Origin of the sequence: Halogranum rubrum (genome assembly GCF_900114455.1) — an archaeon.
Taxonomy (GTDB): domain Archaea; phylum Halobacteriota; class Halobacteria; order Halobacteriales; family Haloferacaceae; genus Halogranum; species Halogranum rubrum.
This window is the reverse complement of record NZ_FOTC01000012.1, coordinates 1-49,149: the sequence shown is the minus strand read 5'-3', so window position 1 is coordinate 49,149 and position 49,149 is coordinate 1. Positions and strand designations below refer to the sequence as shown.

General features: G+C 55.1%; 45 protein-coding genes and 1 pseudogene. 24 read left to right on the top strand and 22 right to left on the bottom strand.

Annotation, left to right across the window (positions count from 1 at the left end):
- A partial coding sequence (locus BM083_RS22320; RefSeq protein ID WP_218149012.1) for a tyrosine-type recombinase/integrase occupies window positions 1-1,173 on the bottom strand: 1,173 nt, incomplete at its 3' end.
- Window positions 1,174-1,633: 460 nt separating this feature from the next.
- On the opposite strand from BM083_RS22320, the gene BM083_RS22315 reads away from it, so the two are divergent.
- On the top strand, window positions 1,634-2,014 hold the full coding sequence (locus tag BM083_RS22315) for a MarR family transcriptional regulator (RefSeq protein WP_089872794.1): 381 nt from the start codon (window positions 1,634-1,636) through the stop codon (window positions 2,012-2,014).
- 161 nt (window positions 2,015-2,175) lie between these two features.
- Here BM083_RS22315 and BM083_RS22310 read toward each other — a convergent pair whose 3' ends face one another.
- Window positions 2,176-2,724 (bottom strand): DUF8170 family protein, encoded by a 549-nt coding sequence (locus BM083_RS22310; RefSeq protein ID WP_009367758.1) that lies wholly within the window; start codon window positions 2,722-2,724, stop codon window positions 2,176-2,178.
- A gap of 128 nt (window positions 2,725-2,852) precedes the next feature.
- Between BM083_RS22310 and BM083_RS22305 the strand changes: the two genes are divergently transcribed.
- Window positions 2,853-3,266: a MarR family transcriptional regulator gene (locus BM083_RS22305; protein WP_089872793.1), complete on the top strand. Its 414-nt coding sequence runs from the start codon at window positions 2,853-2,855 to the stop codon at window positions 3,264-3,266.
- A 120-nt stretch (window positions 3,267-3,386) separates the two neighbouring features.
- Here BM083_RS22305 and BM083_RS22300 read toward each other — a convergent pair whose 3' ends face one another.
- Both BM083_RS22300 and BM083_RS22295 read right to left on the bottom strand, forming a co-directional pair.
- Window positions 3,387-4,214: an IS5 family transposase gene (locus BM083_RS22300; protein ID WP_089872791.1), complete on the bottom strand. Its 828-nt coding sequence runs from the start codon at window positions 4,212-4,214 to the stop codon at window positions 3,387-3,389.
- A gap of 89 nt (window positions 4,215-4,303) precedes the next feature.
- On the bottom strand, window positions 4,304-5,569 hold the full coding sequence (locus tag BM083_RS22295; RefSeq protein ID WP_089872789.1) for an orc1/cdc6 family replication initiation protein: 1,266 nt from the start codon (window positions 5,567-5,569) through the stop codon (window positions 4,304-4,306).
- Window positions 5,570-6,324: 755 nt separating this feature from the next.
- On the opposite strand from BM083_RS22295, the gene BM083_RS22290 reads away from it, so the two are divergent.
- Window positions 6,325-6,738 carry a TRAM domain-containing protein gene (locus BM083_RS22290; protein WP_089872787.1) on the top strand — a complete coding sequence of 138 codons (414 nt, stop codon included), beginning with the start codon at window positions 6,325-6,327 and terminating at the stop codon, window positions 6,736-6,738.
- A gap of 50 nt (window positions 6,739-6,788) precedes the next feature.
- Here BM083_RS22290 and BM083_RS22285 read toward each other — a convergent pair whose 3' ends face one another.
- On the bottom strand, window positions 6,789-7,370 hold the full coding sequence (locus BM083_RS22285) for a DUF7344 domain-containing protein (RefSeq protein ID WP_089872785.1): 582 nt from the start codon (window positions 7,368-7,370) through the stop codon (window positions 6,789-6,791).
- Between the two features lie 279 nt (window positions 7,371-7,649).
- Window positions 7,650-7,850 (bottom strand): DUF7835 family putative zinc beta-ribbon protein, encoded by a 201-nt coding sequence (locus BM083_RS24255; RefSeq protein ID WP_089872784.1) that lies wholly within the window; start codon window positions 7,848-7,850, stop codon window positions 7,650-7,652.
- Between the two features lie 1,067 nt (window positions 7,851-8,917).
- Here BM083_RS24255 and BM083_RS22275 point away from each other — a divergent pair.
- Window positions 8,918-9,472 carry a DUF7344 domain-containing protein gene (locus BM083_RS22275; RefSeq protein ID WP_089872782.1) on the top strand — a complete coding sequence of 185 codons (555 nt, stop codon included), beginning with the start codon at window positions 8,918-8,920 and terminating at the stop codon, window positions 9,470-9,472.
- Window positions 9,473-10,064: 592 nt separating this feature from the next.
- Here BM083_RS22275 and BM083_RS22270 read toward each other — a convergent pair.
- Window positions 10,065-10,547, bottom strand: coding sequence for a toxin-antitoxin system TumE family protein (locus BM083_RS22270; protein WP_089872780.1), 483 nt, complete (start codon window positions 10,545-10,547; stop codon window positions 10,065-10,067).
- Window positions 10,548-10,550: 3 nt separating this feature from the next.
- Window positions 10,551-11,141: a DUF7342 family protein gene (locus BM083_RS22265; RefSeq protein WP_089872778.1), complete on the bottom strand. Its 591-nt coding sequence runs from the start codon at window positions 11,139-11,141 to the stop codon at window positions 10,551-10,553.
- A 214-nt stretch (window positions 11,142-11,355) separates the two neighbouring features.
- On the opposite strand from BM083_RS22265, the pseudogene BM083_RS23890 reads away from it, so the two are divergent.
- Window positions 11,356-11,643, top strand: a pseudogene (locus BM083_RS23890) (hypothetical protein); the annotation flags it as partial.
- A 218-nt stretch (window positions 11,644-11,861) separates the two neighbouring features.
- Here BM083_RS23890 and BM083_RS22255 read toward each other — a convergent pair.
- On the bottom strand, window positions 11,862-14,486 hold the full coding sequence (locus BM083_RS22255) for a glycoside hydrolase family 31 protein (protein WP_089872776.1): 2,625 nt from the start codon (window positions 14,484-14,486) through the stop codon (window positions 11,862-11,864).
- Between the two features lie 523 nt (window positions 14,487-15,009).
- On the opposite strand from BM083_RS22255, the gene BM083_RS22250 reads away from it, so the two are divergent.
- Window positions 15,010-16,128 (top strand): PAS domain-containing sensor histidine kinase, encoded by a 1,119-nt coding sequence (locus BM083_RS22250; protein ID WP_089872775.1) that lies wholly within the window; start codon window positions 15,010-15,012, stop codon window positions 16,126-16,128.
- Between the two features lie 263 nt (window positions 16,129-16,391).
- On the opposite strand, the gene BM083_RS22245 is transcribed toward BM083_RS22250, so the two are convergent.
- On the bottom strand, window positions 16,392-16,610 hold the full coding sequence (locus BM083_RS22245) for a hypothetical protein (protein WP_089872773.1): 219 nt from the start codon (window positions 16,608-16,610) through the stop codon (window positions 16,392-16,394).
- A 422-nt stretch (window positions 16,611-17,032) separates the two neighbouring features.
- On the opposite strand from BM083_RS22245, the gene BM083_RS22240 reads away from it, so the two are divergent.
- On the top strand, window positions 17,033-18,607 hold the full coding sequence (locus BM083_RS22240; protein WP_089872771.1) for a DUF7282 domain-containing protein: 1,575 nt from the start codon (window positions 17,033-17,035) through the stop codon (window positions 18,605-18,607).
- Between the two features lie 320 nt (window positions 18,608-18,927).
- On the opposite strand, the gene BM083_RS22235 is transcribed toward BM083_RS22240, so the two are convergent.
- Window positions 18,928-19,659: a hypothetical protein gene (locus BM083_RS22235; RefSeq protein WP_089872769.1), complete on the bottom strand. Its 732-nt coding sequence runs from the start codon at window positions 19,657-19,659 to the stop codon at window positions 18,928-18,930.
- Between the two features lie 296 nt (window positions 19,660-19,955).
- On the opposite strand from BM083_RS22235, the gene BM083_RS23885 reads away from it, so the two are divergent.
- Window positions 19,956-20,183, top strand: coding sequence for an IclR family transcriptional regulator (locus BM083_RS23885; protein WP_089872807.1), 228 nt, complete (start codon window positions 19,956-19,958; stop codon window positions 20,181-20,183).
- 20 nt (window positions 20,184-20,203) lie between these two features.
- Here BM083_RS23885 and BM083_RS22225 read toward each other — a convergent pair whose 3' ends face one another.
- Window positions 20,204-20,440: a MarR family transcriptional regulator gene (locus tag BM083_RS22225; protein WP_089872767.1), complete on the bottom strand. Its 237-nt coding sequence runs from the start codon at window positions 20,438-20,440 to the stop codon at window positions 20,204-20,206.
- Window positions 20,441-20,629: 189 nt separating this feature from the next.
- On the opposite strand from BM083_RS22225, the gene BM083_RS22220 reads away from it, so the two are divergent.
- Window positions 20,630-20,935 (top strand): hypothetical protein, encoded by a 306-nt coding sequence (locus tag BM083_RS22220; RefSeq protein ID WP_089872765.1) that lies wholly within the window; start codon window positions 20,630-20,632, stop codon window positions 20,933-20,935.
- Window positions 20,932-21,120, top strand: coding sequence for a hypothetical protein (locus BM083_RS22215; RefSeq protein WP_089872763.1), 189 nt, complete (start codon window positions 20,932-20,934; stop codon window positions 21,118-21,120). Before BM083_RS22220 ends, BM083_RS22215 begins: the two co-directional genes overlap by 4 nt.
- Window positions 21,121-21,167: 47 nt before the next feature.
- Here the strand turns inward: BM083_RS22215 and BM083_RS24195 are convergent, their stop codons facing one another.
- Window positions 21,168-21,308 carry a hypothetical protein gene (locus BM083_RS24195; RefSeq protein ID WP_394327639.1) on the bottom strand — a complete coding sequence of 47 codons (141 nt, stop codon included), beginning with the start codon at window positions 21,306-21,308 and terminating at the stop codon, window positions 21,168-21,170.
- Between the two features lie 303 nt (window positions 21,309-21,611).
- On the opposite strand from BM083_RS24195, the gene BM083_RS24190 reads away from it, so the two are divergent.
- The gene (locus BM083_RS24190) at window positions 21,612-21,923 is read left to right on the top strand and encodes a GIY-YIG nuclease family protein (protein ID WP_089872761.1); all 312 of its coding nucleotides are present in this window, start codon (window positions 21,612-21,614) and stop codon (window positions 21,921-21,923) included.
- A 27-nt stretch (window positions 21,924-21,950) separates the two neighbouring features.
- Here BM083_RS24190 and BM083_RS23005 read toward each other — a convergent pair whose 3' ends face one another.
- The 6 genes from BM083_RS23005 to BM083_RS22180 form a co-directional block, all read right to left on the bottom strand.
- A complete protein-coding gene (locus tag BM083_RS23005) occupies window positions 21,951-22,433 on the bottom strand; it encodes a hypothetical protein (protein ID WP_143085801.1) in 483 nt (160 codons plus the stop codon).
- On the bottom strand, window positions 22,426-23,028 hold the full coding sequence (locus BM083_RS22205; protein ID WP_089872759.1) for a hypothetical protein: 603 nt from the start codon (window positions 23,026-23,028) through the stop codon (window positions 22,426-22,428). The genes BM083_RS23005 and BM083_RS22205 overlap by 8 nt, the downstream gene beginning before the upstream one ends.
- A complete protein-coding gene (locus tag BM083_RS22200) occupies window positions 23,028-24,395 on the bottom strand; it encodes a DNA-methyltransferase (protein ID WP_089872805.1) in 1,368 nt (455 codons plus the stop codon). The genes BM083_RS22205 and BM083_RS22200 overlap by 1 nt, the downstream gene beginning before the upstream one ends.
- Window positions 24,396-24,512: 117 nt before the next feature.
- Window positions 24,513-24,953, bottom strand: a complete 441-nt coding sequence (locus tag BM083_RS22195) for a hypothetical protein (protein WP_089872757.1) — start codon at window positions 24,951-24,953, stop codon at window positions 24,513-24,515.
- Window positions 24,950-26,923, bottom strand: a complete 1,974-nt coding sequence (locus BM083_RS22190) for an AAA family ATPase (protein WP_089872755.1) — start codon at window positions 26,921-26,923, stop codon at window positions 24,950-24,952. The genes BM083_RS22195 and BM083_RS22190 overlap by 4 nt, the downstream gene beginning before the upstream one ends.
- A gap of 268 nt (window positions 26,924-27,191) precedes the next feature.
- The gene (locus tag BM083_RS22180) at window positions 27,192-29,240 is read right to left on the bottom strand and encodes a DEAD/DEAH box helicase family protein (RefSeq protein ID WP_089872751.1); all 2,049 of its coding nucleotides are present in this window, start codon (window positions 29,238-29,240) and stop codon (window positions 27,192-27,194) included.
- A 102-nt stretch (window positions 29,241-29,342) separates the two neighbouring features.
- Here BM083_RS22180 and BM083_RS22175 point away from each other — a divergent pair, with 102 nt between their 5' ends.
- From BM083_RS22175 to BM083_RS22160, 3 genes are all read left to right on the top strand, one after another.
- The gene (locus tag BM083_RS22175; RefSeq protein WP_089872749.1) at window positions 29,343-31,817 is read left to right on the top strand and encodes an ATP-binding protein; all 2,475 of its coding nucleotides are present in this window, start codon (window positions 29,343-29,345) and stop codon (window positions 31,815-31,817) included.
- Between the two features lie 798 nt (window positions 31,818-32,615).
- Entirely contained in the window at window positions 32,616-33,020 is a 405-nt protein-coding gene (locus BM083_RS22165; RefSeq protein WP_089872747.1) for a hypothetical protein, read from the top strand.
- A gap of 62 nt (window positions 33,021-33,082) precedes the next feature.
- Window positions 33,083-33,748 (top strand): hypothetical protein, encoded by a 666-nt coding sequence (locus BM083_RS22160; protein ID WP_089872745.1) that lies wholly within the window; start codon window positions 33,083-33,085, stop codon window positions 33,746-33,748.
- Window positions 33,749-34,102: 354 nt separating this feature from the next.
- Here the strand turns inward: BM083_RS22160 and BM083_RS22155 are convergent, their stop codons facing one another.
- Entirely contained in the window at window positions 34,103-34,324 is a 222-nt protein-coding gene (locus BM083_RS22155; protein WP_089872743.1) for a hypothetical protein, read from the bottom strand.
- A 713-nt stretch (window positions 34,325-35,037) separates the two neighbouring features.
- Here BM083_RS22155 and BM083_RS22150 point away from each other — a divergent pair.
- The gene (locus BM083_RS22150) at window positions 35,038-35,322 is read left to right on the top strand and encodes a PadR family transcriptional regulator (RefSeq protein ID WP_089872803.1); all 285 of its coding nucleotides are present in this window, start codon (window positions 35,038-35,040) and stop codon (window positions 35,320-35,322) included.
- Between the two features lie 164 nt (window positions 35,323-35,486).
- Window positions 35,487-35,975, top strand: a complete 489-nt coding sequence (locus BM083_RS22145; RefSeq protein WP_177197746.1) for a DUF5518 domain-containing protein — start codon at window positions 35,487-35,489, stop codon at window positions 35,973-35,975.
- 167 nt (window positions 35,976-36,142) lie between these two features.
- Here the strand turns inward: BM083_RS22145 and BM083_RS22140 are convergent, their stop codons facing one another.
- Both BM083_RS22140 and BM083_RS22135 read right to left on the bottom strand, forming a co-directional pair.
- A complete protein-coding gene (locus BM083_RS22140; protein ID WP_245756984.1) occupies window positions 36,143-36,517 on the bottom strand; it encodes a helix-turn-helix transcriptional regulator in 375 nt (124 codons plus the stop codon).
- A gap of 124 nt (window positions 36,518-36,641) precedes the next feature.
- Window positions 36,642-36,836 carry a hypothetical protein gene (locus tag BM083_RS22135; protein WP_089872741.1) on the bottom strand — a complete coding sequence of 65 codons (195 nt, stop codon included), beginning with the start codon at window positions 36,834-36,836 and terminating at the stop codon, window positions 36,642-36,644.
- Between the two features lie 244 nt (window positions 36,837-37,080).
- On the opposite strand from BM083_RS22135, the gene BM083_RS23880 reads away from it, so the two are divergent.
- From BM083_RS23880 to BM083_RS22095, 8 genes are all read left to right on the top strand, one after another.
- Window positions 37,081-37,422, top strand: a complete 342-nt coding sequence (locus tag BM083_RS23880) for a hypothetical protein (RefSeq protein WP_245756983.1) — start codon at window positions 37,081-37,083, stop codon at window positions 37,420-37,422.
- A 28-nt stretch (window positions 37,423-37,450) separates the two neighbouring features.
- The gene (locus tag BM083_RS22125) at window positions 37,451-39,187 is read left to right on the top strand and encodes a TrbL/VirB6 family protein (protein WP_089872739.1); all 1,737 of its coding nucleotides are present in this window, start codon (window positions 37,451-37,453) and stop codon (window positions 39,185-39,187) included.
- Window positions 39,184-40,233: a TraC-like domain-containing protein gene (locus BM083_RS22120; RefSeq protein WP_089872736.1), complete on the top strand. Its 1,050-nt coding sequence runs from the start codon at window positions 39,184-39,186 to the stop codon at window positions 40,231-40,233. Before BM083_RS22125 ends, BM083_RS22120 begins: the two co-directional genes overlap by 4 nt.
- A 2-nt stretch (window positions 40,234-40,235) precedes the next feature.
- Entirely contained in the window at window positions 40,236-42,146 is a 1,911-nt protein-coding gene (locus BM083_RS22115; RefSeq protein WP_089872734.1) for a VirB4 family type IV secretion system protein, read from the top strand.
- A gap of 176 nt (window positions 42,147-42,322) precedes the next feature.
- On the top strand, window positions 42,323-43,201 hold the full coding sequence (locus BM083_RS22110) for a hypothetical protein (protein ID WP_245756982.1): 879 nt from the start codon (window positions 42,323-42,325) through the stop codon (window positions 43,199-43,201).
- A 57-nt stretch (window positions 43,202-43,258) separates the two neighbouring features.
- Window positions 43,259-47,218 carry an ATP-binding protein gene (locus tag BM083_RS22105; RefSeq protein WP_089872732.1) on the top strand — a complete coding sequence of 1,320 codons (3,960 nt, stop codon included), beginning with the start codon at window positions 43,259-43,261 and terminating at the stop codon, window positions 47,216-47,218.
- 333 nt (window positions 47,219-47,551) lie between these two features.
- Entirely contained in the window at window positions 47,552-48,784 is a 1,233-nt protein-coding gene (locus BM083_RS22100) for a phage NrS-1 polymerase family protein (RefSeq protein ID WP_089872731.1), read from the top strand.
- Window positions 48,785-48,860: 76 nt separating this feature from the next.
- Window positions 48,861-49,149: DUF7342 family protein (locus tag BM083_RS22095; protein WP_281244262.1), on the top strand; the 289-nt coding region annotated here is incomplete at its 3' end.

Genomic DNA, 49,149 nt, shown 5'->3' with positions numbered 1-49,149 from the left:
TTGCTCTGCGGCGATCTCTTCGACGCCTTCGAGCACGCCTTCGAGGACTGCCGTGTACGTGTCGTACCAGAAGCGACGACACAGCTGTGGACTCGGACGCTCGCCGTCGATGTGCTCGGGGAGGTCGGCTTCAGCGGCGAGCGTTTGGAACCAGTTCCGAATCGTGTCTCGCGTCACGTGCGGTGTTTCGCCTTGTGGCGACGGGAAGACGTACCCTGTCCACGTTTCGTCGCTTGCTAACTCGTCGATTCGTGCGTCGAGGATGTCTAGGCCGAACAGCACCGACACCTCTCCGGGACCGTTCTTTCGGTTCTCGAAGGCGATGTAGGGGACGTCGCCGTCGGCAACGTCGCGATTGAACTGCGAGACGTGGAGTGCTGCGACTTCGCTTGCGCGGAGTCCCCAGCCCGCGAGTGCAACCATCAACAGCTGTTCTCGCGGCGTCGTCGTCATCTGCATCAACTTCCGAATGTGGGCTGCGGAGAGTGCTGGCGTCGACGACTCTTCGAGTTCCCATTTGAACTCGTCGTAGAGACCGCTCGCCGGATTCATCGCAGCGACACGCCGTCCGACCAGATGTTGATACCAGGCGTCGACGATGCGCCGGACACGCTGGAGGGTCTGGGCGCTGTACTCGCGTTCGGCTTCCTCATTCAACCAGTCGAACGCTGCATAGCACGCGTCGACGGCTTCGTAGGCCGGAGCATCTCCGTCGCGTTGAATCGGTGTGAGGAGGTCGTCTGTACTGTTCGCTTCTCGGTAGGCACGGACGTACAGGTTCAGCCGTGTTCGCAGTGTCTCCACAGACGACGTCGCGAGGCTGTACCGCGATTGCCGGCGGTCGAGAAACCGTTCGAGGGCGTCGATCGTTCGTTCGTCTGTGGTGGCCCACGTGTAGCCCTCGTCACCGTCGCCGAGCCCGAGGTCTTCGGTCCAGAACTCGCCAAAGGATCGGTCGTGCTGGCGTCGTAGTGCAGCAAGGAACGGGCGAGCATCGTGGTCTCGAAACCACTGATGGGTCGGCTTTTCGCTCGTCGAATCGATGCCTGCTGCTTCGAGACAGGGCGCGATTTCGTCCCAGTACAGTTCGCTGAAGTCCTCGAGTGAGCAGGTTGTCCAGCGGACGTCGTCGAACGAGGGCGTGAGCTTCGGTTCCTCTTCTGACTCACTCATCGCGATATCTCCTTTCAGAGCGAAGATTCCGAGGTAGTAGCCCACTCGCTGTGTTTGGGGGTGTTTCTGAGTGTGGCATGTTCTGGGTGTTCAGCGTTTCAATTGGTTTTCTTATAATTTTGTGGGTTGGCCAGACCTCTGCAGTCTGCTGAACCCACGGCTGATTGGGTGAGAATATGCTTACAGAGAATAAACTGTATATCGCTACATAGAGTCTGCGGCGATTTTGTGCTTTTTGAAGCAACGAAATTGGTCTCGCATCCTTCGAATCAAGTTGAAGAAACCATGAAGTCCACTGGACCGAGAGGCTGTAGCAGCGATGCCGACGTTGAGATCTACGACTGTGGAGTGGTGTACACAACGCTAGTAGCGAAGTTTGTGAACGACTACGGGGCGCTCAGAGGGTACTCGGGAAGACTACTCCACCAAGTCTATTACACTCTGTTACATAGTGTTACATATGCCCGTCGACTTCGAAAACTACCAGCCATCAGATCTTCCGGGTGCGAACACGAATGGACGGAAGATTCTTCGATTCCTCGCAGCGACTCCAGAGACTGGGTATCGAGCAGGAGAGATCGCCGAAGCACTCGAACTCCCAAGAGGAAGCGTTGGCACGACGCTAGGTCGACTCCACGACCAGGGGTTTGTGCGTCATAAGGGCCAGTATTGGGCGATCAACCCTGATGCGTACGATGCACACACGGCGAGTTTGATTGGCCTCGCGGCCGTGAGCGAGCAGTTCGAGGGCGACTACTACGACGAGAATCCAGATTGGGACGCCAATCTTCCAGACCTCGACGAGTACGAGGATACAGACGCTGATTCGGAGCAGGCCTGATGTATGAGCGTGGGGTCATCGTCGTCGCAGCGGATCCATTCGGACATACACCTCAAGTGCATGTTGGAGTCGATTCAGTGTCGTATTAACCAACACAAGGCGACAAACACAGATTTTGTTGGTTAATCCAATTCGGTTTTCTCAGAGTTCATAGTGACTATTTACGGCAGTTTTTCAGCGACGTCGACAAGGTCGTCTTCGGTTTGCCACTGATAGAGTCGACCCTCCTGAGCGAATAGGTCGAACACGCCATCTTGCATCCACCCAAAGGGATGAGCTTCATCCTCGTACTCTCGTTTGAGCACGTAGCTCTTCGCGAAATATTCGACAGTGCCAACGAGCAACCCTTGTTCAACGAGGAAGTCACTCGGGTCCTTTTCAGCGACACCGACGAGGTATGTCACGAGGTCAGCGATGAGACAGAATTTCTGAATGCTGTTGTCCCACTCACCACGAATGTCGACCATACGGAACGCGTAGCCATCGGGACGGCGGTTGAGCCGGTCAACCACGAGATTCAGCCGACGAATCGGTTCTCGGTCGTAGTTTCCGAGCACGAAATACGAGCGCTCGTTCTCGTAGACTGGCGTGAGCTCACTGAGTGCGTGGAGAATCTCCTCGTTATCCGCGAGCGAGATCTCCTCTTGGTCGAGTTGTGTCTTCGCACTCGTGAGGATATCATCGGGGACCGATGCTTCTTCGTCGCTCATATTGTCACCATTTCACCGGTGTGAGATATGGTTTACTGAGTAATTCACCGAGTCAATAGTGTCTGATATACTCTGGGGTAATTTACCCAAGAGTAAACTACTTTGCAGAGCATCGCGTAGGAGAGCACATGAGCACCGACTTGGGAACCTCGACGGAGGCAAATAATCGCGAGCTGATCCATTTCGTGACCCAACAGACACGATTCGCGCTCGTCAACAACATCCTCCAGCATCCCAAGCAACTCCCGTCGATGTACGAACTCGAGGAGCTCAACCCGAGTGTCAGCGATGCCACTGTCTACAAGCATATCCAGAAGCTGATCGACGCTGGCATCGTCAAAGAGGTTGCACTCTCGGACGGTGAACGTCGTCAGGGCTACCCATGGAAGTTCTACGGACTCACCGACGATGGCCGTGCGTTTCTCGAGAAACACAACCTCCTCGCCGCAGAAGAGACGCTTCAGCGCATCTATGAGACGATCTCGGATAAGTCTGAGAAGATGGTCAAATACGAAAACGCTCTTCGACCAGCCGTTGAGTGAGCGGTTGTGCATTCTACCCTCGAATGATGCTCCTGTAGTACCTTTTTGAAGCCGATTCCTCTCGCTCTCACCGATGTCCAGAACGGATGGCTCTGGTGAATCGCCATACAGCGGTTGATTTCACGGTGTCACGGCACGCTTGATGTTGTGAACAACACATTTCACAACGAGTTCACGAAATTCTCGGTACCACGTTCGCGCTCGCACGGCGTCGCCGTGCGTGCGCTTGACCGACGAGAAGACGGTCTCACACATCGATCGTTGGCGGTAACGAGGCCCATCGACCCGCGCGTTATGCGCGTGGTCGATGGGCCGGAAGATGCGATGTTTAATTAGAGGTCTCACGTCCTCTTCCCGCAATTTCTCGCGTAAATCCATCCAGTCGTAGCCTTTGTCAGCGGCAAGGCTGTGCAGGTCGCCTGCGTTGCGGCAGGCGACCTGCCAGCCGAGCTGTGTGTCGTGCGTTTTCTCGGTCGTACAGTGAACGTCGAGAATCGCTTGAGTGTCTGTGTCGACGAGAGCGGTCGCTTTCAGTGTTTGAACGCGATAATTCGTCCGGCGGCAGTAGTGCTTGCTGGCGTTCTCACGGTCGAAAAACGTGGCGTCGATGGCGGCGTGACCCGAGAGGTCGTGCAGCTCCGACGAGAGTCGGAGCAGCACTCGCCAGACCTTCATCTCGAATCTATCAAACGCCTTTACTAATGTCGAGTGGTCAGGGAGATCGCCCTCTTCGAGGCCGATCTCCCCACAAATATGCGGCATCTCGCTCAGCAAATCGAGTGCGTTGCGGTACGATTCATCGAGGTAAACCCGCAGACAGTGCAGCGACACGAGGGCGTAGTCGGCGAAGCCGCCACCCCCTTCGGGGGCGGCGACTTCGCCTCGATCACCAACAACATTTTTAGCTAACGTGACCGCTTTGCTCGTGAAGCGGGAGATTTTCGACATGGATCATCGGCAATCTTCCGCTTCAACTCCTTTGAGCTAACGGACGAATCCGACGCCGTCTAGTGATTCACCAGAGCCGAACGGATTCCCTATTCTGACGACGATTCAAGGTTCGTCGACAGCATCACCACGTCGGATTCAGCGACGACGTCGTGAATACTGTGGTGAATCCCAATACGTTCGAGCAGATCACTCATCGCACTCAACACGGTTTCGAGATCGTGCTTGAGTTTGTGGTCACGATACTGCCCACCCGCAAGCCCATCGTTGCGTTGTGAGGAGACGATGATGCTCAGCATCGCCAGATCAGCGAGGAAGTCACGGACGCGACGACTTGTTCGACTATCAAGTGCTGCGAGCTTACAGAGTTCTTCATACCGTTGGTAGACTACTTGCGAGCGAGCTGGGGTTTCACTTTCCGCTTGCAGCGTGGCAAGTGCGTACAGAACGAGCTGTTGATGATCGGCGAGGTCTGCAATCCCGTCCATCAACTCTTCGCGCTCAAGCTCAGCACGGGCGCGTTTGACGTGATCGGCAGTGACCTCTGCAGCGTTCTCTGCACGCGCGATATCGCCAGCACCGCGGAGTAGGTCGAGCGCTTTGCGTGCGTCGCCGGCATCCTGTGCCCCGTACGCTGCACACAGCTCAAGCACGCCGTTATCGAGTGCTCCCTCGTGGAATGCAACAGCGGCACGTTGGCTGAGGACTGCCTGCAGTTCGTCTGCATCATACGGCGGGAAGGAAATCGATTTCTCACACAGTGAGGAGCGGACTTTCGGCGAGAGATTTTCGCGGAAGGCGAGGTCGTTCGAGATACCGATGATGCCGACGCGAGCGTTCTCGATATTCCCGTTACTCCGCGCACGCGGAATCTGGTACAAGATTGAGTCGTCGTCACCGATGTTGTCCACTTCGTCGAGGACGATGAGCACCGTACCGCCAATCTCATCGAGGTTGTTCCAGAGGAACTCGTAGATTTCGTACTGTGGATGGCCTGTTTTGCTTATCTGTGCCTCTGGTGGCCGTAATCGGTTGACGAGATTAATCGCAATTTGATAGCTGCTATTCAGTCCTTCACAGTTTAGAGAGACGACCGACAGATCGACGTCGAACTGGGATGCGTCCTGACGCAGTTGATTGAGCAGATAGTTCGTGACTGCGGTTTTCCCGACGCCAGTCTTGCCATACAGGAAGATGTTGTTCGGCTGTTCGCCATTGATGACGGGTTGGAGTGCTGTGTGGTACTGCTGGATTTCGCTGTCGCGACCAACAATCGAGTCAGGTGTGTAATCCTCTGAGAGGCTATCGCGGTCTTGGTAGAGGCTGTCGTCTGGTGTGAAACTGATTTCGTTCATAGAGCGCAGACCACTGTTTCCAGTGCTTATCTGGGACTGATGTTTCCAGTGCTTCCTCGTAGAGCACTGTTTCCAGTGCTTCCGCTTAATTGTTCGGACGGTCAGAGTGTCGTTTCCAGTGTATTGTCAGACACCACTGTTTCCAGTGCTATCGCTAAAACAAGGATTCGAGTAGCAGAACCAGACGGTAACAGCCGTGAGAAGGCAGGGATCACTCATTTTAGTGGGCTTCCAACACAGAGAGAGTGTCGTTTCCAGTGCTTTTTCACCCAAGGTGTGGTCTCGTTGCAAATACAATACTAAATTCGTGGAAAGTTTAATAACACACGCGGATGAGCTAGTCCGTAGTGGCGTCACTGCAATCGTTGAGTGAGCGGTTCACTCAGCGATTCCCGTGTGTGTTGAGCAAAGCACTGGAAACACCACTCTCTCTGTCGGTCGAACTCGTCGACGAACTTCTGACCGCCACTCGGTGGGAGCCTCTGGAGTCGGCTCTGTGCGGCCCGGCGTTGCGGGTCAGGGGACAATCCCCTGCGTTCCGCCCGCTCCGTGCAGACTGGAACCTGCACTTCGCTGTTCCGAGCCTTGCGGTGGATGGGTGGGCTTCGATATGCAGTGGGAGACTCGGGTAAGGAATCGCTTCACTTGTGACGGCTTGGCCAGAGCACTGGAAGTGGTGGTGTGTGCAGGGGTCAATGAGGTGCGCGGCCCTCACCTCTATAGACGGTTCCCCCAAATGAGCGACCACTACACCGATGGTCGAGATTCCTGACTCACTGCAATGTCTGTGTACTGCGTCTGTGACCGAACAAGCGGGGTCGTACCGCATCGAGATTCCACGTGAGGAGGTTGAAGAAGGTGAGCTCGACGTCGGCGAGTTCTATCGTGTTGGCGTACTCACGCACACCACCGCATCGTCGCCGAGTGAGTCGCTGGACGCCGCCCCGAATACGTCGCCGGATGCTCAGCAGAGGCCGCCCGTTGAGGAGGGAGACGTCCGTGAGGTCACGATTGAGACGCTCGGTGAGCAAGGCGACGGCATCGCGAAGGTTGAACGCGGATACGTCATCATCGTCGACGGCGGTCAGCCTGGCGAGACTGTTGTAGTGGACATTCAGACGGTCCGCGAGAACGTCGCCTTCGCTGAAATCGCCACAGACGACTCGTAGCGTTCTATCGACGGGAGTCGGTTTGTCTACTCACTACCGGAAGACGCCGCTTACCGGAGTGTTCGTGAGGTAACGCCGAGGGTTGTCACACCGAACAGGCCCGTGATGATCGTGGCGAGCGACCCAGCGATAACAGCGGGCGCGAGTCCCAGCGTAGTTGCGACGAAGAGTGCGACACTCACGGCTGTTGCGCCACTATAGTACTTCAGTGACGTCGAGTCCTCAGTAGTCGCCGGCTCGGAGTCGGCCTGTTGCTCGTCAGTATCGGTCGTGACGTAGGCTTCGAGTTGTTCGAGTCGCGGTGTGGATTCGACCCGCCCACGACTCTGGTTGTACTCGATGAGCCCCTTCTCGGCGAGCTTCGGCAGGTGTCCCTGATAGAGAGAGATGTAGACACGCTGGCGCTCGTCTGAGTTCAGCTGCGCGATGGGTTTGTTGTTCTCCCAGGCGGCAACTTGCGTTGCAATGTCGCGCATCTCGTACACCGCGTCATCGTCGCGCTCGCTCAAATACCGCACCACACCACGCCGACGCGCGTTCTGGAGGAGATGAAACACGTCATCTCGGCTCAGTGGCTGTTCGGTCGCTGCCTGTGCGGACGATTCAGTTGCCGAGGTGGATTGGGTACTCATTGGCCTATCCGGAGTCACTCACCAGCTATTCATAAACTTCCCCGACCGTTAGTGGTGATTCAATTCTGTTCAATACCGTTCACGTCTGGTGGTTTTCTTAGAGAAGTCACTCTCATTCGACATTTCTACCCAGTGTCGGGTGAATTTCGTATTGAGTTTGGGTCTTGTTTTTCGTGCACTTACTCGCTGGTCCGATTCCAGCTTTTCACCGGGCTGTGGACGCTGTCTCTGTGGTAAGCGGCCATCGCGAAAAAAGTAGTCTGGGCAGCGACGGCTGTCTCAAGCGTTGTTCATCCGCAGCGTCGTCTCGGTTTGACATTCCATGCAGGTCGCCACGCGATACGGCTCGCGGGAGTACTCTGCGTTCTTCGGCTTTGAGCTCTCTTTGCGGAGCTCCACCCGGACCTTGTGGAGCGTCTCACGTGCGCATTCCGAGCATGCTTCTGTGACTCCGTCAAGGGCGGATGGTTTGGTTGCCATAGCATTCTGTGGAACTTGCGGCGACCGAATAAAGAGAGAGCTTCGTCTCGAATTGTTTTACTCTGTTCTGGATGTTTTTCGACTCTTAATCGCAGCACTGCGTTGGCTTCTAATCTGGAACGCGTCGAACATCGATAAAAGGGTTCACTCGTCTCTAAGCTAGTTTGAGGGGTGAATACACGCTGAGAAGGCGCATGGTCGGTATAACTAGTAGCGGGCACCTTGGAAACGCCTGCTCGGAGAGACATTCCTTTGGCCCAGCTATTCGCTCTGGGGTATTCAATGAGACAAATATGGGAGCGACGATGAACCCATCGACGGCTGGCAATTTTGTATCCTTCCAGTGAGACGACCACGAATCATGCATCGTCGCTCGGAGTGTACACAGCTTCGTATTAGTGACGAGACACTCGCGCTGCTGTGGACGATGGGGAGTATTCTTCGGTGGATGCTTGACGATCTTCCGTTGCCGGGCGAGACAATCGACCCCAAATGGCTGCGCCAGCGGTTGGAACTCTGGTTGCTGTCAGCATCCGATGCGTCTCTGCGACCACTTCGGCGTGGGAACCGATTGTGACAGCTACCGAGACGTGAGTCCGAATACGATGAGTTGGGGGATTGAGATGGAAAACTGGGAAGGGAAGGGATGGATGGGGCAAGTGCCTCTGACAGCCCGGTTTGACCCCGAATAGACACAGTTCCTCCTCGAATATCATATTACTGCATAATTACTATTGGGTATTATACGAGATGAATAATGACTCACATCTTCACAGGTCTGCCGGTGTTCAATCTAAGAGATAAGCAGATGGTATCCTCATATAGACTTTCTTTTCACTGTCAAATTCTGCATATTCTTCCTGAGATTTTCACCAACTGTGCCTGTCAGTCATGTATTTAAGACTGTGCGACTATCAGATAGATAGCCGTCGAGGAAGCCACCGGAGTCGACAAGACCCGACACTCGTTCGAAGTGTGATGAAAACTACACTCTGGCTCTCTTCGACAGACAGGCAATGGCACTCCGTCTGTGATAGCCCCCACGGCTACTGGCAAAAGAACGGGAAATGGAACTCACTACAATACAAGGAGAAGTTGGTCGCAACAGCCCTGACGAACAATCAGGCGCTATAACACTCTCGACAGACAACCTCTTCGAGATTCTAAAAAACGAACGTCGTCGGGAGGTACTGGACTTCCTCAATACGAACGGTGGCAGTGCAACGCTCAGCGACGTCGCTGAACACATTGCAGCGATAGAAAACGGTATCGACCTCCACGCAATTTCCTCACAGCAGCGTAAACGCGTCTATATTGGGTTGTATCAAGTACACCTGCCAAAGATGGCGAGTTACGGGATCATCGACTTTGAGAAGAATCGCGGAACAATTGAGCTTCGCCCCGCTGCAGCACCCCTGCTCCCATACCTCTATGCAGATCCAGTGGTTCCGGAATCGAATTTGATTACGCTTCGGCTCAGCGCGGTGGTCGTTTATGTCCTTCTCGTTGCCGCCGGCCTTCTCGGAGTTCCTGTTCTCTCGGGACTCCCAGCTGCAGGCTGGGCAATCGCAAGTACGGTGGCTCTCCTCGCGTTTGTGGTCAGCGAAGCTCTTACTGACTAACGATTCGACTCAACTACTTGGAACAAGAGACGGCCGTTACGCATCCGGTCCGATCACTGGCATATCGATGCAGATGAAGAGGTAATAGCCGCCATCAAGATACCCCATAACCACGGGATAGTTAGTCGTAGCATAGGTCGTCCCCTGCGAGCGTCCTGACCGGAATTGATGAGTAATCCACGCTGATTGCTAGAAGAGTCGCTGCGTGGGGTCGAGACGAGGGGGCCGGCCGTCAGGTGGCGGATGACGGCTGGCGGTGGTGCAGCGTTCACGACCGACGAGAAAAGCGTCGGTTGTGATGCTGTGGCCGGGGATATCTGGCGTGCGTCAATGGACGCACAGATGGGTATGATAGCGTCTTTCTTATCAACCTGTCCGTTGGAACTCGTCGATGGGGGCTACTCTGTCAAGCGTGTCTGTCGCTGTTGCAGACAGTGGTGACGGCTTGAGGAACTCGTGATGGTCGTCACAGACTTGGTCAGCCCAATCGTCTCGAACCAGCATCTAATCACACCCGTTGTGATAAGCCATACACGCCACACCACCGCAAATGCGTGTAAATCACGTCTACTACTCCTATTCACGAAGATTGCTACGGTGGATTACTCGCAGCATTCAGAGGCTCGTAGGACTCAGCGTGATACGCGACGCGCCACAGTTTGAGCACAGCGCGTGTGACGAGCACTTCGACGGACTGTTTGATACAGGAGTCTTCGACGTCGTTGGGATCTGAGGTCGCATCTGGTGGCGGGTGATAATGCTCGAGTCCCGGGACGTGGATATAGTCACCATTGTGGGGATGCTTGCCCCAGCGCACGTTCACTCCCTCGGAATCTGTATAGTGAAATTTGTAGTCACCATGGGTCGTCCATTGGACGTCGAGGCGAGCGGCGTCGGCACTACAGAGGCCATCATCGAGTGTGACGGTGAGCACAGATGGATTGAGATAGTCGTCTAGCGTCGGGGTTGCAAGCGGCTCGGTCTGCTCGATAACGTCACGAATCGTGAGCAGCGCTGCTCGGTCGATTGCTCCGCGTAGTGAATGGAGTTCGTCTGTTTTATCAGGTCCTCCCATCAGTTAGGCGGAGGCACTCTCGTCTGTTGGTCGTAGGCTGTCGTCGACGAAGCGCTCGGCGTTCGCAATCGACAGTGCGGCGTTCGCAAACGCGAGGTTCCGCCGCGTCGTCTGCCACTCGCGGAGTGTTTCAGCATCGATGTCTGGCTGTGTAGACTCAGACTCCGAGAGCGTCTGGTTCGTCTGCTCGACGGTCACCTCTTCGGGTGATTCGACGCCGTATTTCGTCTGGTACTCTTTGAGTTGCTCACGCATCTCTGCAATTCGTGTGACAAGCTCGTCTGTCGAGACGTGCTCGAGGATGTCCGCGGCCTGCTCAACGACAAGCGACTCCGGCGACCGCCGATAAGCTGTCCCACCGTGGGACCCCGTTGTAGTAGTGACGAAGCCTTCGGAAGCGAGTGCGTTGAGGTGCTTGCGTGCTGTCTTCGGCGATGTCCTGGCGTCTGTGGCGACGGTGTCTGCCGAGACAGGCGCGTACGTATGGGCGATGACGTGGCGCACTCGCTCGTAGGGCGTTGTCTCAGCTTCCCATTCCTCGCCGACATCGTCGTTGATGTCGGTGAAGTCGTCAGGTGGCGTTCGATTGCTCATAGCTCTGGTGACGGGGTACAGGAGTATAGTACTTTGGTAGGGTCCTATACTACTGCATTCTGTGTCTGCGGGTTAATCAACAACATGGGGCGCACTTGCCTATGAGACGGGAACGTCCTGTGTGTCGGTTTTTCCTCAATAGGACGGTTATAGGGATCGAGTGTTCGAGAGACAGCACAACAGTTCTCTTGAGAAGAGTGTTCCTACCGATTGTATGTATTGCTACCGCCCTGACGAAATCGACCGCGAACGTGCCCACCATCAAGCGCTCAAACAGGTCACCGAGACGAACCAAAGAGACATTGGGGTCAAACGCATCGGCAATCTCGGCGAACTCGCCTTCGAATCGTTCTGCCGTGAATATCTCCCCGTCGAGATGTGGCACTGGGAGAACGACGACGCCATGCGTCTGTGTAACCCTGAGAGCTATTCAGGGCATGATTTCGAGATTTTCGGCTACACAGTCGACGTGAAGACGTCGCTGCGATGCTCTCGTTTTCGACTCCACAGGTCGCGATGGTCTGCATCAGAGGAAGAGACGCTGCAGAGGCACTGTCTAGATAAGGAACGAGCAGGTCGAAGCGCTAGTGTTCACTACTACTCAGAGACCTGCTCAGAGAGAATGCAGATACTGCGACGCTTGAATGTTGGCAGCGGGAGCGGACGGCGATGTTAACGAGACGCTTTACGTCTCGTTCGCATACCATAACCCGGAGCCTACTAGTGGCCGCGACCCTTGCCCTGACCCTGAGGGCCTCGCCCTTGCCCATTGAAGAACAGCCGAACTGCATTATCTTCATCGGCCGGGATGTGTACTAGCACAGCGTTCTGTTCCTCGCTGTGGGTGTATGTCTCAGACGTCTCCGTGACGGTCTCGGCGTCGTCGACTGCGGTGTACTTGGCCGCCGCAGCCTGAACCTTCTGCGGTGCTTCCGACCGGTTGAGTTTCAGGAGATACGACGACAGCTCCGAGTCGTCGTAGTTCTGTTCCTCGTGTTCGCGCTCGAAGGTGACGACACCACCGGGATTCGTCGAGACGGTGAACTCTGTCACGTTGTACGCGCCGTTTTCGTGTGCTCGGGTCTCGCCGTCGTCCTCGTAGAACGAGTACGACACTTCCTCGTCGAGATACGTGTCGAGAGTGAGCATCGTCAACGGCTTCTCACCGGTGTACTGCTGGATCTCGCGCATCGGGATAATGGAGTCCATCTTCACGAAGAGTGGGACACGGTCGAGCGGAGCGTCGACGGTAATGGTCTGACCACCCTCGTGGACAGCGTCCGTCCAGAAGTCGGCCCACTGCTCGTCTTCGGGGAGATAGACCTCGCGTGTGGTTGCCCCTTTCTCCAGCACCGGCGCAACGAGCATGTCGTCACCGAACATGAACTGGTCATCGATGTCGACGGTCTGTTCGTCGTCCTGGAATTGGAACATCAACGGCTGTTGGACAGGCTTGCCGGTCTCCGAGGCCGTCTTGAATGCGTTGTAGAGATACGGCAGGAGTCGGTACCGCAGCTCGATGTACTGCTTGCTGATCGCTTCAACCTCCTCACCGAACGTCCACGGATGCTGGTTCCGCGGGCCGTTCAGCTCGTCCTTCCGGTGTGAGTCGGTGTGGTTCCGACAGTAGGGGTTGAACGCACCGGCCTGCATCCAGCGGGCGAATAGTTCGGGCGACGGCCGGTTGACGAACCCACCGATGTCGCAGCCGACGAACGGCATCCCCGAAACGCTTAGGTTGAGCATCATCGGAATCGATAGTCTGAGGTGTTCCCACGAACTCACATTGTCGCCGGTCCAAATAGCCGCGTATCGCTGACCGCCGGCGAACAGGTTTCGATTCAGGAGGAATGGTCGCTTTTCAGGCTTGTACTGCTCGAAGGCTTCGTAAGCAGCACGGGCGTAGTCTAACCCGTACAGGTTGTGGTACGCCTCGTGGCGTATCGTATCTTCGCCGACACCGTGGATGTTGTCGTGCGGCATCGTCCAGTCGTACTTCTCGTTCTTCTGGAACACCGCCGGTTCGCCCATGTCGTTTTTCACACCGTCGATACCGGCGTCGAACAGCGCGTCGTGCTGGCTAGCGTACCAGCTGCGGACTTCCTCACGAGAGAAGTCGGGCCACACAGCCTCTGGTGGCCAGACCTCGGCTGTGAACGTGTCGCCGTCGGCGTCTTTGACCCAATAATCATTCTCTGTTCCTTCAAGATACGTCTCGTACGGCTCGCCGTTGACTTCGGTGGTTTTGCCAACGCCAGGGTCGTTGACCGCAACTGAGTGGAGTTCCGGAAGATCGGCGTTGAGCGTCTGTAGAGCGTCGTAGTAGTCGGGGTCCCAGGTGAAGGCGTTGTACTCCCCACCCATGTAGTCGATGTCGAAGTGCATCGCGTCGAGGGGGATTTCCTTCTCACGGTAGGTCTCAGCGGTGTCGACAATTTCCTGTGCTGTGTACTCCCACTTGCTCTGGTGGAGACCGATTCCCCACTTCGGGGGAAGATCGATTTTCCCCGTCAGGTCCGTGTATCGGTCGAGGACGGTGCTCACTTCGGGTCCATAAGCGAAGTAGTAGGTCAGTTGTCCGCCGTCAGCGAGGAAGTAGTAGTAGTCGTCCGACTCGTCAGCCATGTGGAACACCGAGTGATACGGATCGTCGAAGAAGATACCGTACGCACCAGTGTCTTTCAAGCCAACAAAGAACGGCACTGACGAGTAGACGTAGTCGCTGTCTGGACCGTACCCGTATTGGTCGGTGTTCCAGTTTTCGAGCTTCTCGCCGCGTTGGTTGAACCCCATGTCAGGCTGCTCGCCGAACCCGTAGAAGGCCTCGTTTTCGTCGGTCTTCTTGTAGACGTAAGGTTTGTCACCCTCGTATCCAGACGTTCCTTTGTCGAGATAGTCCTCATTAACGACGTTCCCATCCGCGTCGAGGAACTTGACGCCGAAGGGATCTTTGCTGATGTCGACAGTGATACTCTCGGTCTCGAGGACGATGCGCTCGGAGGTGCTCTCAGCGCCGAACGTCGGGGCGTCCCACTCGTCGAGTCCGTTCGCGACGCCGGGTGACTCGTACTCGGCCTGGCCAGGCTCGGTCACGGAAACGCGAGCAAAGTCGTCGGCGAATAGTCGAACGTATCCGTCGTGGTCACCGAAGTCCAATTTCACACCGTCTCCGAGAATTTTGTGTGACTGGACAGACAATTGAGCGAGGTTCTCGTTGTCGAGTTGTGGTTCGTAATGAATCTTCGAATCGTAGTGGTCCGCTCGTGCCGGTCTCGAAGCCGATGCGAGCACACCTCCGACGCCAAAGAGAGCAGCAGTTGATTTAAGAAGTGTACGGCGACCCATGCGGGTGAGTTTATTTCTTGTCACGCATCTCGGGATAGCCACCCCCGTGTCATAAACATGGTTGAAAGTTGGAAGTAATATTTCAGACAACATAATGTGCAATGCAGATATATGGGGAATTTTAATGTAGCACTGGTTGTGAATACTACCAACCGCGGCGTACGCGGCGGACGTCGCGACTGGCCTCTCCGGTGCACGGGACTGAGACGATGCGCTCTCTGTTCAGCACAGTCACAGAAACCTCACCAAAAGCTGTCAGAAATTGCGTGCAAGACTTAGAGGGTGTAGTCCGCAAGCCACTGGTGTCGTTTCACAGAATTAATGGTAAAACAGGCAGCGACTAGGTCAGTGCGTCGCACTCTGTGTGAACGCATGGATTCTCAAGCGAAGTGGACACCAGGACGACAGCTTGGCACATGTCCCGGTGAAAAATGGCCAGGTGGGGAGAAGCATCACTCCCGTAGGACGCAGAGATCGGCGGAGTAACCACTATACGCACGGGTACTGTACCAGCCGACATATCGTGACTGAGCGAACAGAGTTTGACGATACCGACGATGGTCTGGATGATACGGAGCAGTACGTAGTAGAACTGGAACAGTATCGACGACGACTGGACGGTGCGATGTTCGCAGGCGATCTTGCGTGGTGGGAGATGGATGTCGAGAGTGGAGCGGTCACGTTCCACGAGAACAAGGTCGACATGCTCGGGTTCTCACCGGCCGAATTCGACCACTACGAGGATTTCACGGCTCTCGTTCACCCCGAGGACCATGAACGCGCGATGGAGGCGATGCGACGTCATCTCCAAGGTGACGCCGAGAAGTACGACGTGGAGTATCGGATTCGCGACGCCGATGGGGACTATCGGTGGTTCCACGACGTCGGAGGCGTCACCAAACGCAACGCCGATGGAGGTCCCCTGAAAGTGACGGGCGTGGTCATCGATATCACTCGACGTAAACAGGTCGAGGAGGATCTTCGGCGCAAAAACGAGCAGTTCAGCCTACTCAACAGAATCGTCCGGCACGACATCCGTAACGATATGGCCGTCATCACCGGATGGGCCGAATTGCTTCGAGACGAACTCCCGGCGGAGTCCGCGGACAAACTGGACCGGATTTACCGTGCCAGTCAGCACACGACCGAACTCACAGAAGAGGTGCGAGACGTCATGGAGCTCCTCGAAGGTGACGACGACTTCGACCTCCACCCTGTCTCGTTGAAACACGTGCTCACCGATGAGATCGAGCGAGTCCGGACGTCGTTCGACCGGGTCGAAGTTCGTGTAGAGGAGATTCCGGACGTTCAGGTACAGGCCAACGCGATGCTGTCGTCGGTGTTCGGGAACATCCTGAACAATGCCGTTCAGCACAACGATGCAGAGATGGTTCGGATTTCCATCGAGACCGAGCACACGGAGGGGACGATCCGTGTCCGAATCGCCGACAACGGTCCCGGCATTCCGGAACAACAGCGGGTCGAGATCTTTGAGAAGGACACGAAGGGTCTGGAAAGCGGGGGGACGGGACTGGGTCTGTATCTGGTGGAGACCCTCGTCACGGCGTACGGGGGCGATGTTTGGATAACAGATAACGAACCGAAGGGAGCTGTGTTCACCGTCGAGCTCAAGCGAGCGTGACCGAACCGTTACAATCTCTCTTCGTGGCTGGTGGGATGCTATCCAACCGAGGACGTGTCCCTCGTGGACGATCGTATCTGTGATTGTGGGTTGCTCGTCTACGCAGAGCGAGCTTTGTGTCGCCTGTGCTGAGAGATTCTCCCGACGGCATGTCAGGCTAACTTGACCGACTCGCGCTGTGAGTTCAGCACGACCAGAGAAACCTACTCAGATCTTGTCAGAAAAAGCGTGCAACAGACAGAGTGTAGAATACGTCGCAGCTATCACTTCGTAATCCGCAGACCCGTGTCGGTCTCGTAGAGATAGCCTTTCAACAGCAGCTGTTCAAGGAGCGCTTCGGCTTCGGAGTGCTCGACGTCGCCGGCACTGATCCCGTCGATCGCTGTGTCGTGTGTGAATGGCTCGTCTGTTGTAACTGCGTGTTCGATTTGCTCGAAGGCTGTCTGTTGTGTTGGGGTCAACTGGGTCGACGAATGCCGCATTAAGAGTACAGTGCGTCGCTGCTGCCGTGATTGTTGGGGTTGAGTGTAGCGCGGGGTATCTCGTATCGCACTCACACGGTCTGATTATTTGTTCTTCGTACGTGTGCAAAAGGCGCTCATAGTTGTTGAGGTGCTGGTTGTCGAAGGGACAACACATCCGGTCGATTCCCCGATTGTCCCGCCGTGTTGAACAACGTGCACTAGGTCGACGTAAAGCCACGGTGATTCTGAAACCCCCACCGTCAGCAGTTGAGACACTAAATCAAATTGCGACCTTCTATGAGGACACCGCTATCCAACAGAGTACAATCATCTCAAAGACAGTCCTGTAGTACTCACAGTCTTCTTTTCTCTACATATACTCCTACAGCAACAGAATTCATATTTCGAGGTCGGATGGTCTACTACCGGGTCATGTTCACATGAGACGACGAAGTGTCATCGGAGGTTTATTCGGACTCGGAACTGGCGCGGCCAAGTGGTTCGACACGCCTCTCAACTGGGGGGAAGTGTCGGCTCACGTGCCGGAGGATGCGGAACCCGTGTCCAGAGGGACGACGGTCGAACGAACCCTGACCGACGGTGAGGAAGACTGGTTCACGATCGACCTCCAGGCCGAAGAGACAGTGTGTTTCGCCCTTCTCGGGTTTGACTACTGGTTCAAACGAGGAGTCGAAATTATCCTATACACGCCAGACGGTACTGTTCTGGATTCGACGAAGGTGACACAGACAGAATTGCCTCGAGTCGCCATTGGCACCACCGTACCTGAGACAGGTACGTACGCTGTGCGAATCGCGTCTCTAGGGGGTCAGATACCCTACTCGCTCCTGTTTGATGTCGCTGACAAAGACCCAGACCCTAACGAGATAAACGATGATCGCGAAAGCGCTACTGAAATTGGTATCGACGACCCTGTCGATGGCGTCATCATCGACAACGAAGAGGATTGGTTCCGCTTCGAAGTCAACGCTGGAGAGGGGATTGAATTTGAGTTGACCGCTGAGAATTTGGCCATCAACCGTGATCTCGAGATCTCGTTGTTCGATCCGAGCGGTGATGAGATTGGTGAGGTGCCGCGTGATCGCCCCTTTAGCGCATATAAGACCGTGTCCAACTTCAACTTTAGTTCTCTCAATACGGCATTCGGCGCAGACGTTGCCGAGGAAGACGGATCGTACTTCATTCAGGTCCAGGGGCTGGACGGTGCGGTTGATGGCTTTACCACGTACAAACTCGTCGTCAAGACTGTCGATCTCGGCCAAGACGAGCCGAACGAGAGCAGGGAGACCGCAACCCCGATTACACCCGGCGAGCCAGTCGAAGCGACGCTGGCTGGATACGACCGTGACTGGTACCAATTCACTGCCGAAGCAGGCGACGAGATCGTAATCGACTACGAGGTCATACAGTTCGTCGATCTCTTCGATAGAGAGGTAACACTGTACGACCCTCTGGGTAACGTTCTCAGCACGTCCACACGGGTACTGGACGAACCAGTGACAGCAGAGACGGCTGGCACGCATTCGATTCGCATCGCACAAGGTGACGATAATGGAGTGAAACCCTTCTTGGAGAAAGAAGGTTACAGACTCACAGTGCTGCGAAACCAAAACATGTCCTCCAAGCCCGAACAGGTGACGTTTTCCGACCAAGACTCCGATGGGATGGAAATCGTCGTCGACGAAGTAAGTCTTCCAGAGAGCGGGTTTGTGGTACTCCACGACGAGCGACTGTTCACGGACGACGATGGCGTGTTCCCGAGTATCCGTGGCGTCTCGTCATTCCTCACTGCTGGTAGCCATGAACTGGTTCACATCACTCTGGACGAGCCACTCACGGATTCTCAGCGCCTGTGGGCAGTTGCATATCGCGATACAAATCAAAACGGTGAGTTTGACTACGTCGCCACAAATGCTCGAGAGGATACTCCCCGATACACAGGCAGTACGCTAGTGATGGACGACGCCTGTATTACGAAGAGACGGGTTTGTTGACACCTCCTCTCTATTCAGCGCGCAGCTCTTGTCAGCATTCTCGGCTGACGTCATTGTTGGGGACCGACGTCAATGTCGTGCGGTACCGTTCCAGTGCTTAGCTCTCCCCGTGTTCCGAGCGACTCATGACGGTCGTCTCATCACACCCGTTGTGATAGGCTCCGACCGACCGAACGGCTCAAACTCGTTTTATCCACCACTACTACTCCTACACCAACCGAGGGTTTCCCGAGTGCTGCGGCTAGTAGTACCGTGTGTCCCCGCGGTTTGTGTTAGGTGCCTATCGTATAGTGAGTGTTGAATCGGCGTCTATCACGCCCTCACTGTCGCCACCACATCACAACGTCTGTGATACTGCGCGACTCCTCACTCGTCGCTGACTCGAGATCCGCGACCGCTTGCTCGGTGAAGACGACGCGTTTCGTGCCGCGGCGTTTGACGATCTTCGTCTCGTCTTTCCCGAAGCGATTGAGGAACTCCATCACTCGCGAGACGGTCTCTGTGTGGGGGCTCTCGCCGTCCTTCGAGCGGAGGACGGTGCTGATGGTACTCGAATCAATCGTGTACCCTGCCGGGACTTTCTTCGCATAGTCGCTGATGCCTTTGGCGACGTAGCGAGCGCGTTGCTCGTTCGGCGTGAGTTTCTGGACGGCGTCTTTCGAGAAGGCGACGACCTGCTGGAGTGGGGAGAGTGACGTCACATCGTCCGTCGTGGCGACGTCGTCCGTAGTTAGTTCGTGGAACTGCTGTTGGAGTCGCTTGCGGTGCTCTCTGGCTGATTCGGTCGTGGCTTCGACTTTGCGCACGCGGGCTTTGTACTCGGCGAGCTCAGCGTGCTGGGACTCGATCGTCTCGGCCTGGTCGTCGACGCGGTCTTTGAGTTGGTCGGTTTCGGCTTCGAGGGTGTCAACGCGATTTGTGAGTTCGGTGTTCTCGGTTTCGAGCTCGTCGACGCGGGCTTCGAGTTGGTCGTTTCGTGTTTCGAGAGCGTCGAGGCGGTCTTTGAGCGTCTCGAGTTCGTCGGCGAGGGCCGGACTCGCGGGTGCGCTCATTTGTGGCCCTCCGTGCTGCAGATCAGTTGTGCGACGAGACCTTTTTGAGTAGGGGGCGTATTCGAAGTCATGCGGTTGGGTAGTTCGACCGCACCGGATCCGTGCTCTTACACGGGTCCTTTCTGTCAGGACCAAGTGACCCGGTGAGTCGTTACGTTATCCCACTCATTCAACTCACTTTAATCTGAGCACTATCTGGTGCTCATTAGGTTTAGGATCGGACTCACTATCTCACACATCGGTTTGATTAACACTCACCTTGGACTTGCTTCTGTATGCGCAAACGGGGGGAGTGGATGAAACCGACCGATGATCAGATTCTCGAGATACTCGGCGATTCGGGTCTCGTACTAACACCTACTGTAGTCGCGTTCAATGCTGGTTTCGGTAGGTCTCACGTGAATCGGCGATTATCGGAATTCGTTGAGAAGGGCCTCGTAAGGCGTATCGAGCGCGGAAAGTACGAAATCACTGACGATGGACTCGGCTATCTCTCTGGAGACGTCGACGCGTCTGAGCTATAACCACGAGAACTCGCTTCTTCCTACTTGTCGCGTGGGTCGCTCACGAACTCGAAGAGCCGCGTGGATTCGTGGATGAGTTTCACATGACCACGGGCTTCGAGTACCTCGAGACGATTGTACACGCTGTTGCGTGAGTACCCTGTTTCATCGACGAGATATCCTTTCGTTGCGATACCCCACGGCCCATCCGATTCTCGACCGCGTTTGAGCACGTCAAGAATAGCTTCGTCAGTTCCGGTGAGATTAGGAGTGCTCATAGCTGCTCTTTGCTGTGACTATGCTATAAAACATGGCTTACTAAATGTGCAGAACAACTGTGCTGAATGCACATTATTAAGTAGATGCAGACCATAGCTATCAGTGAGAAGTCCTGGTTTCGCCGTTCGCAGAAAGGCCACGTGCGCCAACACGTGACCGGTGGCTTCTCGATTGAGGCAAGAAAGCCAATGTCAACTACGCACACCGCGCCACAAGAGCGTACCGCATCGCTAGCCAGCCACCTCACCGACGCCCTCGCGCGCTCGTTCACCCTCGGTGTCGACGCTACGGGGTCGACGCATCACTATTACCGTCCCGCCGACGCCGTCGTCGTCTTCGACGGACGCACGTTAGATCACTACCAGCCACTCGATGGCCGTCCGCTCGCAGAGTGGCAGGCGTTCGTCGCCGACGAGCGTGGGTGGGCTTCGACCGGCCAGTTCGCGCAGCTCGGCCTGCAGCACGATTTGGAGCGCAAGGAGGCCCACGCATGAGCGCCCGCGAGGAGTTACAGATGCACCTCTCGCAGGCGTTGTCGCGGACTGAGGATGCCGAGGTGCAAGCGCATCTGCACGCGGCCTTGGAGTCTACCGAGGCGTTGCCGCCGACGCCGCTCGTCGAGTGTCCGGTGTGTGGGACAGTAGGGTTGCCGGAGCGGATCGAGATGCACAACTGCTAGGTCATATAAACTGATATAGCTAATACTCCTCTCAAAATTTCACTCGCTTATTGAGTACCTGGACAGTCCGAGCTGGGCACTCGGGTACTGGCGGGACGAACGAAACCCGGTACCAACTGAAAATGCTTCGAGGTACCGATTGTATGAATACAACAATGTCTAGCCAGACTCCGGCGTCTGAAAGTCATCAAGGCGCTCACTGATTAATCCTACTTCCGCGATTTAGTAGAGCGGCGTTTCGAGCTCGTTTTCGCGTGTTACCGAGGAAGTCTCTTCGCAGCGTCTGTGCCGTTTCAGCGGCTGTGAGTTCTCACGTTGGCTCACGGAGAAGCGTGTTCAAATCGGTGACGTCTTCCCGATTCGTCCATAAAAAACCGAGAGACTGCACTGCCTTGCAGGAAACCCGTGCTACACGTTCAGATTAAACTGCGGAAGTAGGATTAACCAACCGCCAGCAAAACACAAATCAACAACCACAGAGAAGGGACGATATGCGCTGGGATGCAATCGAACCTGGAAATATGCAAGGCGTATATGCAATTTTCGTCAAAGGGACCGAAAACTGCCTATACGTAGGTCAATCCAGCAACCTCAGAAGCCGAATCAACGGCCACTACAACAACAGCAAATCATCTGATTTACGCAGTCACGTACAACGAGATAACGACTCTCCCGTTGAAGCCAGAGAGCTACAGTTCCTCACAGAGGTGCGAATCATGCAAATGCCCGGGAGCGAAAAGTCGCATCGAATAACCATCGAAAAGAAACTCACCAACAAACTCGAACCCATATACCCGAGATAGTCACGCGAAAACGCAGTCTAGCGCGAATTACTTCCTCCAAAGTGCAGGGTACAATTCGTCGAAATCGAATCTCTCCACACAATCCTCAGCATCCACAATCTGCACTGTAACGTCATCGTCTCGACTATCTGCTATCGCCTGAAGACACCGGCCACACAACCCCGATTCTCCATCTTCAGAAAACACAGCAACCTCAGAAACCGAACCTGTACCCTCAGACACAGCCTTCGAGACTGCTAGCTCAATCGCGTGCACTCCCCACCCCTTTCCTTCGACTGGACAACCTGTATAGACATCACCATCAGCAGTTACAACAGCAGCACCAATACCCGCTGACGCCGCTTCAACCGCTGACTCTCGCAACTCACCAGCTCGCTCTGAATCGGTTAATTGCTCGGTGGGGTCCTCGGGAGAAGCCACCTCAAGATCCTCGGGCGATAATCGTCGAACTCTCCCCCGCGAGAGAATCGAATTCTCGTTACCAAGCCGCATCTGGGTTTGCTCACTCATATTCTTCGAAGCTCTCCGCAGTAATATTCGAGTCGCCCGTTTCGTACAGATGCGCGAATGCTGACCCACCAAGATCGTACCCAAACTCCTCAGTATACGCAGATACGACCGTATACGCTGACGGGTCATCGGTCTGAAACGCGAAGTCTCGGAACAAGTACGCCGCGACGGACTCTACAGGGATTTGCTCGCCGTCACATATGTGATGGCGCGCAAGTTTCCAGTGCTCATCACCTAATCCCCACTTCGAGTTGTGACCGCCCTCTTCAAGGGTCGCTACTTGCATCAGCGGTGATTTCGCTCTGAGTGACGATGGTGCATACGTCCCAGCTACGTTCGCGTTGAACCACAGTGTAGCGTCTGCTGGATTCTCTGCCTGTGTAAAGGGAACTAGGTACGGTTTGTCACCGTCGAGAACCCGAAAGTACGTGTCGAAGAAATCGTTGTATGGGAACGACAGACCCATCGTTCTCCCGTCGAGATTGGACTGCTGCTGAAGACACAGATACCCGGGGAAGAGCCTGTGTATAGACGACTCAACGAGCCGCCAAAAGCAATCTTTGACTACTTCGGGTTTCAGGACGTACTGAGTCATTATTGATACTGTGACAGTGACTGATTCTTGTCGAAGTTGGAGGTATCGAGGTCTGTTCCCCACGCATGGAGCCCCAGTTCGTTAGCGACCTTGATGGTGGTTCCGGAGCCGCTGAACGGGTCGAACACCATTCCAGGCCCATACTCCGGTTCCTCGCAGTCGCACTCAGTCCATCCCTCAGTAATCCACTGAGGGAACGTAAACTCTCTAAAGTAACCGCCTAGCACCTCTTTCGCTTCCTTCGCTAGCTCTTGGACGTCTTTGGCGTTCTCACCCGCACCATCCTGGAATTCCTTCGCCTTGCCAGCGTCAGAAATCCCAACCGCCTGAACCGCCTTGATATGTCGCTCTTCGAGATCGGACTGATTATACAGCTCAAGGGCTCGCTCAGCCTGTGGCCGACTCGTGTCCAACTCGGTCGTCCCTCTCACCCGATTGCGCTCACGCGCCACACCACACTTCGTACACACTGAGTGCGGACAAGCGAGCGTGATCGCTCTCCGAACCAGTTCCTCCGGGTATGGTGCGAGGTGTCCACCGGTGTTGCGGTCATGGTTCATTCGCCAGACGTCTCCCGGATTCGAGCCGTTCCCGAAGACCTCGGCGTATCCGTGGAGGTCGTAGTAGTAGTCGTCAGCATCCCACACGAGATGGATGATATGCTCATGGCGTGGAACCAGTCGGTCCTTTGCCGGGGACGGCATGCCATTGTCTTTTGCCCAGATGATGTCGTTACGAATCGTCCAACCAGCTTCCTGCGCAGCACGGACGAACCGGCCAGGAATTCCAACACGACTCTTGTTGTTGTAGCTGTCGCCGATATTGAGGAATATCGACCCGTGTGGGCGCAGGAACGCGCGCCAGTGCTCGAGCGCCTTGACGAGGTTCTCAATGTACTGGTCTGGATCCGACTCCTGACCGAGCTGGTCGTCGACGCCGTAGTTGCGCTTCCGCCAGTAAGGCGGCGACGTTATTATAAGATCGACTGATTCAGATTCGATTTCCAGTCGTTTGGAGTTCTCAGTGTCGGCGTCTTTGTCAGCGTCAGACGGGATGACGTAGCGAGCATTCGCGTGCTCAACCTTCGCCTTCAGTTCGTCAACATCGGGACGCTCATCGTGTTGTGCCCGAATGTCCTCAGCGGTAACACTCCCATGGTGCTCTAACTCGTCTTTGATTGCACCGTGGAGTTTCTTGGCGACATCCGGATTTGAAGAGAGAAAGTTGTAGACGTCCGGCGTGCTCGGTTCCTTCGGCTGGTGGGTTCCGTCCAGGAACTCGTCGAGGCTGGAGACGTTGTCGACGTCGTCAATATGCTCGCTAATGATAGAGATAAGCTTTCGGACTCCAGGGTCGAGCCGCTCCATAGTCAACGGCTCCTCTTGGTTTTCGAATTCATTTTGGCTCATTGCTTGAACAAGATTTTTCTAGCCATTTGAGTACTTCGTAACTCTCGCAATGTCTGCTGCGAAACCGATAGATGGTTATCCTTCATACTCTCCAACGACTTCTATCGTTAGTTCACTCAGTGCATCATCTTCGGGCCCGAATACCCGTCCATGCAATTTGTCAATTCCGCCATTCGCGTATTCCTCAGCGATAGTGTAGACGAGGCGCTTATCCTGCAAAACATCGAGAGTACGCTCTTCTCGCACCGCAACTGCCTCGATGATACCCTCTTGCTCTTCACGGAGTGCAGAGGACCGACCGAACAGCGCATGCTCCTTCCCCTCAAGCTCGACTCGTCCGGCCTTCTTACGACCGTAACTTACGGCGAACAAGAACAGATCGTGCAGCTCGACGTCGTAGAACGGCGAGGTCTCTTTGGTTCGTAGGTCCTCGTACAGACTGCGCTTCGATTTCTCAATGTGAACGTCACGCCGCGGCTCGGACTCCTCATACTTGTGGGATTTTTGCTCGCTCATTCTGTCGTCACCTTCGTTACCTCATCAGTGTACTCCAGATGGTATTCGTGGGCGACATCATTCTGTAGGAAGGCTTTGACCTCGCTTGTGTATTCTTCGTCGGTCATTAGGAACGTCACCTGGCTATTTTCCAGATAGTTCGGGACGTTCTGTGCGATTCTTCGTTTCGGTTTACTCGAAATCCGCCCCAGTGGAGTGTCGATAACAACTGGTGCAGAGAACCCGCTAATCTTCGAAAGCCCCGACATGAACGACAGCGCGAGCACTTGCCGCTCACCTGCCGACAACGACCCGAGCTTTTTCTCTCCAGACGGGCCGTAAACGCGCACTTCGTAGTCCTCAGTGAGCTCGATGTCGTAGTGCTCGTCCTTCCAGATGAGGTCGTTGAAGTACTGTTCAAGTGAGGTCTCTGTCTCGTCGCGGACCTGCTCAAGAATCTTGGTCTCGATACTCTCTACCTTGCCCCGGGCGTTCTCAACGAAACGAATCTTCCGAAGAAGCTGATCGTGTTTCTTCTCCTTTTCCACTTCTCGTTTCCACTTATTCCTGCGCTCTTCGACTTCCTCGCTTTGTTGCTCGATTTTCCCGCGAAGTTGCCCGAGCTCCTCGCGCATGTCCTTAATGCGAGCGTCGATTCGCTTGCGCTGTTTCTCGAGGTCGGCCACATCGACGTCGTCCGGGATGTTCTTACTTTCCAACTCAGCAGAGATTTCGCGCAGTTCTTCATTGATTTCGTCGATGTCGTCTCGGATGTCCTCAACGCGTCCCTTCCGTTCTTTCGCTACATCGACCATGTCATCTGCACGCTCAAGCGCGCGCTCTACCTTCCGCTTCCCGTTGGCACTCTGCGTCGCTGTCTCAGCAACGGTTTGTTTGAATTCTTCGAGATGCCGACGTTTCTCTTGCTCAGTTTCGATGTCGGTCCCACAGATACATCTGCCCTTCTCGAGCAGCTGTTCGAGCCACCACTCGGGGATATCTGGTGGTTCTTGACCGCTGGTCTCCCATTCGCGGAACCGATCAAGCGTGAACTCCAAGGCATCTTTGTTGTATGCAACTGGCCCCGCGCGAGCGAGTGCCACAGCGGCGTCTTCACGAGCGTTCTGGAGCTCCTCCTTCCGGTCCTCGAGGCGCTCGTTCAAGTAGCGTCGACGCTGCTGCTTCTCACGAACATCTGGGTTGGTACTGTCAGATAGCTCCTCGTCGATACCCTCTATCTCCTCGTTCGCATCGCTGATGTTCCCCTCGAGTATCTTCTCTTCTTCCTCAAGCTCCTCAAGCGTTTCTTGGGCTTCCTCGTACTCATCGTGCAAGTCTTGAGGCGTCCCCTCGACATCCGAGGCTTCCTTCTCGAGGTCTTTCTGAACCGACTTGAGATGGTCTACTGCTCGTTCCAGCAGTTGAATATGAGAGACGTCGAGAACGGCGTCTTGCACACGCTCAGTGTACCCTTCTTCGAAGAACTGGTCGAGCTGCTCGCCGTCGAATAGGAAGTATTGGTGGACGTGTGTCGGTAGGATTTCTCGGAGCCGGATGTTGGGGTTGTCGACGTTTTGCCAATCCGGACCGAATCGTTGTCGGAGCTGGAGGTCGTCAGTGACGCTGCTGTACTCGTCCTCATCGACTTTCGCGGTTCGGAATTTTCGGGTAAATACGTACTGGGGTTCCTGCTTCCCGAGAGTAATCTCGATATACCCACGTACGGCCTCGCCCACATCGATTTGTCTTAGTTCCTTGAGATTGACTAAGGGATCGGCACCTAACCCCTGGTTGTCTTGGTTGTCGATATGAGGTTCTTTGTCGTAGAAACAAAGCGTAATTGCATTCAGCAGGTTAGATTTCCCCGACCCGTTCTGCCCCTCGATGACATTGATGTGTTTGTCCGGAGTTGTTGCGAGGTCAATCTCCTCGATACCTCGGTATTGACGGTAGTTTTTGAGCTCTATGTCGAAGATCTGAATGTTATTCATTCGTCAGCGTAGTCACCAAGACTTTCGTTAGTAGCATACGAATCGATTAGCGATCGGTACTTTTCCGCATACTTCGGACGATCCTGGTCTAGTTTCGTCCGCTCGTGCTTCAGAATCTCCCGAATAAAAGAGCGATAGTCGTCTTCCTCGATCTCATCCGTTTGGTCGAGGATGAGCGAGTGTACCTCCGAGTCCTTCATGTCCTAACTCGTGATACCCACGTATCATAATACATTCGTTCGCAGACGTTCTTCGTCTCACGAATCCCCTATATCCGGTATTTTACTCGGATGCTGTCGATGACGTTTAAGGCGGTGTGACGGTTCTTTGCGTTCTCAGCGAACTCCGAAAATCGATCCAGTTCTTTTTTGAGCAGGTTCTGCTCCGACGTCCCGATCTCCTCGGGCGGGTGTAACCACGGCACCACGACCATGTCGTAAATCGTCGCCTTGTCTTTCCCCTCAGATTGCCGAAGAACACGTCCACGTCGCTGGATGAACTGCATCGGGTTTCCACTGTTGCTCATCAGGATTGCTTGCCTAGTCGCCGGGACGTCGACACCCTCGTCCAAACACTTCATCGCCACCAATGCGTCCCACCGGCCCTCATCAAATCCCTCAAGCAGCTCTTTACGCGTCTCTTCGTCCTCCTCGTAGGTGAACTTGTGATGGACGATGCCTTCTTCGTTAAGAATTTGTTGGACAGTGTCAATCTGTTTCGGGTTTGTGTATACCAGGAGATGGTCCGGGTTGTTCATCTTCTGGAGCAGGCGTCTTAGATGCCGATACTTGTTCTCGGCGCCCTTGACAATCGCAGCACGCTTCATTGCAAGCCTCTCCACGATTTCGTCCTCGACATCGTCACTACCAGCAGCAGTTGCTAGCTTTCGAGACTCTTCCCGATACTCCTCTAACTCGTCTTCCGTCATCTCTACAATGATCGGATCATATTCGTAGGGAGTGAGATATTCGGGAATCGCGTCGCTGAGGGTGTACTCGTACACAGTCCCGCCGAAGTAGTCCAAGAGGAACTCTGTGCCTTCTTCGTCGTAGTGACGTTCTGGTGTTGCTGAGAGACCAATGCGAGCAGTGTAGTTCTCGAGGAGCCCCTTTCGTTGCTCCTCCGACCCGAGCCCGTGGACCTCGTCGCCGAGAAGAATGACATCGCCATCTATGCTACTGACCTTCTCGCGGAAGTACTCCTCACTAAGGGTTTTGTGGGTGGTAATGACGATATCGTGGTCCCGAATCCCGAGCTTGATATTCGACACAACCCGAGAGAGATCGCTTTTCCAGTCGCTGTTCGCTGTGCCGAAGAGGAATCGCGGTGATTTGAGGCCGAATATCTCCATTTCTTCGGCCCACTGTGTGGCGAGGTGGGTAACTGGGACAGCGATTACGCAGAGAACGGGTCCGTCGTGTTGGTCGATATATTCGTTGAGAGCCGCGAGAGCGGTGAACGTTTTGCCCGTGCCAGTGGCCATCCGAAAGAGCCCGATGCAGTCGTTCTCGAACCAACTATCCACGGCCTCGCGTTGGTAGTCACGGAGCGTGATTTCTGGACCCGCTTTCTCCCCGTTGGCTGGGTCGTCTAGGTTGTCGAACGGGGTATCGTATGGACGGTTGTCGTAGTCTCGGAGTTCAGCGATATCCTCTGCTACTCCTTCCGGAATAGTGTACGTATTGACGTTTGGGTCCCGTCCATTCCAAAGATCATCGAAGCGCAGTTCATGAGTATCGACGCCTTCTGCGTCTCGTTCACCGAGCCAATCACAATCAACACTGTAAGCCTCGTAGTTCCGTAGAGCCTGCTGGCTATCGTTCTGGGACCCATGGAACGCAACTCGGTTGCCATCTGTGTCGTAGAAGATACCGAACTTGTCGTGGAAGTCGCCACCAGAAAGTGATTCGGTTGGAACGGCTAGCTTGATTTCGAGGAGTCCGTCAGCAATCATCCAAGCGACAGCGTTCCGCGTGTCGTATTCGAGGTCAAAACGTAAGTTGGTGATTGTCTGCTGGAGGGTGTCTCTAAGTACTTCGTCGCTACGCGCCTCCTCGCCTTTCTTAATGGCTTCCCAGTCTTCTTCGGTGAGCTTGGGGCTAGTAATCCACTTGGCAGTTCCGTCGTTGTTTGCCAGCTCTGCAATACCTCTCGCTGCCGATTTTATCCAGTTTGTTGTGAAGAACCCAACACCCCGTTTGTACTCGACAGAACGCGACAAAAGAGGCTGATAGAACTCTTCGACAAAATCAGTGGTCGACGTGTTGAGGACACGAGGGAGATCGAGGGATTCGAATGTAGTACCGTCGGAAGCCATCGCTGTTGGCAGAACTGGTTTCGGAGGCGAGTTAAGCGTGTTGTTGGCTAAATTGGATTACTTCTCACAAATTTAAATAGGCCAGAATTTATTGGTATCAGCATGTCTACTGCCCGTGATTTGGAGGACGATTTTGTATCTAGAGGTAAACAAGAAGATAAGTCGATCGAGGTCGACGTTAGCTACCAAATCATCCGACAAGTCTCATCACAGCTTTACACGAACCCACGGAAAGCTGTGGAAGAACTCGTTTGCAATAGCTACGACGCTGGTGCAAGCGAATGCCACATTAACACTCCTGAGTCGGAGTCTGACTATCTAGCTGTTCTCGACGACGGCTCCTCTATGGATATGGGTGGATTTGAGTGGCTCTGGAGTGTGGCAAAGAGCCCTAAAGCCAATCAGGAAGATGAAGACCGAGTGAAGCATGGCCGCCAGCAAATCGGCAAATTTGGTGTAGGGAAACTCGCTGCATTTGCGTTAGGGCGGAAACTGACACACATCGCAGCAAAGAATGGTACTGTTCGTATTGTGTCTGTTTCAGAAGAAGAAATAAAGGAACGGGATGATGGGAATCCTCCCAGCTTCAATGTTCACAAGATGGGGCTGAATGAGGCTCAAGATGTAGTTGCTGGGTACTTCGAAGAGAAAAACCTTCCCAACCCATGGGAGAAAGACTGGGATTCTTGGACCCTAGCCATCGTCGACGACATCGAAGAACAGTACACTGGGAAGGCGTTGCAACCCCAGTATCTTCACCAGATGATTCGCACCTCAATACCTCTCTCTGCTCAGTTCCAGGTATCCCTGGACAACAGCAAAATCTCGAGAAGGGAACCAGATACTGACGAACGCTTCACTGCTGATCTCTTGGAAGAGGACGTCCGAGGGGAAATCGAGAACCGACTCCAGTCGTTCTGGAAAGAACGAGACGAGCACGACAACATGGACGACGTACCCGAGAGCAAGTATGAGTGCAGTGTCGGGGAAACAAGCCAGTATGATAACGTTAAGGAGGACGTTCGTGCACTCGAAGTCCCCGAATTAGGACCGATCACGGGGAAGGCAACCTACTACGAAGATCTCTTAACGAAGGGGAAACGGAAGAAGAGAGGTCTCAAAGATCACGGGTTCCGCATTACCGTGAAAGGAAAGTTGGTCAATCGTGAAGACCCGCTATTCGGACTTGACAACCCACCTCACGGCGACTTTGGTCGTTTTCTAGCGGAAATTGAGGTACCGGACCTTGACGATGCAATTCTTGTTCAACGTAATCAGGTCTCTGAGGAACACATCGAGACACATCTCGTAAGAGAGGTAATTCAAGCGTTGTTCAATTACTGCCGTCGAAAGGCCAACCGATTAGACCAGCAGAAACTGGAGGAGATTGAGGAAGACGAACAATCGGTGCGTACGTTCGGAACCCGACTTAATACTTTGGCTCCATTCGATGCGACACAAGGACTCAGAGGACTATCCAGCGATGGATTTCCTGAGGGTGGTCTTGGCTCCATCGACGTCAAATTCAGCTCTTATGACGAATCTGATGAGATCACGTACTATTCTTCGGACGATCAAACCATTTTTATCAACGAATCACATCCTCTGTTCAAAGCACTCGAAGAGAGTAACAAGATGTCCAACGAATTCAAACAAGTGTTTGGAGAAGCAGTCGCTGGGAATCTGCTTGCCTCTGGGTATCTGGAGTACCACGGTGTCGAACAAGAACTGTTAGACATCTCCAAAGAGGTTTCCGACGATGCACTGCGTAGTGCTGCTGGTTACATTCGAGATGAGATTGAGTACTACATCAACGAGATTCATGATGCTTCTCTCGAGGGCGGGTCGCGGTATGAAGAGGTGATTGTCGACGTATTCCGGCAAATCAACGTATCTGCTCGACACGAGGGAGCTTCTGATCGACCAGATGGGGTTCTAACGATACCACAAGCAGGTTCCAAGAACCTTCGCTTCTGTATGGAAGCAAAGGGCTCGAAAGGCATCGTGAATCACGAGGATGCGAAAGAGGCGACAGTCACCCGTCATAAAGAAGAAGCAGAGTGTGATCATGCCGTTGTGATTGCACGAGAGTTCCAGTTGGATGGGAAATACGGCAAGGATAGCGCTCTTCTACGGGAAATGGATGGTAGCGCATCTCTACTGACTAACGAAGCCATGGAGAAACTGCTCCGGTTACACAAACGACGTCGGTTTACCCACCAACAAATCGTAGACATACTCACCAATGACCAACACCCTGACGAACTGGTCGATTACGTTGGAGAAATATGGCAGGAAACGCCAGAGCCCGGCTTAATGAGAGAAATCTTGGATATTGGTTGGGACGCCCAGACAAAAAACCCGGTTAACAAGCCTGCTATCGGGATGGTGTTAGGAGATGAGAATATTCTGGAGAGGGGAATCGAGAAACAGAAGGTTGCAAACGTTATCGAAGCGGTAGCTGTCTCTACCGGGATGGTGGATTATGACCGCGGTGAACAGGAATTCGAGCTGTTCCAACACCCAGACGTTATTTTGGAGCAGATGATGAAGGTTCCCGAAGAGGATGCAGAGTAGGAGATACTGTGACATATTGGTGAGGACTCCACTGAACACCAGACATCGAACCCCCTCACCGCACGACTCACTAGCAACCCACTGATGGCGTCGTCGCTCACCACCTGACTCGAGGCGCTTGAAGCCCGCTCCCCACAACACTACAGCACCCTCCAACGGTACCTCCCACTCCTCCAGACAGCACTCGACGACGCCACCCGCCCCTACCCAACGGGCCGGCAACTGTACACCCACCTCGAAGCCCCACCCATCCCGTCACGGACCTTCGGCCGCCTACTCACACTGCTCGTCGATCTCGCAATCATCGACATCTACACAGAGCGCGCCAGCGCAAATCGCTACGACATCCGTGGGTACGACGCCGCAGCGCTCGAAGAACTCAACGCGTTACTCGCGTAAGCAGCCTGTTAAGAGGACACTTGGCAGTCATCTCCCCATCTTGGCGACGTGCAGTCGGGTGTCCATCGCCTCGCTCACGTCGGGTGTCAACGCTGTCGCTACTAGCTGGGTGTCTCCTCACGACGCCAAAACATGTGGGTGTCGACAGCGTTGCTCACGAGTCTGTCACTCGGCGACGGTGCCACACAAAGCCACCCTGGTCGCTGTTAGCAGCTTCGTACTGCAGGACGCGGGGTCTGTCATCACGGACTCGTCGTCACCAGTGATGTGTTCTTCGGTCATCGAACAGACATGCAGTTTCCCTTATACCCTACTGTCAACCACGATTATTATTCACTAATAGATATGTCGGTCTTTGAACCATAGGAATTTATCATTCCGTCACCTAAATTGGATAGTATGAGCAGTGAATCCCTGAGCGAGCTCTACATCCCTGAGATGCCTGTGGATGAAGAGAAGCTAATCGGAGCACTGAAATCGTATTTGAGGATTGTTCCAGAACCAAATCGATTCCGGTTCGAAGAGCCTTATCAGCAACTGAACGAAGAAAATCAAATCCTCACAATCTTGCTAGGTCAATTAGCCTGGCGTGAACTCGTAAACGACTCTAATAGCGCCTCTCTCACGCCGATGGAAGTGAGTAAATACAGTGAGATTGGATTAGGGCGATTGTATCCAAAACTACGAAGACTTGAGCAGGAGGGTATCGTAGAGAACGCTCAAGGACGGTACTATGTGAATACAGATCGCCTCAACGAAGCTATCAAGAGAATTCAAGGAAAGGTTCCTGCGGGTATGGTCTAGCTCGGAAGATTGCCAACTCTCCGAAATAAATAACTGTGGTTGGGCTGTTGTGTTGATATAAAATGGAGGGACAGCAGGGATTTGCGCAGTTCAACTTATATGATATTTTCTCGAGCTTCTTTCCTGGTGCATTATTTTTAATTGGGGTGATGATACCGTACGTTGGCAGCGGCATCGTCACCACCGAACTGAAGATCGGGAACTTGGTCGTTTGGGTAATACTGGCTTTCGCATCAGGACAATTTCTTCAGACGATTGGGGGATACGTAATTAGCGGCAGCGATGCCTTTGAGACTCGGATGCGCCAAATCACGGAAGAGGAAGAGTCAGAGTATGAAACAACTCCGATGGACATCAAGTTTGTTGAAAACGTTCGAGAAGATTTCGAACTTGATGCAAACTATGATGCATGGAAGAGAATATACAAGATGATTCTTGCTCAACTAGAGTCAACTTCGCGAAATCGGACCCTCCGGCTACAAGCACTATATCTCGCGATGAGAGGGACCGGCGTTGCAATGTTCTTGCTGGCATTCCTCTACGTTATCTCAGTCATGCTCAACGATGCAGATATCATCAAACTCTCGGTCCCAGAACTTGCTCTGCTACCGATGATTATAATCACGGTCGGGCTTGGGGGTGCTTCTATAGTGCGGGCAAATGAGTTCAGCGAGGACACCGTCTCGTATATGGTATTTGAGTATCGGTTGGAACGAGACGACGCCTAAACGCCCTTGGCCAGAGGGCGTCGTGAAAACCGGAATGCCATGCGCATTCCACCCTTCCCGGGATTGTGACTGCGCAGCGGGGGAATGCATTCCAAGCTTCGTCCCTCACGCGGTTACGTGTAGTGGCCAGCTGTGACAATTCTTTGCAAGTATATCTACTGTCACGAGCCGCGCTGGTCGTTGCCTCGATGCGGACACTTCAGACTCAATGGCTGAATCACGGATCACCAACAATGACGTCTCTGTACCACCAGTAGCCACGCGGGTTGCCTCAAGGGTGTCCACCTCGGGTGTGGCTGCTTACATAGCGAGACCCTCCGAGGATACCCACTCGAGCCCACAGCGACACCAAGGTCACTTCGTGATTTTGAGGCCGTGTGTTGATTCGTACAGATATCCCTTTAGCAACAGCTGTTCGAGAAGGTCCTGTGCCTCTGGCCGTTCAAACCCGCCGTCAGTAATGTATCCCACTGCTGTCTCGGAACTGATTGGGTCGGTTTCAGCATCGATATGCTGGGTGAGTTGGTCGAAGGCCGTTCGTTGTGACGGTGTGAGTGTGGTGGTTGGATTCCGCATTACTGGTCTTGTAGGCAACTTCGACACGAAATTGTTCGGGTCGTTTTGTCGATTCAGTCGGTGACTGTCAACTACAGCGTTACTCGAGGCGCGCGCTTACGGCCACTCTTTTCGGCGACGTCGTCTCCTTGCCTTCGACGGACACGTGAGATATGCCGCTCTCGCTCAGACAAGCCCGAGCCAGTTTTTCAGCACAGAGCCATGCGACTGCTCGTTGGGTGGCCGCGTTCAGTACGGCCGCCGGTGACGGACATCCAGAGGCATTCCTCAGGGGTATACTGGTAGAATCATCATCCAGTGAGTCGGTAGAGTATCGTCATCCTGCGCTGGGGCGTACTGAATAGCGTGGAAAGGGAGGTGCCTCTGACACACGACTCCATATTTAGTGGATGTCGCAAACAGGAGTTTCAGACACTCAGACAACAAGTTAACGGCCTGTTTGTTAACGAAGTGGTTTGTATTGGATGTGTATTTTTGTGAGTGGTATCAACGCCTGACAGCGGAGGAGGTGGGTCGTCTGTCTCACGGACCCACCCGAGTCGTCGCCAAGACCGGTCGACACGAAATGCCGTTACAAGAGTGAATCTGGATAATTAGTTATTCAGTTCCCCCTTAATTACAAAAATCACCCACAATTCGTTGAGATATGATGTTGATGAATGACTAAGTATTCAGAATGCAATCTATGTAGGGAGGGAATGGGAATGAACGAAATGTTTGGGTTGACGGGGTTCCAGCGAGACCTCCTCGTGATAGCGAGTGGGCTCGAGAAACCATCGGGACAGGACATCAAAGACCACATCGAAGCGGCGATGGGCACATCGGTGAAACACGGGCGGTTGTACCCGAACCTCGACACGCTGGTCGAACATGGGTTACTCGAAAAAGGTCAGCATGACCGCCGCACAAACTACTACCAAATCACCGAAAAGGGGAAACTGACCATTCAAGAGCGACTGGAGTGGATGCGATCGGAATCCAGAGCACTGCCAGCCTGACACTCTTTTAGTCAGCCCTCTGCCCTGAGTCGGACGCTTCAGCGTAACGCTTTGATGGAAAAATATCGAGTCTCTGCCATCTCTAGCCTTGGTCACAGCTGAGACGTTCTCACAAGATGGTACTCATAAGCCCGCTATTTACGCACACAAGCCAATACAGTAGTATGGAAACAGCATCCACCAGAGACGTCGCCTCCCGCGGAGAAAACTTCTACCTCCATGCACTGTTGGGCGCCGTCGTGACCGTCGTTACGTCCTTCATCCCGTTTTCACCACTCATCGGTGGGGCCGTCGCAGGCTACTTGCACAACGAAGGGACGAGCCGTGGCACACGAGTTGGGTTCGTCTCGGGAATCTTCGCGTCGCTCCCGTTGGCAGCGGTGTTCTTTTTCATGTTCACCATCATGTCCTTCGGCTCGCTCACCACTGGCGAGTTCGCCGGTCCAATGTTCGTCATTATCATGATCGGGCTTATGCTCTTGATCGCCGCAGTGTACATCCTCGGCCTCAGTGCAGTAGGCGGGTATCTTGGTGCGATGTACGCCGAATCGCAGGCTCAAGCACGTGCCACAGAAGAATCCCCCGACGCGACGTACGCCTCAGTTCCCGACGACGAGGCTGCCGATACCGTTGATAACCAAACAACGAAGTGAATCACCCACCATCCAGTGGGCTTGGTGACGCTGAACGGAGCGTAGCCGGAGAGTGGCTCTGTCGTCGCTTGAACAGACGAAATGTACTCTCCCTATTGACGACGTCGACAACACACGCAGCAGTGCTCACACAACGATGACCTACCGTCGCAACTCAATCCGCCAACTCAGACACCGACCATCTCTTTGACGAACTGCGCATACTCGTCGACGACCCACTCCCCACGTCCGGTGAGCGTGTACTCTCTGTATCGCTTGTCCGTGTCTTTCGTCTGCTTGCTTACCAATCCCGCATCGACCAACCGATCGAGACTCGGATACAGTCGCCCATGGTTGATTGGTTCGGGATAGAGTGCTTCAAGCGCCGATTGCAAGACCGCTCCATCTGTAACATCGAAGCGATAAATGAGACACAAGAGATACGCTTGAAAGGCCGTCAAGTCGGTTGGAAGATTATACGCCTCAAAGTCTATCTCGTGGTTACTGTCCGCTGCATCGGACGCCGTCTGGTCCTCCGGTGAATCCGAATCCGAATCAGCCATATCTCACTCTTCCAGCGTCGGCGCGTATAGTCACATAGGTTCAGGAGACACTCGTATCGAGTCGACAGACCAGTCAGCGTATCCTGCCAGCTAACGTGTTTCGAACCCGCTGTCCAATCCTCCTCTACCGATTCGCGTGCTTCTCAAGAAACGTCTCCACCAATTCTCCATCGGGGTTGTACTCAATCTCCGATTCAAGGTTCAACAGCACTTTGCACGCGAGAATGTAGGCCTCCTCCGTCGAGATTCCATACATCTTCCCCAGCTCTTTCATACTCCCGTGAACCCCCTCCGGAATATCGGCATTCGGTCGTGTCATTACCGGCCCACACTGGTCAGCACCAGCACAAAAGCATTTGGGACAGTCTTTCAGTCAGATATGTTAAATTTGGCCGATAGTTACTAGTAATACAACCCCAATCTATCAAATAGAATACGACATTATGTCAAAGAAATCAACCTCTGTCTTGCCTGAGACATTCGAATTAGAAGAATCGAACAGCTGTTCATCGAGTGAACAGCACTTCATGTCACAAATTGGTAGAGTCGGCTGCCAGACCGCTGTGACTACCGGAGCTCTTCTCGTCGCGGCGAGCACGACCGTCGCTGCTCAGGAGGGTGTCGGTAGCGGCGTTTGTGGCACTCCGATTGCCGAGACAATCAATCAAGCTGCCCCACTCATTGTTGGGACGCTCATGATTGGGGCGTCGATTCTCGCGTACATCCTCCACACGGCTGCAGCCTTCCCGAAGGACCCTCAATCCGTCCAAACGCTCAAAAATTGGCGGAATCGTGCTGCAACAAGTGCGATCACGACGCCGCTGTTTGCCGTCGTCATCGAGATGTTTATCGGCTTCACGGGAACGTCCATCTCGGACTGTATCAGTCTCGTCCCCTTCTTCTGAGGGCACTCACGCCACGATTCACCCTTCCATGACACGTAACTCACGACTCGCAGTGGTGGTTGCACTGACGCTCGTTGTGAGTGCTGGGGTCGTCCCAGTGCTCGCTGCGGCGGCGACGCCGACAAGCCACGCGCAACTCGGCACGACTCCCGAACAGACACCGACTGGTGAGGAGCAAAGCGGCGACTCGAACGAAGAAGCAGGCTACTGTAGTGGCATCGACCCCGTGAGCGGACAGGTGTGTAACGGCGTCGTCGACGCCGTCCGCGCAATCGCCCAAGGCTTCCTCGAGTTCGCTCGCGACGTCGCCGAGTGGGCCGTCGAGTTCCTTGTCTCTCGGCCCGTCCCCATGGACGACGGCGAGATAGAACTCGTTGAGCGCCCGACGAACGCCCCGATGGGCACCGCCTACGACATGTGGTTCACGAAGGGCTTGCCAATCGGCCTCGCCTTGTGGGGTTTCGGGATGCTTGTCCTTCGACTCACGACGATTCTCCCGGGTGGGTCGGCGGCGGCCCACCGGAGCAAGACCTTGCGTCAAAAAGGGTGGTTCGGGTTGTTTTTCATCCTCGCCTCGTGGATGTGGGCGGCCGTCATCTTACATCTCTCACAGGGGATGATCCTCGCCGTCGCCCCTGATGGCGCTGACCTCGTCGCCGACCTCGGGTCAGTCGGAGGGAATGCTGCAGCGAGCGGCCTTGGAATTATTCTCGTGTGGTTGTCTTCGGGTGTGTTGTTCCTGATGATCGCGCTCGTCTTTGGGCTCTCGTGGGTGTCGGTGTTCATCTTCGCCCCCGCACTCCCGATTTTCATCGCCCTCTCACTGGTCGACTTCGGGCCACTCAGCATCGTCTCCAACGTTGGAAAGATTGGCCGAGACTTGTTCGTCACCGTCTCGTTCTTGCCCTTCCCGACAGCGTTGGTGTTGGGCTTCGGCTATCCCGTCATCAATGCCGCTCGAAGTGCCATGCCTGGCCCGGCGTCGATTGTGCCCGGCCTCGGTGTCTATGCGCTCTTGACGTTGTGTTTGTGGGTCATTGCACTCCTATCGCCGATCATGCTCTTCGTCGGCATGCGCTCGATGCGTCCGTTCTCATCGATGGCCGCTGGTGTGCTCGGTGCCGTGTCGGCGACGAGTCTCGCGAGTGCCTCCAGTAAAGTTGGGAAGGCAAGTAGTGCAGCCACGAGTGCTGCCGGGTCAGCTGCAAGTGGACGTGTCGATCCGATCCAAGGTTCGCCGTTCTCCAGCGATAATACGAGTTCGACTGGCGCTGTTGGCGCGACCGGAACAAGTGCTGCTGGTGCTCTGGGGAGTGCCTCGAGAGGGCTTGCCCGGAGTGGTACCTCGGCGACGACGAGTATGGGTGCTGTGGGCGCTTCGAGTACCTCGAGTTCGTCTGGTACTTCGAGCGAATCCTTCAGCGATACCCGGATTCCCTCTGGTGTTTCCTTGAACGAGGTTGCAGCACGATCAGAGTTGGATAGTGAACAGGACTACCGAACGGGATACTTCCTCTCGAACGGGGATTTCAAAGGGGTTGGTGGGACGAGTTCAAATCGTGACTGGACTCTTGATACGGGATACGAACGGCTCGATAAGATATTCCCAGAGGAAACACTTGTACTCCAAGGTGCCGACGACGAGCAGTTCTACGATGTCCGAGACGTAGTGAGTAGTAATCGGTACGGTGGTCCGTATTCGTACGCCCAACAGAATGCTGAGAGCAGAGAAACAGTGTTCAACACGCGAGGGCAGAACGAATGAGCCATCGCGATCCGTCTCGGCGAATTCTCGATGAGTTCGGAGCGAGTGACGAGATTTTCGGTATCGAAATCGACTACAGTCTCAACGATCTGAAGTTGTTCATCCCTGCTGGGGTTGTTTGTGGGTTCATTCTCCTTGCGACGCCGCAGTGGCTGAACGTCGTCGGTATTCTCCTAGCGGGTGGTATTCTGTTGATGACCGCCGCATTCGTCTTCATCACACCTTCCCACAAATCGCCCCAGCAGTGGCTGGCGGACATGATTATGTTTTCACGAGCAGCACACACTAAAACCGCAGTCGCTGACACACCTGCCAAACAGACTGACTCGCTCACACAGGTTGAGCGCATTCTGCCAGTGTCGAACCTGGTTGAGCGTACTGATGGTGACCTCGTCGCCGCCCTCCGAGTGAGTCCAGCGAACCTCTCGCTCGCGACTGACGAAGAGTGGGAATCGATGGCCAACTCCTTCGGCAGTGTGCTGAACGCACTTGACTTCGACCTACAGATTCATTCGACGGCCCGTCCCGTCGAACCTGAACGAATCACAGCCGGATACGACAAGCGGTTGGATGATCCCGACGTCGTCGAGAACCCAGCGCTCGGCGACATCATTAGCGTCTACCGAGAGAAGTTCCCCACAGAGTTCGAGAGTCGTGGAACGTGTGTTCGCGAGTATCACATTCTCATCCCCGTCAGTATCCGCGAAGTGCAGCTCGCTGATCGCGGTGCACTGGCAAAGCTCTGTGACCTCCCAATGATTGGTGGGTGTATCCGAGTATTGGGAGCTGAAAGCACCAACCTCACTCACGAGGAGATTCGCGAGCGACAGAAAGAGGAACTCGAACGCCGACTCCGGGCAGTCGAGAGCGGGATTCGTGACCTCGAAGGTTGTGACGCAGAGCGTGTCTCAGCCGACGAACTCTCTGCCCTACTGGAGGAGTACTGGAGTGGCGAACGAACACACTACGGGCCGAGTGCCGGACAGCGGAACGAGCGGATTCGTTCGATCCCCGTCGTGATCGGCGACGATTCGGGGAGGTTCTAACAATGCTCAAGACACTCATCGAGCGGTTCACCAGTCTCGAAGCGAACGCCGTCGACGCTGCTGACGATCACAACCGGGTACACGCGCAGAACGTCGCCCCGTCAAGCATCAAACTCGAGTCCGACATCGCGCGGACGGGTGAGCGCTGGGCGAAGACGCTGTTCTTTGCAGATTTCCCGGCAGCAGCGACTCCCGGCTTACTCGATATGCTCACAACGCATCCGAGCGCCGATATCGACATCTCGATTCACGCAAGCCCGCGTGAGTCAGAGCAGGCGATAAAGCAGTTCGAGCGAGCAATTACCGACCTTGATGCAACGAGACGAGAGAAACAACAGCGTGGCGGGGCCTCGCTTGGCGCCACGCAACGCCGATTGCAGGACCACAAAGAAGTTCTTGCCCAACTCACCGATGGTTCCCAGCGTGTCTTCGAGGTCTCCGTCTATCTCACGATTCGCGGCAACACCCGGAAAGAAGTCCAAGAGACGACCAACCGCCTACAATCGGAGCTGATGAAAAAGCGGCTCGTCACGAAGTCTGTCGATTACACGCAAGACGAGGGGCTCGTGAGCAACAGTCCAATTGCGAAAGACACGCTCGGACAGACGACGCCGATGTTGGGGAAAGCCGCTGGCGCACTGTTCCCGTTCTCTGCAAGTACCCTCATCGAAGAAAGCGGCGTACTCGTCGGCTACCATGCGACAACGGACGCCCCAGTCGTCATGGACCGCTTCGACCGCGAGAACGGCTACAACATCCTCACCGCCGCGAAGATTGGCTCGGGAAAATCGTTCGGGACGAAGTTGCTGAATCTGCGGCAACTCGCAAAGGACCCCGACACGATTCTCATCATGATCGACCCACTGGAGGGCTTCCGCAGTCTCTCTGACGCTCTCGATGGCGAGCACATCGTGGTCGGCGGCACCAGAGGATTGAACCCACTCGAAATCAAGCAAACACCAACACACGTGCTGCGAGACGCTCCCGACATCGACCCGTTCAGCCAGCGTTTCAGCAGCGTTATGGGCTTCTTTGATACCTTCTTTGCCCACGTCGGCAACGGCCTCGACAAGAAAGAGCGTGCCGTCCTCGGCACCACTGTTCGAGAGGCCTACCGCCGCAACGGAATCACATCGGACCCCTCCACACACGGCAATGCGAGTCCAACCATCCGTGATGTAATCGGTATCCTCGCCGAGATTGCAGAGGACGCAGCGGTGTTCCTCGATTCAGTTGACACCGAGGCTGCCGACCCAACTGACTTAGAGGTCGAGAAGTGGCAAGAACGTGCCGCCGATCTCCGAATGGCGATGCGTCCGTTCATGGGCAACGGCGAGTTCTCGAACCTCGCAGGTGAAACAGAAGTCAACATCTCCGATGAGAAGGTCGTCTATCTGGACCTCCAGCAAGGCGAGGCCGATCGTGAGATCGCGTTGATGATGCAGCTGCTCTTCGACAGCGTCTACCAGCGAGCCAAAGAGACGGACAAACGCGTCATCCTCGCCGTCGACGAAGCGCATTACCTTATGGAACACGAAGGCAGCCTCCAGTGGCTCGACCGTGCCACACGGCACTCTCGTCACTATGATTTGAGCATTCATCTGGTGACACAGGAACTCAAGGACTTCTTCGTCCACCCACGAGCGGAGACCATCGCGAACAACTGCTCGATGAAGATTCTCTATCGGCTCCCGGGTCTCTCCGAAGAGAACCGGGCGAAGCTTGGACTCACTTCCCGAGAGGCAGAGTTTATTCGGAACGCAAAGCCGGGTGACAGGGACCGTGGATATAGCCATGCACTCGTCTCGGTCGAAGATGAGGGGACGTACCCGGTCAAAGTAACTGCACTCGAGGAAGAAGCACAGCTAATCGAGACGTCTGACGAACCTCCTAACAACACTCACAGGATGTAGCCATGCCGGACGACAACCCCCCACCGGACTACGATATGGCCGGTATGTTCCAGAAAGCCCTGGGAAGAGAAAGCTCTCACTGTGAGGCTTGTGGGAAGGTTGTCGATGGAAAGGACATTAGAGATTTCAACGTCCTCCTTTTGGATGACAACGTCTTCACTGTCGAAAATCACGTTGTGCTTTGTCGTGACTGCGAAGAGCGCGATGATTGGAAGGAAGCCGTTCGAAAGAAGCGTGCAGCAGAGCAACCACAACCACCGACGTCGCTCCGTGGGAAGCTACGGAACTTCCCGGATTCCGTTCGCGACTACGTCACTGACCCGACAGCGCGTTTCCTCTTTGCGCGTCGCCTCGGCGTGCTCACAATCCTCCTCATCGGCGTTCTCCTACTCATCCCGCCGATTGCCGCCGTCGTTGGCGCGTTATTCGTCTCTCCCAACACGGGCATGGAGTGGTTCGACCAAGCAATCACAACCATCACCACCGTAAGCAACACGCCGAGAAACACACTCGCCTGGGCATTCACTGGGCTATTCGGCCTCATCTACTTCGCCCACGTCGCCGAGAGAGAACGCAACGACCCCACAGGCTGGGCTGGTGAGTGGAACCCCCCGAAGTGGTACACCCTCGCCGTCTACTCTGCCATCGGCCTGTACGGGGCGGTCACACTCATCCTCGTCGCCGTCGGGAGCGCTCCGATGGGTCGACAATTCGGCGCTCGAATTTTCTGGTTTATCGGCTCTGTGGGCATCGCCTACCAGATCAAAGACGCACTCCGATTAGACCTCGTTCGGATGGTCTGGAAGCCCCGGCGTGAACTCTGGGAGTTCCCAGCCCGCTATGGGTTCGTCCTCGCACTGACCGCATTTGCCGTCGGTCCCCCCGCCTCGCTTCCGACGTTCACCACGCCGCTCCTCGCAGCCCTCACACCAGCCATTAGTACCGCCTACATCATCGCTCGACTCCCCCACGACCGGGTGTTTCGAGACAAGTGTATCGCCGCACAGGACCGCCTGCTCGAACTCCTTCGCATCCGCGACAATGACGACAACTAATCCACCCCGACAGCCGCACTACCCAGTAACTCACACCCCCCAGCGAGGAACCTTCGAATGACCCGCGAGTACATTCGGGTCACGCCCACGTCGGAGACACTCCCGACCACGCAAATTCCGACCGCACTCGAGAGTCTGCACAAACTCACAGCCGAAGAATCCTCGTTCACGCAACGATTGAACCCGCTGCACTCGACGACGCCACCGACGTTCGAGTTTCTTGTCCTCAGCAAAGGCGTCGACGAACCAGTCGAGTTCTACTACGGCGCCGACAGGCATCTCGACACGCTCGAAGAACGCCTCACGCGAATCTATCCGTCGTCGTTTGACCTCTCGCGAGAATCCTTCGACGTCGAATCGAAACTCGTCGCCGAGGACATCACCCGTGAGGATCTCTCACCACGCGGCGTGCGATGGCAAGGGTCGAGCATGCGGAAAGACGACTGGATGATGCTGCTCACGCGGAACGACGCCGAACCGTTCGCAGACGACGACCTGTCACTCCCACTCGTTTCACTCGTTGACGAACTCGCTGACGTCGAGGCACCCACCGTCTTCCAAGTGTTGTTCCAGCGCAAACCCGACTGGTCACCGACGGCCGAGGGTCGCAAGCTCGACCTTCGGAATCAGACGGACACGCTGATGGACAAAGCCGTCGACGCTGTGTTCACAGACACACGGACGCTGGCCGAGAAAGAACAGCATCTGAGCGACGGGGCCACTCAACGACTTGAGGAACTCAGTGCCAAGAACCCCCGTCGAACCTTCACTGTCAATCTTCGTGCCGTTTCCGTTCCCACAGTCGATGTCGACGAGCAACCAGTCGACGCCCAACTCGACGACCTCATGACGGTCTTCGATTCGATTGGTGGGGAGTTCTACGAAGTCGAACGTGAACGCTTGCGAGCGAATCGACATCGTGCGTCGTCGAAACGGAAACACGCCCTCGCTGTGTTCGACCAACTGCTGGACCGAGAACTCGTGACTGGCCGGGGCCGAACGACACCGGATTTCGTTTGTAATTCCCGCGAACTCGCGCCGTTCATTACCATTCCGTCGGGAAGCGAGTTGAGCGTTGAGGGGTCGCGACGAACGCGCTCCGAACAGGAGAGTCGGAGTTCACTGCCCTTGCCACATCACGACCACATGGAGAGCCTTCGTGAGGGGATGGCGATCGGCCACGCCGTCGACGAGAATGGGACGCCCGAAGACGACCCAGTGTGTATTCCGACGTCGTCGTTGGTCACGCACTATCTCCGGGCGGCGACGACGGGTGGTGGGAAATCGAAAGCACTGCTCAACGACATCCTCTCGGCGTCTGCCACCACTGACGGCCCGGTCATCGTGCTTGATCACAAGGGCGACGGGCTGGCGGAGAACTACATGCGTGCGCACGGTCGGCGCTTCGGGATGGATGATCTCGAGGAGAACGTCTTGCATTTCACCGTCCCCGATATCTTGCCTGGCTTCTCGTTTTTCGACCTCCGGCCGGATCTCTCACGGGGGGTTCGACGGACGGACGCCGTCAAGCGGAAAGCCGACCAGTACAAGCAGATTCTCGAACTCGTGATGGGGAAAGACCTGTTCAGACGGGCAGCCACCTCCCCAATCCTCATCGAGTCGCTCATCAAGGCGCTGTTCGACGAGGAGTACGGTCGTGAGAACGGGAGTTACCGTGAAAGCGAGGACTACTTCGGCCACGAACAACTCGAGAATGCGTCGGACCAACTCGCAGCTGCTGGCCCACCCGAACCGAACGAGGCGGCCCTCCCAAAGACGACCGACGTCGCCGCCCAGCGTGAACTCCGTCGGAAGATCAACACGGATGCGAAGACGTTCTCGACGATTCTCACGGGGCTGAACAACCGTCTCGCATATGTATCCCAAGACACCAATCTCCGTCGAATCTTCAACAACACTGCTCAGCAACTCGACTTCAACGAGATCCTCGACAGTAACCAGGTCATCCTCTTCGACCTTGGTGGTTTGAGCGACGAAGCGGCGAAATTGCTGACTGGACTCATCCTCGCCATGTTGGAAGACGCACTCCGGACGCACGAGGGCGACCTAGCGCGTCGGGACGATGACTACGTGGTTAACCTCATGATTGACGAGGCTGCCTCTGTGGCCGCCTCTGACGTTCTCAACAACATGCTTGAGAAAGGTCGGAGTTTCCGACTCTCGGTGGGACTCGCGATGCAGTTCCCCGAGCAGATGCAAGCCGAGGGTGGCCGACGACTCTACCTCAACCTGCTCAACAACATCGGAACGCTGCTCGTCGGGAAGATCAACGTCGACCGCGAACTCGCGAACGCAATGGCCCACGAAGAGTTGGACCCCGAGGCATTCGCGAATCGGATTCGGTCATTGCCACGGGGTGAGTGGATCGCCCAACTCCCGAGTCCAACCTTCGGCAAAACTGGCCCATACCCGTTCAACGTTAAACCCCTCCCGATTCCAGCGGGCCACCCGGAGAGTGAGGCGCCACTCACGGGCGTCGAAGAACAGCGGTTCCAAGACGCACTGTCTCACGTGCACGAACGGACACAGGAGGAGTTCGGCGTTCCTCGAGACACCAGCCAGCCGACGGCGACGACGCCAGACGAACTTGGCGAGTTGCTCGATGTGCACACCGACGATTTGGACGTCGCCATCGCGAAAACCGTCCGGAGTGTGCAACTCCGCAACGGCGTTCGTGACGACAACGAGTGGGTGAATGTCGAGACAGTCGACGAGACACTGCGGGAGTTATACGAGCGGGTCGACGCAGAGCCTCCGGCCTATGAGGAACTCACGGAGATACGCAAGCGGTCGCGATTGCTCGACACCACGGTCGATATCGACGCCGACGAACTCATCGTCCGACTCACTGAGGCTGGAGAAATCGAAGCCGAACCCGACACGGGCGATGTGCGATCTGCCGGTGGGAGCGATCACGATGATGCGCTCTTGGAGATCGAACAGGCGTTGTCACCGCTGGGGTTCACCGTCTCGATTCTCACGCAAGACGGCAGTGAGAAACCAGACGCGAGAGCGACACATCCGGACCTCGAAACTCCGTTCGCGATCGAGGTCGAGACGACGACGCCAGAGTACCCAACGAAGGTTCTCACGAATCTCAAGAAGGCACAAGCAGAGAGCACAGTTCCGCTCTTTGTTGTCCGAACAGGTGAGACAGAGGCCTACTGGGCTGAACGAATCGAGACCATCCTTTCACCCCCAGTTCGTGAACTTGCAAACGGAGAGACGCGGTTCTATACGCACGATTCGCCGTTGACATTCAATGGCGGAGCAACTGAGCACGGTGGCGTGACGGCCATCCGGCCAGTGAACGGGAGCGACGACTCGAAGCGCTCTGTGTGGGTGAAGGAGGGAGACGAGATTGTCCTCCGCGATGGCAGTGGTACAGAGTATCTTCGTGCTTCTGGCTGGGACAACGTGACGAAGGACCGTGTGCCAGCAACCTACAGTTACGACCACCCGGTAGAGGAGTATCTCGTCTATGAACGTGGGGAAATTCACGTCTATGAGTCGAAAGCGGCACTCGAAGCTGACTGGGCCACAATCAAACAGCCGTTCATCCCAGCAACGGAGTTGACGAATCCGACATATGGCACAGACAGCTACGCAATCGTCACTCTCCGTGAAGATGATGAACCGGTCGTCTACAGGGACGGATCGACGAGGCCTCTTGAGACAATCCTTGGGAATACCGAGCAGTCTGAGGAAACTCCACCTCAAAACTGGAAAGACGATTCCGATGCCATCGTTGGGCAGTTCATATCCGAGTGGATTGTCGAAGAGAAGGGCAGTTCGGTCCCCGCTGCAGACGTCTATTCGACGTATGAATCGTGGGCCAAACAACACGAGATTACTCCCGATTCACCGAGCTGGTTCAGCCGACGCCTCAGTAATCAGATAGAATTTGAGCGGACAACTGAGCGCCACGATGGGGAGGCGATTCGGTGCTACAAGGGGATTTCGCTCGCAAATCGGAGTGTCGACGATGAATGCTGAAATCAGGCAGTGTACGCCTTCAAACGCGACTCTACCGCATTTCACGATGGCGTTACGCCAACCGGCGGTTGCGATTCGCGAAAATCCGCAAAAACGCAAGACAGCGTGGTGTTACGGCAAAACCGAGAATGCCGTAACACTGACCCCTGCTCAGAAAAATGCCGTACATGGCGTACGCCTGTATCTCAGCGTCTCTATTGCGTATTTGGTGATTCTGTTACGGCAAAAACCAACTAGTATAGAGGGGGGTGAGGGCGTTGGAAGTGAGCGAAGCGAACGCGGGGGGATTTTTTCTGGCGCCAAAAGGGGCGCGGCTTCCAGAGGAGATACCCAATGAGTGAGGAACCTACCGAGATGCTGACACAGGAATCGATACCCGACGAATTAGTCGACCGACCCCAGTGGGTGTGCTGGCGACGGGCGGAGCGCGACGGGAAAGCGACGAAGATTCCGGTGGTCCCAGGGGTGGGGTCGTTCGCGTCGTCGACGGACCCAGAAACGTGGGCAGACTTTGAGACTGCAGTTGCGTATCTCGAACGTGGCCGGGCCGACGGCGTCGGGTTCGTGTTCACTGAGGCGGACCCAATCGTTGGCGTCGACTTGGATGACTGCCGCGACCCTGAAACGGGAGACGTTGACGACGACGCGAAGGACATCATCACTCGGTTGGACTCCTATACGGAAGTCTCACCATCGGGAACGGGGTATCACGTACTGATTCAGGGGAGTTTGCCGGAAGGCCGCAACCGACGAGGGAAGATCGAGTGTTACGACACAGCGCGCTTCTTCACTGTCACCGGCGACCGAGTGACAGGAACGCCCACCGAGGTGTCGCAGAGACAAGACGCTCTAGAAGCAATCCACCGAGAGTATATCGCCGACGAAGAACCTGCACAGGCAACAGACAGTCCTACGCGTGTAACGGAATGTGAGGAGACCACATCTAGCACGTCACTCGACGACGACACCCTCTTAGAGAAAGCGAAGAGCGCTTCGAACGGCGCGAAGTTCGACCGACTGTGGAACGGCTCAACCAGTGGCTACGACAGTAACTCGGAAGCGGACATGGCGTTGTGTTGCATACTGGCCTTTTGGAGTGGCGGCGACACGACCCAAATGGACCAACTGTTCCGCCAGTCGGAGTTGATTCGCGAGAAGTGGGACGAAGTGCACTACGCCGACGGGTCGACGTACGGCGAGAAGACCATCGAACGTGCGATCGAACGGACGTCGGAGTTCTACGAACCACGGTCGAAAGAGGCAGAGATAGACGCACCCACCACCGATAGCGACGACGCCGACAACACGCGTAGTCGAGCATACCTCGTGGAGAAGAATCGCTTGCTGCGAGAGCGTGTGAACACCCTCGAAGCAACGCTTGAGGAGCGAGACGAACGTATCGACGAACTCGAGACAGAAGTGGCACGGCTCACTGATGCCGATGCAGTGCAGCCCAGGCAGTCTGACGCCGTCAACGACGATAGACGCACGGAGGCGACTGATGACGACGCAGAGTCAGAGGCGACGTCGCTGTGGGGTCGAACGAAGCGACTCTTCGGGGAATAAACGACGCCTTCACAAGAGTATACTGCGCTTGTAGACAACTATATTAGTCAGCCAACCGAATATACACGCATACGCCATGAGTGACCCATCGTCGATTGATTTCGCCGCCGAGTGGGAGGCTGAGCTCGACGGTCGGACGACGGTCGAGAAGATTTACGACGTCGCCCTCCAGCTCGCTGAACCGCTGCGTGTCGCAGACATCGCAGACCGGGCGGGAGTTGCGCCGGATACCGCACGGAAGTACCTCGGCTTCCTCACAGAGACCGGCGTTGTGAAGAAAGCAAGCGACGACCCAGCCACGTATCGTCGCAACGACGACTACCTCGAATGGCGGCAAGTTGACCGGCTCCGAACCGAACATACGG

What these genes read in the sequence shown, in the direction of transcription:
- BM083_RS22315 (WP_089872794.1), top strand. Translation starts at nt 1,634, where the DNA reads ATGCCCGTCGACTTCGAAAACTACCAGCCATCAGATCTTCCGGGTGCG.
- BM083_RS22310 (WP_009367758.1), bottom strand. Translation starts at nt 2,724, where the DNA reads ATGAGCGACGAAGAAGCATCGGTCCCCGATGATATCCTCACGAGTGCG.
- BM083_RS22305 (WP_089872793.1), top strand. Translation starts at nt 2,853, where the DNA reads ATGAGCACCGACTTGGGAACCTCGACGGAGGCAAATAATCGCGAGCTG.
- BM083_RS22300 (WP_089872791.1), bottom strand. Translation starts at nt 4,214, where the DNA reads ATGTCGAAAATCTCCCGCTTCACGAGCAAAGCGGTCACGTTAGCTAAA.
- BM083_RS22295 (WP_089872789.1), bottom strand. Translation starts at nt 5,569, where the DNA reads ATGAACGAAATCAGTTTCACACCAGACGACAGCCTCTACCAAGACCGC.
- BM083_RS22290 (WP_089872787.1), top strand. Translation starts at nt 6,325, where the DNA reads ATGGTCGAGATTCCTGACTCACTGCAATGTCTGTGTACTGCGTCTGTG.
- BM083_RS22285 (WP_089872785.1), bottom strand. Translation starts at nt 7,370, where the DNA reads ATGAGTACCCAATCCACCTCGGCAACTGAATCGTCCGCACAGGCAGCG.
- BM083_RS24255 (WP_089872784.1), bottom strand. Translation starts at nt 7,850, where the DNA reads ATGGCAACCAAACCATCCGCCCTTGACGGAGTCACAGAAGCATGCTCG.
- BM083_RS22275 (WP_089872782.1), top strand. Translation starts at nt 8,918, where the DNA reads ATGGAACTCACTACAATACAAGGAGAAGTTGGTCGCAACAGCCCTGAC.
- BM083_RS22270 (WP_089872780.1), bottom strand. Translation starts at nt 10,547, where the DNA reads ATGGGAGGACCTGATAAAACAGACGAACTCCATTCACTACGCGGAGCA.
- BM083_RS22265 (WP_089872778.1), bottom strand. Translation starts at nt 11,141, where the DNA reads ATGAGCAATCGAACGCCACCTGACGACTTCACCGACATCAACGACGAT.
- BM083_RS22255 (WP_089872776.1), bottom strand. Translation starts at nt 14,486, where the DNA reads ATGGGTCGCCGTACACTTCTTAAATCAACTGCTGCTCTCTTTGGCGTC.
- BM083_RS22245 (WP_089872773.1), bottom strand. Translation starts at nt 16,610, where the DNA reads ATGCGGCATTCGTCGACCCAGTTGACCCCAACACAACAGACAGCCTTC.
- BM083_RS22240 (WP_089872771.1), top strand. Translation starts at nt 17,033, where the DNA reads ATGAGACGACGAAGTGTCATCGGAGGTTTATTCGGACTCGGAACTGGC.
- BM083_RS22235 (WP_089872769.1), bottom strand. Translation starts at nt 19,659, where the DNA reads ATGAGCGCACCCGCGAGTCCGGCCCTCGCCGACGAACTCGAGACGCTC.
- BM083_RS23885 (WP_089872807.1), top strand. Translation starts at nt 19,956, where the DNA reads ATGAAACCGACCGATGATCAGATTCTCGAGATACTCGGCGATTCGGGT.
- BM083_RS22225 (WP_089872767.1), bottom strand. Translation starts at nt 20,440, where the DNA reads ATGAGCACTCCTAATCTCACCGGAACTGACGAAGCTATTCTTGACGTG.
- BM083_RS22220 (WP_089872765.1), top strand. Translation starts at nt 20,630, where the DNA reads ATGTCAACTACGCACACCGCGCCACAAGAGCGTACCGCATCGCTAGCC.
- BM083_RS22215 (WP_089872763.1), top strand. Translation starts at nt 20,932, where the DNA reads ATGAGCGCCCGCGAGGAGTTACAGATGCACCTCTCGCAGGCGTTGTCG.
- BM083_RS24195 (WP_394327639.1), bottom strand. Translation starts at nt 21,308, where the DNA reads ATGACTTTCAGACGCCGGAGTCTGGCTAGACATTGTTGTATTCATACA.
- BM083_RS24190 (WP_089872761.1), top strand. Translation starts at nt 21,612, where the DNA reads ATGCGCTGGGATGCAATCGAACCTGGAAATATGCAAGGCGTATATGCA.
- BM083_RS23005 (WP_143085801.1), bottom strand. Translation starts at nt 22,433, where the DNA reads ATGAGTGAGCAAACCCAGATGCGGCTTGGTAACGAGAATTCGATTCTC.
- BM083_RS22205 (WP_089872759.1), bottom strand. Translation starts at nt 23,028, where the DNA reads ATGACTCAGTACGTCCTGAAACCCGAAGTAGTCAAAGATTGCTTTTGG.
- BM083_RS22200 (WP_089872805.1), bottom strand. Translation starts at nt 24,395, where the DNA reads ATGGAGCGGCTCGACCCTGGAGTCCGAAAGCTTATCTCTATCATTAGC.
- BM083_RS22195 (WP_089872757.1), bottom strand. Translation starts at nt 24,953, where the DNA reads ATGAGCGAGCAAAAATCCCACAAGTATGAGGAGTCCGAGCCGCGGCGT.
- BM083_RS22190 (WP_089872755.1), bottom strand. Translation starts at nt 26,923, where the DNA reads ATGAATAACATTCAGATCTTCGACATAGAGCTCAAAAACTACCGTCAA.
- BM083_RS22180 (WP_089872751.1), bottom strand. Translation starts at nt 29,240, where the DNA reads ATGGCTTCCGACGGTACTACATTCGAATCCCTCGATCTCCCTCGTGTC.
- BM083_RS22175 (WP_089872749.1), top strand. Translation starts at nt 29,343, where the DNA reads ATGTCTACTGCCCGTGATTTGGAGGACGATTTTGTATCTAGAGGTAAA.
- BM083_RS22165 (WP_089872747.1), top strand. Translation starts at nt 32,616, where the DNA reads ATGAGCAGTGAATCCCTGAGCGAGCTCTACATCCCTGAGATGCCTGTG.
- BM083_RS22160 (WP_089872745.1), top strand. Translation starts at nt 33,083, where the DNA reads ATGGAGGGACAGCAGGGATTTGCGCAGTTCAACTTATATGATATTTTC.
- BM083_RS22155 (WP_089872743.1), bottom strand. Translation starts at nt 34,324, where the DNA reads ATGCGGAATCCAACCACCACACTCACACCGTCACAACGAACGGCCTTC.
- BM083_RS22150 (WP_089872803.1), top strand. Translation starts at nt 35,038, where the DNA reads ATGTTTGGGTTGACGGGGTTCCAGCGAGACCTCCTCGTGATAGCGAGT.
- BM083_RS22145 (WP_177197746.1), top strand. Translation starts at nt 35,487, where the DNA reads ATGGAAACAGCATCCACCAGAGACGTCGCCTCCCGCGGAGAAAACTTC.
- BM083_RS22140 (WP_245756984.1), bottom strand. Translation starts at nt 36,517, where the DNA reads ATGGCTGATTCGGATTCGGATTCACCGGAGGACCAGACGGCGTCCGAT.
- BM083_RS22135 (WP_089872741.1), bottom strand. Translation starts at nt 36,836, where the DNA reads ATGACACGACCGAATGCCGATATTCCGGAGGGGGTTCACGGGAGTATG.
- BM083_RS22125 (WP_089872739.1), top strand. Translation starts at nt 37,451, where the DNA reads ATGACACGTAACTCACGACTCGCAGTGGTGGTTGCACTGACGCTCGTT.
- BM083_RS22120 (WP_089872736.1), top strand. Translation starts at nt 39,184, where the DNA reads ATGAGCCATCGCGATCCGTCTCGGCGAATTCTCGATGAGTTCGGAGCG.
- BM083_RS22115 (WP_089872734.1), top strand. Translation starts at nt 40,236, where the DNA reads ATGCTCAAGACACTCATCGAGCGGTTCACCAGTCTCGAAGCGAACGCC.
- BM083_RS22105 (WP_089872732.1), top strand. Translation starts at nt 43,259, where the DNA reads ATGACCCGCGAGTACATTCGGGTCACGCCCACGTCGGAGACACTCCCG.
- BM083_RS22100 (WP_089872731.1), top strand. Translation starts at nt 47,552, where the DNA reads ATGAGTGAGGAACCTACCGAGATGCTGACACAGGAATCGATACCCGAC.